We start from the raw sequence: 56607 nt of genomic DNA, 5'->3' as shown, positions 1-56607 counted from the left end.
TGCCTCAGCATCTGACGCATCAGCTCAGGCTGCGCCTTCTGTCCCGGAGTCACCTTGTTCTGCCCCTGCACCACAACTCTGTTTCCCGCCTCAAGCCCCTTTTCCACCAGAAAATATCCGCCGAAGGCGGGGCCTGTCGTCACCGGAACAAGAGACGCCGTGTTCTCTTCATCCAGCACGCAGACTTCCGTTCCGCGTTCCGTCTGCATGAGCGCCTCCTGGGGAAGCATGAGGGCGTTCACGAGCTTTCCTCCGCCCACACGTACAATGACGAACTGCCCGGGCATGAGCGTCCCCTGAGGGTTGGGGAAGCGGGCCCTCGCGTGTACCGCGCTTGTGGATTGCTCCACCTGCGTATCCAGAAAAGTCACCACTCCCTTTTCGCCGTATTCCATCCCTTCCATGAGGCGCAGCCTTGCCGCCGACCCCTTGCCGTAGCTTACGGCCCTGCCGTCCGCCTCCATGTCCCGCATGGTGAAAAGCTCCACGGCAGGTACGGAAAACTGCACGTCCATGGGATCGGTCTGATTGATGAAGGTAAGCGTGCTCTCCGGCGTGACCAGCGAGCCCACGGTACTTACCTCACGACTGGTGAAGCCGGAAAGCGGCGCTTCCACACGGCAGTAGCCGAGGCGTATGCGGGCCTCCTCCACGGCAGCCCCGGCCGATGCCGCCTGAGCCTGCGCGCTGCGGAAGGCGGCATGGGCGCTGTCGTACTGCTGACGGCTCACGGCGTTCTCACGGACAAGCCTGCGTACACGCTCGTATTCTTTACGCGCGTTCTCAAGGGCGCTTGAAGCCTGTGCAAGCTGCCCCCGTGCCTGCTCCAGCGCCGCCCTGTAGGGGGCTGAATCTATATCGAAAAGAGGCGCGCCCTTTTCCACATAAGCGCCTTCCTCAAAAAGACGCTTCTGCAGTATGCCCGTCACCTGCGGTTTGACCGCAGCGGAATGACTGCCCTCGGTCTGCCCCATGAAGGTGGCGTACAAAGGCACGTCCATGCGGACAAGTTCCACCGCCGTCACCACGGGCGGAGGAATTTCCGCACTGCCGGAATGTTTTTTCTCCTCGTCGCATGCCGCAAGAAAAAGGCACAGCGCCGCCGCTGCCGCCACGCGCAAAATCGTCATACGCCTTCCTCCTCATCGTGAACGCATCCGCCGACCCTCCGCAAGAAGCGCGAGCTTTGCGCGCCCGCAGAAGAGCGCCGCCATAATCGCGCATTGACAAAAAAGGAAGCGCACGTAGATTATGACGGAATCCCTCCCTTTTTAATACGACGATGAAACGCGCGTCCATGAGGTTCTGTATGAGTCCGTTTATTCTTCGAGGTTTCCTTATCGGCAGCTCCGTCGGCATATTCGCCGTTCTTCTCGGCTTCGTGAACACGGCGGAAGGCATCGTGTTCGGGTCCACCATGGGGCTGCTTGCCGGGCTCACTTCCGCAAGGCTTCAGGAAAAAAGAATGAGGGACAAGAAAAAAGAGTAGCGCAGAGCCGGGCATTCCCCGGAAAAACGCACTTCGCCCCCTTCCCTGCACGAAGAACAGAGGCAGAGATTTTCATCTCTTCTGCCGGATACCCCGTATCCTCAGACGGAAAAGCACTTCCCGGAATCCAAGAGCCTCCCGTTTTCCCCCCTTCCCCCGGCGGAAGCCCGCGCATCTTGCCTAGATGCGGAACGGTACGACAAGCTTCGGCAGAACATGCAAAAAAAGAGCGGTTCCATGAGAACCGCTCTTTTTTACGGAAGCATCCGCTGCCGTGGCTTCGTGACCATGCGGCGGGGTAAACTATCCCCTGCGCTTTGCGCAGAAGCCGAGCCTGCGCGACAAAAACACCAGCACGCGCCGGAAGGAAGGTTCATCGTCAGCAAGAGCCTGCGGGCGCGGCATCTGCACCACCAGTCTGCCGTGCACGCGCTCCTCGCAGAAGGGGAAAAGCGTTTTGGGCATGGCGAGAACGTCGCGGGCATCGGAGCCGAAAAGCAAAAGCACTCTGGGGTTCAGCAGCTTCACGCCGGACCAGAACAGCGCCGCGCCGTTTTCCTCCCCGGGGAGATTGCAGGGCCAGAACACATGCGTACCGCCGGGGTGCCTCAGCTCCATGAGCATACGCACGATAACTTTTTTCCGCGTCTCGTCGGGAACTCCGGTCAGATCCTCGCCGAGGCCGAAATATGTCCACAACACCAGAGGACTCGGCGGCAGGGGACGGCGGTTCTTCAGCGCAAGCCAGGTTTCAGGCCAGCTTTCCACCGGCAGAGCCCCTGGCGTGACGAGCAGATCGGAAGAGGAAGCCGTTTTCACGGGCCTGACGGAGGCGGCGCTTTCCACGGCAGGGCCGGGGCCTGCGGAAGCGGGCCTCTGCTGCGGCGCCATGCGCTTTTCCGCCAAGGCAGCCTCCGTCGTTTCCCGGAAGGGCGGAGCGGCAAAGGAAGCGCCGTTCCGGGGCCGGAGCGCGGCCGGCTTCTTTTCGACGGCGGGTGCAGCCGACGCCGCGGAAGCCTCTCCCGGCTTCTGACGCAGCGCAAGAACCCGCTCCTCACTTTCCAGAAGCAGGGTGCCGAGCCCGGCCTTCAGCCACGGGCGAACTATGACGGAACGGCTCGTCATACGGACAGGGAACGGACCCAGTCGATGATCTTCCAGGCCACCTGCGGCTTGGGCATGTCGGGCCAGACCTCGTCGCGGCCCTGGGCATCGGCCACATAGACGCGGTTGGCCGCACGGCCGAAGCCGTCGGAAATACGGTTGCCCACAATCATGTCCGCCCCCTTGCTCGCAAGCTTGTGATGCACGGCAAGGCCGAGGGCGTCCATGTCGGGCGCGCTTTCCGCCGCAAAGCCCACAATGACCTGCCCTTCGGAACGCTCTTCCGCCAGAGTACGCAGGATGTCGGCATTGGGCAGGAAATTCAGGCTGAAGCCGTCCGCAGCCCTGTCCTTCTTGAACTTGCCCGGCCCGTGCGGTTCGGGGCTGAAATCGGCAACGGCGGCGGTGAACACGCCCACATCCGCGCTTTTCCACAATTCGCGGGACTTTTCCAGCATCTGACGGGCGCTTGTCACATCGTGCCTGTGGAAGGCGGCATCCTCGGGCATCCACACATCCACAGGACCGCACACCGCATGAACTTCCGCGCCGCGCAGCCACGCCGCCACGGCAATGGACGCGCCCATCACGCCCGTGGAGGCGTTGGTCCAGAAGCGCACGTCGTCCCAAGCCTCGCGGGTGGGTCCGAGGGTGATCATGACGGATCTGCCCTCCATGTCCTGAGGCGTAAGGGCCTTGAGCCCGGCAAGATAGATCATGCGCAGATCGGCAAGTCTGCCCTGCCCCTCGTCGTGACAGGCGACCACGCCGCTGTCCGGTCCTACGAAAAGAAAGCCCCTTTCCCGCAGAACGTCCACATTGGCCTGCGTGGCGGGGTTGCGCCACATGCGCGGATTCATGGCCGGCGCCAGCACCACGGGTCCGTCGAAGGCCAGCGCCTGGGCGGAAAGCATGTCGTCCGCCCGGCCCTGGGCAAGGCGCGCCAGCATGTCCGCCGTAGCGGGAGCGATGACCATGGCGTGCGCTATCTGTCCGGGTTCCAGATGCTCGAAGGGAGCTTCGCCGCTGAACATATCCCCATAGACAGGAGAGGCCCCGAGAGCTTCGAAGGTGAGCGGAGTGATGAACCTGCGCGCGGCAGCCGTGAGCGTGGCGCTCACGCCCGCCCCGGTATCCTGCCAGCGATGCACGAGTTCGGCCGCGCGGAAGGCGGCCACGGAACCGCATACGCCAAGGTGAATCCTCTTGTCCGCAAAACGCTTGAACAGCAGATGCTTTTCCATGCCGCACCCCCAGAATAAATGGAAAAAAGCGCGCCCGCGCAAAAGCCGCGCCGGAAATTTCCTTCCGCCCCTTCCGGCAGGACGCACCGGAGCGGAAAACATCGCCCGGGCGCGCAGGCCCGGGCGTTTCCACGCGCTCTCACACTCATGCCGCGCCCGGAATCCGGGGAAAACTCCCTTCTCCGGTCCGGGCGTCTTCCGGCATGAATCAGTTGGACAGCTTCGTTACCTGACCGGAAGACACGTCGGTGTAGGAGGAAGCCGGGGCGCCGGAGAAGCCGGAGCCGGAATAGGAGGAACCCGAATAGGAGGAAGAGGCTCCGCCGTTATGCAGTTCGGGCACGAGGTTCAGAATATCCACATTCACGCCGTTGACCACCCACACGTCCATGGAGGTGTTCACCACGCCCTCACGGTAGAAGATGGCTGCATAGTGGGGAGACTTCTCGTAAAGCTGCACCGAACGCACGCCCACGCTGGAGCCGCGAAGCTGCCAGCCCTGGCGGGCCATGTTCTGCATCATCACGTTGGCGAGCGAGGTACCGTCCACACGGCCGTTGAAGGATTCCAGGCCGAACTTGCTCCCGTCCGGAGCCACGGTCACCAGCGTTTCGGAGGGAATGGCACTCATGGGAGCGGGAATGGGCACGTCGCGGAACTGGGAAATATAGGTATCCGTGATGCTGGGCTGTTCAAAGGGATTGCTGATGGAAGGCATGCTGGAACAGCCGGTGAGCATCAGGGCCGCGGCCAGTCCTGCGAACATCATGCGGGCTTTCATGAAAACACCTCCGAAAGGGAAGACGCTTGCGGGAAAACAGGTAATTCCGGCAGGAAAAGGAAATTTTCCCGCCTCTCTCCACGGCTACCCTATGCTAAAAAGATAGGATGTGCAAACGCCTTTCCCCCTGTTCCGGCGCTCAGCATCCGCCGCCGCCACCGCCACCGCCGCCGCTGCCCGCACCCCCGCCGCCGTCGCCGAAGGAACTCGCCGAGGAGGAGGAAGATTCCCCGGAACCGGCGGAAGATGCGCTTCTTTCCGCGCAGGAAGAAAACGCCCCCGCACGTTCGGGCGTCATCACCTCTCCGCCCGCCGAAGAGGCGGTGAAAAGCCCGGCGGAAAAATGCGCGCCCCAGGCCTGTTCCAGCCCGAGGGCCACGGCATAGGGAAGAAGCTCGTGGTAATGCTGCGGCGTACGCCCGGGCACGGGCTGCGCATTCATGACGGGGACCTCCGCCATGCGCATGTAGAGGGCAAGCCCCTCTATCTCGTCGAGCACGGCACGGGCCTCCTGAGTGGGAGCATCCATGATGCAGGAGAAAAACAGCGGAATGAACAGCGCGAAAAAGGCAAGCCCGGTTTCTGCGGGAGTGAACATCTCGAACGTGTCCCGGCAGATCGTGAAGATGAAAAAGCCCATGAAGGCAAAGGCGCACGCCTGAAAAAGCAGCGAGACGACAAAAGGCCCCCATCGGCCCGAACGCCGAAGCGACGCCGAAACAGGGAGGAATCGCCGGAAAAGGAAGAAAAGAAAGAGCACGGGCACAATCACGCCCGGAGTACCTTCGGGAAGAACGCCGCCCGTCAGGTAGCCGGTAACGGCAGCAAGGGCGAGCAGCGTGGCCGCCATGCCGATGAACATCCACACCGAGCCGAACAGTCCCGTCAGCCCTCCCCCGGCGCCTTTCCACAACTTTCCGTAATCGCTGCGGAGCTGCTTTCCCATGGCCCGACGCATGGCGGCAAGCCGTTCGCCGTGTTCCCGGTCTACGGGCAGTTCCCCTTCAAGAAGCTCCAGAATGCGGTTCTCCTCCGCATGGGGGGAAAGCCCCTCGCCGCGCTTCAGCACGAATCCGTCCTTGCCGCCTTCCAGGCTGCAGCAGCCCTGCATGACAAGGGAAAGCACCGCCGCGCCGAAGCAGCCCGGCGTCACCTCGGTTTTATGGTAAAGAAAGGCCGTTGCCGCGGGAGAAAGAATCTGCAGGGCTCCTTTTCTCCCGTCCGTACCTCTGCGTATATGGGGGGGATGAAAACGCGGAACGACGACGCCTTTCTTCGGATCGCGCCCGGTAAAGAACCACACAAGGAAAAAGTAAAGCAGAAGCGCCGCGTCCAGAATGCCGAAAAGCAGCGCGCCCGGCAGAGAACCCGCTGCCTTTTCCGGCACAATGAAGCCCTTGCCCCAGCCCGCCGCCACGGTGAAGTCTTCGCCGGGCTTCACGGAACGCTGCGCGGTAAAACGCATGACAAGGCGGCCGTTCTCCACCGCATGACGCATCGTTACGGAAGATTCCCTGCTGCCCGGCCTGCCCAGCCACGCACGCTGCCCGAAAAAAGGCGCGCCCGCAGGGCAGCGCACGGTGCAGGAAGCCCCGTCTATGGGCCTTTCCCAGGAGGAGCCCGTCACGTTCCAGGTAAGTTCATCGTTGGCTTCAAAAAAAGCGGTCTGCCCGGTCATGCGGTAGGAAAGAAAAAATTCATGCCTTCCGGGTTCGAGAAGCCTCTCCCTGTCGCGCTGATAGACGCGCACGGAAGAAGGGGAACGGCTCACATCATCGGCGGGAAGCGGCCGTCCGTCCAGACGCACGGCAAGCACCTCCATGGAGGCGCGGCCCTGTCCGTGCCGGAGCGTCACCACGGGAATATCGCGGAATATGCCGTGAAACCGCCCCGATTCGGGAATATCCACGTCGAGCGTTTCCTCAACCACGATGTCGCCGTTGCCGGCCACGTCGATGACGACGTCGAAACGACGCACCTGCACGGCCGAGGCAAGGCATTCCGTCGCGGCAAGAAGACACAATATCAGTGCAAGGAACCATCGCTTCACCGGCCCACCTCCTGATTCCGTCATCATGAGCCGGGGCGGCAGGAGCGTCAAGGCAGCCCGGCCCGGCTTTTCCGTCCCCGAGGGGACAAAAAAAAGGAGGAAGCCCCGCTTCCTCCCTGATCTTTCTTTTTCCTGCCGGACGGCGACGGAACGCAGGCAGATGCGCCCGGCGCATCCGTCAGACACCGTTCCGCCCTTTCTCCCCATCGCATGACCTGAGGCCCCGGCCCTACCGGACGGGATAGCCCCCGGGCAGCGCAGCTTCCTCCTCGGCGGAAAGCTCGAAGTACTCCATGGGTTCAAAGCCGAACCTTGCGGCCACAAGGTTTCCGGGAAACTGCATGATGCGGTTGTTCTGGTCGCGCACGGTACCGTTATAGTAGCGGCGCGCCATCTGAATATCGTTTTCCAGCTCGGCAAGGGACTTCTGAAGCTGAAGAAAGTTTTCCCCCGCCTTGAGCTCGGGATAGGCTTCCGCCACAGCCATCAGGCGACCGAGCGCAAGGGAAAGCCCCTTTTCCGCCTCGCCCACGGTGTGAATGTCGCCTCCGGCGGCCTTCATGCCCGCCTGCCTTGCCGCCGATACGGCGGAAAGCACATCCTTTTCATGCAGAGCGTAGCCCTGCACCGCGCTGACGAGCAGAGGCACGAGATCGTGCCTGCGCCGAAGCTGCACATTGATGCCGCTCCACGCCTCTTCGGCAAGGTTGCGGCCGCGCACCATGGCGTTGTGCAGAAGAATGAGCGCCAGCACCAGAGCCAGCGCGACGACGGCAACGATTCCGGCGACAATCATGTTCTTTTCCCCTCAAACGCTCCGTTTCCGGCTCTCCGCCCCGGAGAGCACGGATGATCGAAAATCTCAAAGGGTACGGTCCGCCTCATGCCCGCCAGAAGCTCGAGAAGCTCCTCCCGCTGATGCGGGGAAAACAGCAGCTTGAACAGCGCCCTTTTCGGATCGAGCACCGTAAGCATGGCAAGATGCCCGCCCCCGCCTTCCAGAAGATAACGAAAAAGACCCGTATCACCGGGAGCGATACGGATCAGCAGCATCTGTGAAGCGTCGGCGGCGGGAAGCCGTACAGGCTTTCGCCGCCTCGCGCCGCCCGGGCAGGAAGCCCGCTCGGGGAGACTCCCCTCCGGCGAGGGGGAGGCGCAAGCGGACATCCTACTTCATACGGTAGGTGATACGGCCGCGGGTGAGATCGTAGGGCGAAAGCTCGACCTTCACGCGGTCGCCGGGCAGAATGCGGATATAAAACTTGCGCATCTTTCCGGAAATATGGGAAAGCACTTCGTGGCCGTTTTCCAGCTTCACGCGGAACATGGCATTGGGAAGAGCTTCTTCCACGATGCCGTCCACTTCTATGGCGTCTTCTTTAGGCATGGTTCCTCCAAAAAAACTATCGAGACACCTTCCCCGAATATGCCGCAGCTGTCAAGGAAAACTCGCCCCAAAAGCCGCCTTTCCCCGCCGTTGCCCATCTTTTTCTTCTCTTCTATACTGCGTTTTCGAAAAAACGCCCGCTTTTCCCCTTTTGCAAGCACACTTTCCATGATCCCGTTCTCCGTTCTTCTCCGCCGCCGCGCCCTCCGCATCCTCCTGTTTTCCGCCGGAGTTATTGCGCTGCTCGCCTCTCCTCCCGCCTTTTCCGAGGGACTGCCCGGCCCCGGGCTCTGGAGCCGCGTCACGGGCGCAGGGCTTCTTGCCTGCGCCATGCTCACCCCGGCCGCTTCAGAAAGGAAGGAGGAAAAAAGGCGCGGCCTGCGCCCTCTTCTCGGCCTCGTCCTTTCCGCTCTGCTCTGGACAGCGCTGCTTCTTCCCGCAGGCTGGGCCGCGGCCACGTTTCTTGCCGGAATCTTCGCATGCAGAAAGGCGGGCTGCAGCTGGAAGGAAAGCCTGCTCATTCCCGCCCTGCTCTGCCTGCTGCTCTACGCAGGCATGGTGCGCCTTCTGCAATGGCCCCTGCCCGAAGGTCTTTTTTTTCCTTTTTTCGCCGGAGCCTGATGCATGGATACCCTCTTCGCCGATCCCTCCCTTTATTCCGGCGTATGGGCCGGAATCTCGGCCATCTTCTCCGCGCCCGCTCTCTGGCTGCTGGTACTTGCCGGTGTGTTCTGCGGCATGACGGTAGGCGTTCTGCCGGGGTTCGGCCCGCCCGCAGCCATGGCCCTGCTCTTTCCTCTTGTCTATACGCTCGAGCCTCTGCCCGGCATTTCTCTACTGGCGGGCATCTTCTACGGCGCAAAGTACGGGGGAGCGGTCACCTCCATTCTCATGGGTATTCCCGGCGAGGCGGATGCCGTGGCCACGCTGTTTGAAGGCAGGCCCCTGGCGCTTGCCGGAAAGGCGAAAGAGGCCCTTGCCGCAGCCACGCTCGCCTCCTTCACGGGGGGAACGCTCTCCGTATTCGGCATGATACTGCTTGCGCCCGCACTCTCGCAGGCTGCGCTGTTCTTCGGCCCCTCGGGTCGTGCCGCCGTCATGGCATGCGCGCTTGTGCTTGTGGCGTTCACCAGTCCCGGCGGAGCAAGGCGCAACACCTGCATGATCTTTCTCGGCTTCGTGCTCGCCCTGCCCGGCATGGACCCCGTCTACGGCATGCCCCGCCTCACCTTCGGTTCCTGGAGACTTTCCGACGGCGTGCAGCTCACTTCTCTGCTGCTCGGCATCTTCGGCCTGGGCGATCTCATGGACGCGCTTCTTCAGCCCCGCGGAACCTCCGGGGAAAAAAGCGTCTCCTCTGCGCCGCCGCTGCGCCGCCTCCGGGCGGCAAAAGCCGCCCTGCGCGGCTGTCTCATAGGTTTTGCCACAGGCCTCATTCCCTGCGGCGCAGGCGTGACCGCAAGCTTTGCCTCTCATGCACTGGAAAAACGCATAAGCCGCAGTCCCGAAGACTTCGGCAAGGGCGCATGGGAAGGCCTTGCCGGGCCGGAGGCCTCCAACAACGCCGCGGCCATGGCCTCCTTCGCTCCGCTTCTTCTGCTGGGGCTTCCCACCAACCCCATCACGGCGGCCCTGCTCGGCGCGCTCACCGTGGTGGGCGTCGTGCCGGGCCCCTCGCTTCCGCAGAATCAGCCCGACTTCTACTGGGGCTTCATTTTCTGCCTGCTCATGGGCAACGTGCTCCTTCTTGTCCTCGGCCTGGGGCTTGCCGGGTTCTGGGCGCGCCTTGCCCGCCTTCCCTTCCGCCTTCTCTGGCCCGTCATCCTCATGCTCTGCCTCATCGGCTCCTATGTGGGGGCGGACGGCATTTCCGGCCCCGTGCAGTGCCTCGCCTTCGGTCTGCTGGCCGTTTTTCTCAGAAGGCACGGCTGCTCCCCCGCGCCCCTCGTGCTGGCCTTCGTGCTCGGCCCCGCCCTGGAAACGCACCTTCTGCAGACCCTGCTCTCCTGGTGGTAGCTTCGGCCGCACCATGCCACAATTCCGGCACTCCTTCGCAAAACTGATTGAACACTCAATGAACACCGTCTTGTAAAAATCACATGAATATGGTATGTTACGATAACATTTCAAAATCACTTATGTGAAAATTTTTTTTATGCTTGCTCATTTCCTTTTTCCCTGTAGAGATACTCATCATGAAATGGCGTATGTTACACTTTTTCCGTATTGCGGCATGGCTTCTTTTCTGTGCTCTGCCTGCCGCGACGTTCGCGCCTCAGGCTCTTGCAGCAAAGGGAAGCGTACGGCTCACCGTAGCCTTCAGTCCGGGGGGAGCGCTTGACGGCGCGGCCCGGGCGCTGGCCCGCGAGGCGGAAAAGGAACTGGGCGTCGACATCGTCGTCCAGAACATGCCGAGCGGTGCGGGCATGACGGCCGTGGCGCAGCTTGCCGCAGACAAAGCGGACGGCACGCGCCTTGCCGCATGCGCGGGCAACGCGCTTCTCTTCCTCCCCCGCAAAAACGACGTACCCTACGATCCTCTTCTGGACGTGGAGCCCGTCATCGTCTTCGGGCAGGCTTCGCCCGTGCTGGTCACACGGCCCGACGCCCCCTGGAAGGACTGGGAATCCTTCCTTGAAGCAACGAAGAAAAGCGGAGGAAGCATGCGCATCGGCGTTCCCGGTCTGGGTACGCCCTCGCATACGGCGCTCGCCATGATGGCCGGAAAGGACCCGGAGCTCGTATGGCGCTTCATTCCTTTCGGCGGTCCGGGAGAAGCCGAAACGGCTCTTCTGGGAGGCCATGTGGACGCCGCCGCGAGCGGAGCCCTGCCCCGCATCAGTCAGGGACAGCTTTCCCCTCTTATGATTCTTGCCGGAACGAGACTGGATGCTCTGCCACAGGTGCCCTGTCTTGCCGACGGAGGCTTCGCCGATCCGGGCCGGGGTGACGCCTCCTTCTTTCTGCTGGCCCCGAAAAACGTGTCTGAGGAAACGCTGAACCGCCTGGAAGCGGCCTTTGCCAAAGCCGCCGCAAGCGCATCGTTCAGAAAGACCCTGGAACACTTTTCCGTCGCCCCCGTTCTCATGAATCGGCAGGAAGCGAAAGCATTCCTTGCCGAAGCATGGAAGGAGGAAGACGCCGGGCTCAGAGCCGCAGGCCTGGCCCGGTAGCCCGAAAACGGTCCCTTCGCCCAGGGGCCGCCGTGCCGTCTCTTCGAAGGAGCATCACGAAAACGGCGGAAAAAGCGCCGCGCGCCATACCGTGCGGCAGAAAGCTTTTCCGCACCCGGGCATTCCCCCGAAAAGGGAAACTTTTGCATAGCTCCGGCGTTGTTGGGAAGACTCGCCGGATTCAGGATCGTACCAGGAGGATACCAACATGTCTTGCAACTGCACGGCCAACCCCATTGACCTTGCTCCGCTCATGGACATTCTGAAACCCTACAGGCAGAACTCGAAGGGGGCTCTCATCCCCGTTCTGCAGCAGGCGCAGGATGTCTACGGTTACCTGCCGCAGGAAGTGCTTGAATGCATCGCTTCCGAACTTCGCATTCCCGTTGCTGAAGTGTTCGGCGTGGTCACCTTCTATGCCCAGTTCCACCTCAATCCCCGCGGCAGGAACATCGTCCGCGTGTGCCAGGGAACCGCCTGCCATGTCCGCGGCGGCGCTTCCATTCTGGAAGCGGTGAGCCACCACCTCGACATCAAGCCCGGCGAAACCACCAAGGACCTCAACTTCACGCTGGAAACCGTGGCCTGCCTCGGTGCCTGCGGTCTTGCCCCCGTCATGATGGTCAACGACAACACCCACGGCCGCCTGACCCCCGACGACATTCCCGGTATCCTCGACAGCTACCTGGCCTAAAAGAGAGGACGATATGCTTGAACTCAAACGTCTCAACTCCATTGACGACCTTGCCCGGCTGCACGAGCAGGCCCGGCCCCTGCTCGACCTGCGTCACTACGAACGCAAGGAACACGAGGAAAAATACCAGATTCTGATCTGCGGCGGCACCGGCTGTTCCTCTTCGGGCAGCATGAACGTGCGCGACGCCCTGCAGAAGGCCATCGACGACAACGGCCTGCACGACCGCGTGAGCATCGTGGTCACCGGCTGCCACGGCTTCTGCGAACTCGGCCCGCTGGTCATTTTCTACCCCGGCGGCATCTTCTATGTCCGCGTTCAGCCCGAAGATGCCGACGAGCTCATCAAGACCACCGTGCTGGAAGGCAAGACGGTGGAACGCCTGCACTACCAGGGCCGTACCGGCAAAACGCCCCGCCACAGCTACCGCGACATGCTCTTCTACAACCTCCAGAAGCGCCTGGTACTGCACAACTGCGGCCGCATCGACCCGGAAAACATTTTCGAATACATCGCAAGCGGCGGCTATCAGGGCATAGCCAAGGCCCTCACCATGGGCCGCGAAGCCACCCTTGAGGAAGTGTACAACTCCGGTCTGCGCGGCCGCGGCGGCGCGGGCTTCCCCACGGGCCTCAAGTGGAAGTTCATGGCTTCGGAACAGGCTGAGCCCAAGTACATGCTCTGCAACGCAGACGAAGGCGACCCCGGCGCGTTCATGGACCGTTCCGTCCTTGAAGGCGACCCCAACGCCGTCATCGAAGGCATGCTCATCGGCGCATGGGCCACGGGCGCAACCGAAGGCTATGTATATGTGCGCGCCGAATATCCGCTGGCCATCAAGCGCCTCGGCATCGCTCTTGCCGAAGCCGAAGCTCTGGGCCTCATCGGCGACAACATCCTCGGTTCGGGCTTCAACTTCCATCTGAAGATCAAGCAGGGCGCGGGCGCCTTCGTGTGCGGCGAAGAAACCGCTCTCATGCGTTCCATCGAAGGCAAGCGCGGCATGCCCCGCGTGCGTCCTCCCTTCCCGGCCAAGCAGGGCCTGTGGGAAAAGCCCACGGTTCTCAACAACGTGGAAACCTTCGCCAACATCGCCCGCATCATCCTGAAGGGCGCGGAAGCCTTCCGCCAGGACGGTACGGAAAAGTCCTCCGGCACGAAGATCTTCGCCGTCACCGGCAAGGTGCGCAACACCGGCCTTGTGGAAGTGCCCATGGGCGTTTCCATGCGCCACATCATTTTCGACATCTGCGCCGGCATCAAGGGCGACAAGGCCTTCAAGGCCGTGCAGATCGGCGGCCCCTCCGGCGCCTGCCTGCCCGCCTCCATGCTCGACAACCCCGTGGACTATGATTCCCTCACCGCCGCTGGCGCCATGATGGGTTCCGGCGGTCTGGTCGTGGTGGACGAAGACACCTGCATGGTGGACCTCGCCCGCTTCTTCCTCACCTTCACGCAGGCCGAAAGCTGCGGCAAGTGCACGCCCTGCCGCGAAGGCAGCAAGCGCATGCTGGAAATTCTGGAGCGCATCTGCAACGGCGAAGGCCGCGACGGCGACATCGAGGAACTGGAACGCCTGGCTCACACCATGCGCACTTCCTCCCTCTGCGCCCTGGGGCAGACGGCTCCCAACCCCGTACTGTCCACGCTGCGCTTCTTCCGTTCGGAATACGAAGCCCACATTCACGACAAGAAGTGCCCCGCCGGCACCTGCACCAAGCTCCTGCAATACAAGATTGATCCTGAAAAGTGCAAGGGCTGCACGCTCTGCGCCCGCAACTGCCCGGTGAACGCCATTACCGGCAAGGTACGCGAACCCCACCTGATCAATCCCAACAAGTGCATCAAGTGCGGCACCTGCATGGACAAGTGCAAGCACGGCGCCATCAGCCGCGTGTAAGCCCGGCTTCCTGAGGAGAATCATCATGAGCGATACCGTTAATCTGACGATAGACGGCCAGAAGGTGGCCGCGCCCGCAGGTTCCACCATTCTGGAAGCGGCGAAACTTGTCGGCATCAATATTCCCACGCTCTGCCATCACCCGCTGCTGCGTCCGGACGGCGCGTGCCGCGTGTGCGTGTGCAAGGTGACCAAAGCCCGTTCCTTCATGCCCGCCTGCATCACGAAGGTGAGCGAAGGCATGGAAGTGTTCACCAACGACCCCGAAGTGCTGGAAGCGCGCGAAAACATCGTGGAACTTCTGCTCGCCAACCACCCCAAGGACTGCCTTTCCTGCGCCCGCTCCGGCAACTGCGAACTGCAGACCGTGGCCAACAACCTGGGCATCCGCCGCGTGCGTTACGAGTACAACCATGAACCTCTGGAAAAGGACGAAAGCAACCCCTGCATCGTCCGCGAACCTTCCAAGTGCATTCTCTGCGGCCGCTGCGTGCGCATGTGCGCCGAAGTGCAGGGCGTGAGCATCTACTCCTTCGCCTACCGCGGCCTGAACGCCCGCGTGACCCCGGCCTTCAACCTCGGCCTCGGCGAAGTGTCGTGCACCTTCTGCGGTCAGTGCCGCAAGGTCTGCCCCACCGGCGCCATCACCATCAAGAGCGACATCGACCGCGCCTGGCAGGCCCTGCGCGATCCCGACAAGGTCGTCATGGTGCAGACGGCTCCCTCCGTGCGCGTGGCCATCAGCGAACCCTTCGGCGGCAAGCCCGGCGACATCGCCACCGGTCAGATGGTCAGCGCCCTGCGCCGCCTCGGCTTCGACAAGGTGTTCGACACCAACTGGTCGGCCGACCTCACCATTCTGGAAGAAGGCCATGAACTCATCGACCGCATGAAGAACGGCGGCACCCTGCCCATGATCACCAGCTGCTCGCCCGGCTGGATCAACTTCATCGAGCTTTACTACCCCGAACTGCTGTCCAACCTCTCCACGGCGAAGAGCCCGCAGTCCATGTTCGGCGCCATGCTCAAGACCTACTATGCCCAGAAACAGGGCATAGATCCTTCCAAGATCGTCTCCGTGTCCATCATGCCCTGCACGGCCAAGAAGTTCGAAGCCAGACGCCGCGAACTTTCGGCCAGCGGCTACGCCGACACCGACATCGTGCTCACCACCACGGAACTGGCGCAGATGATCAGGGAAGCCAACATCAACTTCTTCGCTCTGCCCGAAGAGGAATTCGACCCCATCATGGGCCTCGGTTCCGGCGCGGGCACCATCTTCGGCGCCACCGGCGGCGTGATGGAAGCGGCCGTGCGCACCGCCTACAAGGTGATCACCGGCGAAGAAATGGAACCTGTGGAACTGGAAGCCGTGCGCGGCATGGAAGGCATCCGCGAGGCGGAAGTGGACTTCAACGGCGCGCTGAAGCTCAAGGTGGCCATTGCCCACGGCCTGTCCAACGCCCGCAAGATCTGCGACATGATCCGCGAAGGCAACCCGCGCGGCTGGAACTTCATCGAAATCATGGCCTGCCCCGGCGGCTGCATCAACGGCGGCGGCCAGCCCATCAATCTCGATGCCGAAACTCCGCGCCGCCGTATCGAGGCCCTGTATCGGGACGACCGCAACCTGCCCGTGCGCAGAAGCCACGACAACCCCGAAATCAAGGCCCTGTACGAGGAGTTCCTCGGCTCTCCCAACAGCCACAAGGCTCATGAACTGCTGCATACCCGCTACTATCAGCAGTACCGCTCCTGCAAGAGCAAGTAAGCCCTGGCTCTGACATGCACGCCCCGCCCGGGAAACCGGACGGGGCGTTTTTTTCGGCCCGAAAACCGTCCTTGACCGGGACGCAGGGAAAAACGCGCCCGGGCGATCACAGGACTTCGGCCTTTCCGCAGTCCCCAGGACCGCATGGTCTCCGTGAAATGTCGGGCCCAGGCAGAAAAAACGACGCCGAAGAGCGCGCCGGTTCCGCGGCGGAAAAAGGGTACAGGCCACGGGAGAAAAAACGCGCCCCGCCGGACGCTCTCCGCAAAGACGGCAGGCTCCCGCCGGTCATGCCTCTGCGGGAAAAAACGCCGCGCCCCCCTTGCGCAACGCTCCGTCAGGCCCCATATACATTCCGCCTCCGCGCATTCTCCGCGCAGGCCGTCTCTTTGACTTTTCCCCCGCTTGCGGCCAATATGAACGCCGCCAGCGACAATGTATGGAGGATTTATGTCCGAACAGCGCTTTCTTTCCGAAATGTTCCAGGTTCAGCCGCCCCACTGGGGCCTGCGCGGCGATCCTTTTCTCTGGGAAGACATGAAAAAGGCCTTTGCCGACACGCCCTTCCCCTACAGCGCCCATGAACTGGTCATGGACATCCACCGCCTCTTCCGGGAAAAAACCGGCGAGGAACTGACCAATACCGCCCGCCCCTTCGTGGAGGCCTACGCCCACGGAGGCAGCTCTTCCGGCATGGTTTCCGGCAAGTTCTGGCTGGGCACGGCCATTCCCCTTCTGCTGGCCCTGCGCGATGTGGCGGAAAACAACATGAAGGAATTCGATACCATTCTGGCCGACGGCACGGCGCGCTTCGCCCTGCGCAGCCACCCCTGCACGCCGCAGTGATGCCCGCCACGGGGAGCGTCTGCGGAAGATGCCGCGGACACGGCTTTTCCCCTGCCGACCCGTCTCCGACATCTGACGAGGATGCGGCAACGCCATGAAAAAGGAGCCTTCTTCCGTAGGGAAGAAGGCTCCTTTTTCATCAGGCGAAAATATCAGTGAACGTGTTCGCCGCGCCTGACACGATAGATGATGGCGGCGATCATAACCGCAAAGTAAATGAAGATGCAGCCTACGCCCACAAAGCCCTGAGGGGTGGAGTGCAGGGCGCTGGTGATGAGTTCTGCCATACTGTGCTCCTCGAAAGTCTGGACTGCCCTTCCGGCGAACGTACCGGAATCAGCGTTCATCTTCCCCCAACAGAGGCAAAAAGTCAAGGCGGAGTCTCGAATAAGGCGGCTTTGTTCCCGGCTCGGACAGGGGCCGTCGCTCCGCGGGCAACGGCGTATCCGTCTTCTTCATGACGCAAAAAACGCTCCTCCCGGGCGGAAAAGACAAACGCGCAGGCAAAACGGCCCGTGCGGAGGCTTTTGCCTTTCCCGGCCCGCCCTGCTATGATGCTGCGACCACAACGGGAGAAAAACATGGAATATCATACGGGCGATACGCTGGAAATGGAACTTGTCGGCCTTTCCTCCGACGGCAGGGCCGTAGGGCGCAGCGCGGAAGGCATGACCGTATTCGTCCGGGGAGGCGTTCCCGGGCAGACTGTCGTTGCGCGCCTTACCGGAGTGAAGAAGCGCATGGCCGAGGCGGAACTTGTCGAGGTGCGGCAGAGGGCGAAGGAAGAACGTCCCGCCCCGTGCCCCCATGCCGGAAGCTGCGGAGGCTGCCCGTGGCAGATTCTGCCCCATGCCGTGCAGCTCGAATGGAAAAGGCGCATCGTGCAGGACTCTCTGCAGCGCATAGGCAGGCTTCATCTGCCGGAAGAGCGCATTCTGCCCGTACTTTCCGCCGGGGAAGAAAAACAGTGGGGCTACAGGAACAAAATGGAGTTCGCCTTTGCCGCCAACGGCGAAGGCCGGACGCTGCTCGGCCTCAGGGAACGCTCTTCCCGCCGCGTGACGGAAGTGACGCATTGCCTGCTTCAGAGCCCGCGTACCATGGCGGTGCTCGACGAACTGCGCCGCCTGTGCGAAAAATACCGCCTGCACGCAGCCGCCGCACCGCAGAAGGAACGCAGGCAGCGCCACGGAGCCTTCAGCCGGTCGGTACGGCAGAACGACATTCTGCGCTTCGCCGTCATCCGCGAACCTCTGGCCGGGGGCTGCCTTGTGGAGCTCATCACCCAGCCTTCCCCGCAGGAGGCGGGCAATATCCGCAGCATGGGCCGGGAACTTCTGGACGGCCCCTGCGGGGTGACGGGCTTCGTCCACAGCATACGCCGCAGTGAAAGCGACGTTGCCTACGGGGAGGAAACCGCCTTCACCCTGGGGGAAGCGCAGCTTCGGGAAACGCTGCGCCTTCAGGGAAGAGACGTGACCTTCCGCCTCGATCACAATTCCTTCTTTCAGGTGAACAGCCGCGCGGCGGAACTGCTGTACAACGCTGCGGCCGACCTCGCCTCCTCCCTGTTCGGCAGTCCCGAAAAAGGCATATGGGGGGAAAACTGCTGGGACATTTACTGCGGCGCGGGAGGACTCGCCCTCACCATGGCGCCGCATTTCCGGCATGTCTTCGGGCTGGAAGCGGTGGCTCCGGCCGTGGATCTGGCCAGGAAAAACGCCGGAGCTGCCGGAGGAGAAACGACTTTCCGCTTTGAAGCGGGCGACGCCGCCAATCTCGAACAGCGCTTTTCCCGCATGGGGACGCCGGACCTTCTCGTCACCGACCCGCCGCGCGCGGGCATGGATGAGCACACGGTGAAGGCCATACTCCGTCACCGCCCGCCGCGCATGGTGCTTGTATCCTGCAATCCCGCCACGCTTGCGCGCGACCTTGCCCTGCTCGCCCCCGCCTACCACATCCGCGCCGTGCAGCCCGTGGACCTCTTCCCCCAGACGCCCCATGTGGAAACCCTGGCCGCGCTGGAGTCCGGGGCCGGAGCGTGAACATCCTGCCGGAAAACGGCGCGCGGCCCTGCCCGCCCTGCGCCGCGACTCCGCACGGTTTACGTTTTTTCCGTTGTGCCCTACACTGCCGTGAACGCAGGGCGCGGATTCCTTTTTGAAAAACGCGCCCCGCCGTACCATGCGGGAAGTTTTCCCAGCGAGGAATATGCGATGAGACAATGCATGGACTCCGATAATCTGCACCGGAGACTGAAAAAAATCATCGGTCAGGTACAGGCCATAGACCGCATGATCGATGAGGACGTCCCCTGCGAGGATGTCCTCGCCCAGATCAACGCCGCAAAATCGGCCCTGCACAAGGCCGGTCAGGTGGTGCTGGAAGGTCATATCCGCCACTGCGTGCGCGACGGCATCGAACACGGCGACGCCGATCAGACCATAGCCAGCTTCACCAAGGCCGTGGAACGCTTCGCCAACATGAACTGATTCTTCGCCGGCCCCGTGCCGGCTTTTCTTTCGCCTCTTGACAAACCCATACCCCTATGGGTATTTTCCTCATACCCCCCAGGGTATAGGAGCTGTTCATGAACAAGAAGGATATGCTGTCGCTCTGGCACGATTTCAAAACGGACATCACGTTTCTCTTTCTTTCCGGCCTCGCGCTGCTTTTCAGCATGTTCGCGCCGCAGGCCTTTCCCGCAGATCCGGCATGGGTCGCCATTGTTCTCTGCGGCTTTCCCATCGTGAAGGGAGCCGTGGTCGGACTGGTGACGGAATTCGACATCAAGGCCGACGTGCTCGTGGCCACGGCGCTCATCGCCTCGGTCATCATCGGTGAGGACTTCGCCGCCGGAGAGGTGGCCTTCATCATGCAGCTCGGTTCGCTGCTGGAAGAAGCCACCACGGCCCGCGCACGGGCAGGGATAGAAAAGCTGGTGAACCTCACGCCCCGCACGGCGCGCTTTCTGAAAGACGGAAAGGAGGTTCCGGCCCCGGCCGACGACGTACGCGCAGGCGACAGGCTCCGCGTGCTTCCCGGGGAAACCATTCCTGCCGACGGCATCATCATACGCGGGGAAAGCTCGGTGGATCAGGCCCTGCTCACCGGGGAATCCCTGCCCGTGGATAAAAAGGAAGGGGACGAAGTGTACAGCGGCACGGTAAACCGTTTCGGCACCTTCGACATGGAAGCGACGAAAAGCGGAGAAAACAGCTCCCTCCAACGCATGATACGGCTGGTGCAGTCGGCGGATGCAGGCAAGGCCAAAGTGGTGCGCCTTGCGGACCGCTGGGCCACATGGATTGTGGCCGGAGCCTTTGCCGCAGCCCTTGCCGTATGGTTCGTCACCGGAGAAATCATACGCGCGGTCACCATTCTCGTGGTGTTCTGCCCCTGTTCGCTGGTTCTGGCCACGCCCACGGCCATCGTGGCCGCCATCGGCAACCTCACGCAGCACGGCATTCTGGTACGGGAGGGCGACGCTCTGGAACGCCTTGCCGAGGTGAAGACCTGCGCCTTCGACAAAACGGGCACGCTCACCTGCGGCACGCCGAAGGTCACCGCCGTGCGCGTGTTCGACGGCGTCACGTCGGAAGACGGGCTCTTCCGCCTTGCCGCAGGCGCGGAGCAGCGTTCGGAACACCCCCTGGGCAGGGCCGTGGTGCAGAGCTTCCGGGAACGCAGCGCATCCTCCCTTCCTGCCGTGGACTCCTTCCACATGTTTCCCGGCAAAGGCGTGCGCGCCCTCATGGGAAAGGACGACGTCATTGCGGGCAGCCCGGCCTTTCTTGAAGGCGAAGGCATAACGCTGGAGGAAGAAGCATTACGCCATGCCGCATCGTTCCTTGATGAAGGGTGCACCGTCATCTGGGTGGCCGTGAACGGAAAGCCCCTGGGAATTCTCGCCCTTGCCGACCTGCCGAGACCCGACGCCGCCGCCACCGTACGCGCGCTGAAGGACTCCGGCATCACGCCCGTTCTGCTCACCGGCGACCACGCAAACGCGGCCCGGCACATCGCCGCAGCGCTCGGCATCGACGAAGTTCATGCCGGCTGCCTGCCCGAGGACAAGCTGCGCTTCATGGATGAGAGAAGCGACAGGGTCTGCATGACGGGCGACGGCATCAACGACGCACCGGCCCTGAAAAAAGCCCATGTGGGCATGGCTATGGGCGGCATGGGCAGCGACATTGCCGTGGATGCGGCGGATCTTGTCCTCGTACGCGACGGCATAGGCGAGGTACCGCACGCCTTCCAGCTTTCAAGGCGCATGATGTCGGCCATACGCTTCAACCTCACCTTTTCCATGCTGCTGAACTTCGCGGCCATCATTCTCGCCTCGCTCGGCCTGCTCACCCCCGTCACGGGCGCGCTCGTCCACAACGCCGGTTCCGTGGCCGTCATTCTTCATTCCGCCCTGCTGCTGAAGTGGAAATCGGGACAGAGCGGCAGCTCTGCGGCCGCACTTTCTCAAAACAACGTGGAAAACGCCCTTCCTCCCCTGTAAAAAAGCGGCGCAGCCCCCCTTATGCACGACAAGAGGCCTCCTCCGGGGCCTCTTGCTATTTTTACAGGAACCCGTAAAGAAGAAACAGGATTCATCACTTCTTTCCGAGAGGCCGCCCATGACGTTCAGCTTGAAAAACGACTTCAAGATCATTCTTGCCGTGTGCGTCGCGTCCGTCCTTATGGCGCTCAACATCAATACCTTCGTGCAGACCGGCGGACTCTATCCCGGCGGAGCCACGGGGCTGACCATTCTCATCCAGCGCCTTTCGGAAAAGTTCATGGGCATCCATCTTTCCTTTGCGGTGGTCAACTTTCTGCTGAACATGATCCCCATCTACATCGGGTTCCGCTACATCGGCAAAAGGTTCACCCTCTACTCCTGCCTGATGATTCTGCTCACCGGCGTTCTCACGGACATCATTCCTTCCTACATCATCACCTACGATATTCTGCTCATCAGCATCTTCGGCGGCATCATCAACGGTTTCGCCATAAGCCTGTGCCTGCGCATGGACACCACCAGCGGCGGCACGGACTTCATCGCCATCTATCTTTCCCGGAAAAAAGGCATCGATTCCTGGAACATCATCCTGTATTTCAACGTCATCCTGCTGCTGGTGGCAGGCTTTTCCTTCGGCTGGGACAAGGCCCTCTACTCCATCTTCTTCCAGTACACCACCACGCAGGTGCTGCATATCCTCTATACGCGCTACCAGAAGAAAACCCTGTTCATCGTCACCGACAAACCCAAGGAAGTGTGCGACGTCATCTACGCCACCTCCAAACACGGGGCGACCATTCTCAAGGGAGAGGGTTCCTTCCATCTTAACGAACGCAGCCTCGTCTACTCCGTGGTATCCAGCGACGAAAGCAAGAAAGTGGTGAACGCCATCCGGGAAGTGGACCCCCATTCCTTCATCAATACGGTGAAAACGCAGGAACTTGCCGGTCTTTTCTATCAGCGCCCCACGCTGTAGCGCTTTCCGCCCTGCGTTTCCGCGCCGGTACGCGGTTTCGAAGCCTGCGCAAGAACGGAGCCGCCTTCTCCGTCAGACTGCGCAGGAGCTTTCTCCTGCCTGCCGCCCCCGGCAGAGATACGCCGCCCTTCTTCCGCCGCATCTTCCCTCAAATCTTCCAGACCTTCGGGAGATCCATGTGAGCTTCACCGTCATCAACAGACAGAACTGGCCGCGCAACGCCCATTTCGAGCATTATCTCTCCCTTGTTCCCTGCCAGTACAGCATGACCGTTTCTCTGGACATCACCTCCCTCGTGAAAACGGGAAGGAAACTGTATCCCTCCATGCTGTACGCCCTCTCCTCCGTGGTCAACAGGCATGAGGAATTCCGCATGGCCTTCAACGACAAAGATGAACTCGGCATATACGACAGGCTCTGCCCTTCCTACACCATCTTTCACAAAGACACGGAAACCTTCTCCACGCTCTGGACGACATACGACGACGATTATGAAACCTTTCTCCGCTCCTGCAAAAGCGACATGGAGAGTTTCGGAAACGTGAAGGACTTTGAAGCAAAACCGCAGACGCCGGTGAACAGCTTCCCCGTCTCCATGATTCCCTGGGAAAGTTTCGAAAGCTTCCACCTGCATCTTCCCAGGGCGGAGCGCTACTTCTTCCCCATATTCACCATGGGAAAATATGTTGAACGGGAAGGGAAATTCCTGCTGCCGCTGGCCGTGCAGGTGCATCACGCGGTGTGCGACGGCTTTCACGTCTGCCGCCTTACGGGGGAGCTCAGGGAGCTTGTCGCCTGCCTGTAGCCCATGCGCACGCCGCTGCGCTCAGGCTCGGGAAACAGACTCTCCCCCGCTTCCACGGCTCCGGGGCAAAATGCCGCGGGAGCTTTCCCGGAATGTTCCGGTAAACATCCCGCAGCGTGAGCAGAGGCACAGTTTTTCCCCGCGCCCCTTTCTATAATTCCCGGGAAACGGACACCGAAACCTTCCCGGAGAAAACATGTCGAGGATTCTGAGCAAGATGCGGGGCGGGGGACGACATGCGCCCCGCTGCAGCGCAAAAGAAATTCTGCTTTCCTGGCTGGGGAGCTGTCTGGCCATAGCCCTTATTGCGCTGCTGGAGCGCCTCGTCACGCCCGGTACGGGCTTTCCCCTGCTCATCGGCTCCTTCGGCGCTTCTGCGGTTCTGACCTTCGGGGCCGTGCAGAGTCCGCTGGCCCAGCCGCGCAACCTCGTGGGCGGACATGTGATTTCCGCCCTCACCGGAGTGAGCGCAGGGCTTCTTTTCCCCGACGTCACCTGGCTTGCGGCCTGCCTCGCCGTATCCACGGCCATAGCGCTCATGCTTCTGACCGGAACGCTGCATCCCCCGGGCGGAGCCACGGCCCTCATCGCCGTTACCGGAGGAGAAGGCATACGGCAACTGGGCTACTGGTATGCGCTTGTCCCCTGCCTGGCCGGCGCGCTCATCATGCTCATCATCGCCCTTGTGGTCAACAATCTGCCCCGTTCCCGCCGCTACCCGCTCTACTGGTAACGCCCCCCAACGTGCGACGACGGAGCCCTTCTCCGACCGTATGCGGCATGTTTGCCTAAGGTGCCTGGAACAGGAAACGCCTTCCTGCCCGGAAACGGATTCCCCTGAAAACGGGCCGCTCCCCTTCACCGGGCAAGACTATCCCTTCCCGCCGTTTCTTCAGGCCGTGAGGACTCATCACCGGGCCTGTCTTCTGCCGTTCCGTGACCGGAGGCGCAGACGGCTGCACACGGGCCCCTCCGACTGGAGACGGACGGCCGACATTCCCGCCCCCCTGAGCCTTGTTCTCGGCAGCCGCTCCCATGCGGAAGCTGCGGCGGCAAGCCCGTCCCGAGCCTTCGTATCCTTTCCCGGTCATGCTTTTCTTCCCGAACGAAGAAAAGCACGCCGGCAGATACCTGCGCCTGCATTGCACGCCTGTCTTTCCATGATTTCCATCTTCTATCGCCCGGAGGATACCCCGCGTGCCGGAGCGCCCCCTTCCCCGCAAAACAGAGGAAATTTCCCCTGTTTTGCCGGATCAGATTTTCCGCCCTGTACGGAGAGAAGATTTTTAATCGAAAAAAGCGGGATATTCCCGCCTGTTCGCTGTTGAGCACGGTTCTTCCCGGTACGCAGAGAAAACGCCTCAAACTGCGTTTGCCCAGGGAAGAACATGATAAAGCATCACGGCCACAAGCCCGCCGAGCATGGGGCCGACCAGCGGCACCACCGCGTAATCCCAGTGGGAAGCCCCCTTGCCGCGGATGGGCAGAACGGTATGGGCCAGGCGGGGCCCCCAGTCGCGTGCGGGATTGATGGCATAGCCGGTAAGACCGCCGAGGCTCATGCCTATGGAAACGATGATGCCGAACACCAGAAGATAGTTGACGCCTCCCGGCATGTCGGGAACCTGATTCAGGCCGAGAATGGCGAAGACCAGCACAAAGGTGCCGATGATCTCGCTGATGAGATTGCGGACACGGTCGGGTACGGCGGGAGAGGTGCAGAAGACCCCGCGCTTGATATCCGGGTCGTCCGTAGCGTCGAACTGATCCTTGAAAAGCACATACACAAGGCACGCGCCCACAAAGGCCCCCGCCATCTGGGCAATGCAGTAGCCGGGTACCATGGTCCAGCGGAAATAGCCGCCCGCAGCGAGCGCCACGGTAAGCGCGGGATTGAAATGCGCCCCCGAAGACGCGCCGAAAATGAAGGCGGGCAGCATGACGGCAAGGCCCCAGGCAAAGGTGATCTGCACGGCCCCGGCCCCCTTCATGCCGGATCTGTTCAGATTGACGTTGGCCACTACGCCGTCGCCCAGAAGAATCAGCATCATGGTACCGAGAAATTCAGCAAGATACGGCATTGTTCACCTCGGATTCAGAGTACAGGAGAAGAGAACGCCCCACCCCCCGTATGCGGAGATGGGGCGCATCAGTCTTTTTCCGTATGGAATCATGACCGCGGAAGGGCGACCCCCGTCCGTGCCTCATGATGCACGAACGGCGATGCCGCTCCGGGCGCGCTGCCGGTACCGACTAGTCGTCTTCCTTGGCCCAGGCATAGGCGCACTTCACGGCCTTCTTCCAGCCGCGCACCTTCTTGTCGCGTTCGGTACGGGTGATCTTCGGCCCGAACACCTTGTCGCTGGCCCAGTTGCTGATGACGTCGTCCTTGTTCTTCCAGTAGCCTACGGCCAGACCGGCCAGATAGGCGGCGCCCATGGCCGTAGTTTCCACGCATACGGGGCGGTTCACCGGAGCCTGGTTGATATCGGCCTGCATCTGCATGAGCAGGTTGTTGGCGGAAGCGCCGCCGTCCACCTTGAGGGAGGTCATCTTGATGCCGGAATCGGCCTCCATGGCGCCCAGCACCTCATAGGTCTGATAGGCCAGGGATTCCAGCGTGGCGCGGATGATGTGGTAACGGTTCACGCCGCGGGTAAGGCCCACGATGGCGCCGCGGGCATAGGGGTCCCAGTGCGGCGCTCCGAGTCCGGTGAAGGCGGGAACCACATAGCAGCCGTTGGTATCGGGCACCTTCTTGGCGAAGTATTCGGAGTCGGAAGCGGAATCCACCACGCGCAGCTGGTCGCGCAGCCACTGTATGGCGGAACCGGCCACGAAAATGGAACCTTCCAGAGCGTAATTCACCTTGCCGTCCAGCCCCCAGGCAATGGTGGTGACAAGGCCGTTCTTGGAGAAAATGGGCTTTTCGCCCGTGTTCATGAGCATGAAGCAGCCGGTACCGTAGGTGTTCTTGGCTTCGCCGGGTTCAAAGCAGGTCTGGCCGAAGAGCGCGGCCTGCTGGTCGCCCGCGGCGCCGGCAATGGGAATGGCTCCGCCGAAGAGTTCCTGCACGGTTTCCCCGTACACGCAGCTGGAAGGCCTGGCTTCGGGAAGCATGTTCGCAGGAATGCCGAGCTCGGCCATGATCTCTTCGTCCCACTTCAGGTCGACGATGTTGAAAAGCAGCGTGCGGGCGGCGTTGGAGTAGTCGGTAATATGCACCTTGCCGCCGGTGAGCTTCCAGATGAGCCAGGTTTCCACGGTACCGAACAGAAGCTGCCCGGCCTCGGCCTTTTCACGCGCACCGGGCACGTTTTCCAGAATCCAGCGGATCTTGGTGGCGGAGAAGTACGGGTCGATGACAAGGCCCGTCTTGGCGCGGAAGGTCTCGTTCAGCCCCCTGGCGCGCAGGCTGTCGCAGTATTCGGCAGTACGGCGGTCCTGCCACACGATGGCGTGATGGATGGGCTCGCCCGTTTCCTTGTCCCACACGATGGTGGTCTCGCGCTGATTGGTAATGCCTATGGCCGCGATATCGGCGGCGTCGGCTTCCACCTTGGCCAGAGCCTCGGCTGCCACGGCGTACTGGGTCAGCCAGATTTCCATGGCGTCATGTTCCACCCAGCCGGGCTGCGGAAAATACTGCGTGAACTCCTTCTGGGCCACGCTGCACGCCTCACCCTTTTCATTAAACAGGATGCAACGGCTGGAAGTGGTACCGGCGTCCAGCGCCATAATATACTTGGCCATGAAAAAACCTCCTTTCCTATACGACGGACACGAGCCTTCATGCAGTGCAAAGAAAACGTCGATCACCTGAACATGATGAGGTTTTTCTGCCCAATCGCATGAAAATATACATGTTTTTACCCGCTCAGGCCCGGGTGTTCCGCCTCTGCCCGAAAATGTTATTGTTCCTGTGACTATACAGATAATCCATAAGAAAGGCAATATGACATTCTCTTCGGCAAGATTCTCTCAAGCAGAAAACATGCTTCTTTTCGCAGCAGTACAGAAAAAATACAAAATACCTTCAAATGACAGGGCACATACTACAAAAAAATGCCCCAACGCGCCATGATATGATTGTTTTTCCGTAGAGGACGCGCACAGACAGTTCCGGAGCCGGAGAATTATCTCCGATGAGAATACCTTTTTCGATCCGCCGCACAGGAAAAGCTCTTTTACGTTACATTATACGGACTTCCGTCTGCGTACCTCCGCCCTGTCTTCACGAGGCTCCGGCGCGGAAAAGCCCGTTCCGCACTCCCCGGAAGAAAAAACAGTACGGAACCGTTCTCAGACGGCCGCCCCGCTCCCGGCAGGGAAACGGCGCGGAGGCAGACAGCTCCCCCTGCCGTGCACCGCGCCGGAGAACGGCCGCATCCGTCTCCCGCAAGGGGCAGAAAGGCGGAACGCCGTCTGCTTCGGCGCAGGATTCACAGGGCGTGAAAAAAGGCCCCCTCCGCTCGGGAAAGGGCCTTTTCCGTTTCTTTTTCCAGCTTACAGTACCTGTTTCAGGAACTGCTGAAGCCGGGGATGCTTGGGATGCTCGAAAATCTCTTCCGGGCTCCCCTGTTCCAGAATCTGTCCCTTGTCCATGAACACCACCACGTCGGCCACGGTACGGGCAAAGCCCATTTCATGGGTCACGCAGATCATGGTCATGCCGTCGCGGGCAAGGTTCACCATGACATCCAGCACTTCGCCCACCATTTCCGGGTCCAGCGCGGAGGTAGGTTCGTCGAACAGCATGAGTTCCGGCTGCATGGCCAGCGCGCGGGCAATGGCCACGCGCTGCTGCTGACCGCCGGAAAGCATGGCGGGGTAGACGTGCGCCTTGTCGCTGATGCCCACCTTCTCCAGCAGCACCAGCGCTCTGTCCTCGGCCTCCTTGCGGGGCATACCGCGCAGTTTGCACGGGGCCATGGTAAGGTTCTGCAGCACGGTCTTGTGCGGGAACAGATTGAACTGCTGGAAGACCATGCCCAGATTCTGACGGATCTTGTTGATGTCGTTCTTCGGATCGTTCACATCAATGCCGTCCACGGAAATAAGCCCGCTGTTGATTTCCTCAAGCCTGTTGATGGAACGCAGCAGCGTGGACTTGCCGGACCCGGACGGGCCTATGATGACCACGCGCTGCCCCTGATACACATGCAGGGAAACATCCTGCAGGGCGGGCAGCTCTCCGAAGAATTTCCACACATGCTCGATGCGGATGACGGGTTCGGCGTTATTTGCGTTTGTCATAGTAGTTCAGCCTGGATTCCAGAATGCTGACAGCCTTGGACAGCAGCAGCGTAATGATGAGATAAATCAGAGCGATGATGGTGTAGGTCTCAAAATACAGGTAGCTTTTCGCGGCAAAGCTGCGGCCGAACTGCATGAGATCGGGCATGGCCATGACGGACACGAGAGAGGTATCCTTCAGCATGGCGATGCATTCGTTGCCCACAGGCGGCACGATGGTACGCAAAGCCTGGGGAAGCACCACGAACACCATGGTCTGCACCTTGTTGAAGCCCAGAGAACGCGCGGCTTCCGTCTGCCCCTTGGGAATGGCCATGATACCGGCCCTGAACACCTCGCCCATGTACGCCCCGTAACAGAAGCTGATGGCGATGACGGCGGAAGTCAGCCCGCTGACCTGCAGGAACTTCGCCAGCGCATAGTAGATGTAGAAAATCTGCACCAGCAGGGGAATGCCGCGTATCACTTCCACATAGGTGGACGCGATAAGGTTGATCACCCTGTTGCGCGAAAGCCTTCCGAGGCCCGTGATGAGCCCCAGAGGAATGGCGCAGATGATGGAGAAAATCGTCACCTCGAACGTGACGACAAGGCCTTCCGGAACAAAACAGAGAATTTCCAAGTAAGGATCGGGCCAGACGGTGCACAGGAACGTGAGCACGGCCAGAGCGCCCACCAGAGAAAGGGACCAGGCGTTGACCAGACTCCCCCTTTCCGTATCGGGCAGCACGAGGCCTCCGGCAGGAACCTCTATCTTCCCCTCCGGCGCAACTCCGGCAGGAAGGGAATTTTCCTCATTATCACGCATAGATCAGCAATTCCTGAAACTGAAGGTGCAAGGCAAGACGCCCTAGTCGCCCATCCACTTGCGGATGATTTCGGCCTCTATTCCCTTGGCGCGCACGGCTTCGATGCCCTTGTTCAGGCGCTCCACAAGGTCCTTGCGGTTCTTCTGCACCACGAAGCCGAAGGATTCCGTGGCTTCGGTACGGAAGGCGATGGAAAGCTGGTCGGCGAAACCTTCCTTCTGATTGGCGTAGTAAAGAGCCACGGGAGAGTCGCAGATAACGGCGTCGATGCGGGAGTTCAGCAGATCCTGCATGGCGAGACCCACGTTGTCGTATTCGCGGATGGTCATGTCCACGCCGCTCTTCTGCGCCACGAAAATACCGGTGGTGCCGATCTGTCCGCCGACGACGCGGCCCTTGAGAGCTTCGAAGTTCTCGGCGCTGTCGCCCTTGCGCAGCACCACGATCTGGCGCACGTCATAATAAGGCACGGTAAAGGCAAAAGCCTTCTGACGTTCCGGGGTGATGGTCACGGCGGAGGCGATCACGTCGTAGTTGCCCGCGGCGACGCCGGCGAAGATGCCGTCCCAGGCGGTCATGCGGAATTCCGCTTCCAGACCGACTTCGGCGGCGACGGCGTTCATCATGTCGACGTCGTAACCGACGATGCGCTTTTCATCGTCGAGAAATTCCATCGGCGGCCATTCGGGATTGGTGGCGACAACAATCTTTTCCGCAGCGGAGGCGGAAGAACACAGAAGCGTGGGCAGCAGCAGCGCGGCGCACAGAAGATGACGAAGCATGGTGACTCCTTAACTGACAAAGGTACATCAAAAAAGGCTGAAAGCTCAGCCCTCCCCCCTATGTTCCCGCCCGACGAAGCTCCCTTTCAAAAAAAGCCCCGGCAGACGTGGACACCCCACATATAATCCCCGTCACTATGAATGATACCGGGGCATGATGTCAAGGAAGGGGCGGCGGGAAGCGCGCCTCCTTTTCCCGGAGAGAGGGACCGGGCTGAGCAGATAACGGGCCCCGCCGGCATGACCGGCGGTTCCTCCTACGCGCCTCTTACCCGCCGCGCCCCGACAGGCGCATGTACGTCTGCCCTCTGCATTTCTGTTACCGGAGGCCCGCAGACGGACTTCCGGCGTACGGGATGCTGCCCCGTCTGCGCTGTCCCCGTTCAGTCGATTCCTGAGGCATCCGGCCATGGCTTATCCCTGCCTGCCGTATCGAGTACCCGCGGCACCAGAATTTCCGACTGCGACACCCGCACTTCAACGCGCCGAACTGTTCACATGCCATCAGGCTGCTCTTTCCTTTCACATATCCGGCGAACGCCGATACACTCATCCTGCGGGGTATTTCTGACAAGATATGGATATGGTCGGGGCAACATTCCGCCCCTGCTGTTTTCACGCCCTTCCCTTCACATGATGTTCCCACGCTTTCTCCATAACCCTTTTCTGGCAAGTCAAAAGGAGTGTTCATGCCATGCTCATAACGATACGTTTTCAGCCCCGGCCTGGCCGGGGCCTTTCTTTTAACCCAAAAGAGGCCGCCCTCTTCCGGGGGCGGCCTCTTCCGGCAAAAGAAGAAAAGCCTATTCCAGACCCATCCTGCGGGCGATGCTCTGAGCCGCGCGGCGGCCCGCGCCCATGGCCAGAATGACGGTGGCCGCGCCGGTCACGATGTCGCCGCCGGCGTAGACGTTGGGAATGGAGGTTTCGCCGTTCTCATCCACGGCGATGTAGTTTCTTTCGGTCAGCTTCAGGCCGGGCGTGCAGTCCAGCATGAGGGGATTGGAGCGCGTGCCCAGGGCCACGATGGCAAGGTCCGTCTCCATGACGAAGTTCTGCCCTTCCACGGGACGGGGACGGCGGCGGCCCGAAGCGTCGGGTTCGCCGAGTTCCATGCGCTGCAGTTCCACGCCGGTGAGGTGATTTTCCTCGTCGTACAAAAAGCGTACGGGCGCGGAAAGTTCCAGCAGCTTCACGCCTTCTTCCAGAGCATGTTCGATTTCCTCGCCGCGGGCGGGCATTTCCGCACGGGTACGGCGGTAGACGATATGCACGCTCTCCGCGCCGAGACGCAGCGCCGTGCGCGCGGCGTCCATGGCCACGTTGCCTGCGCCGAACACGGTGACGTGTTTGCCCGGAGCCACGGGCGTGTCATATTCGGGGAAGGAATGCGCGCGGCCGAGATTGACGCGGGTGAGGTATTCGTTGGCCGAGAACACGCCGATGCAGTTCTCGCCGGGCACGCCCAGAAAATACGGCAGGCCCGCGCCCACGCCGATGAACACGGCGTCGTAGCCTTCCTTGAGAAGTCCGTCCACGGTGACGGTACGGCCGCCCACATGGTTCAGACGGATATCCACGTCCATGGCGCGCAGGGCGTCCAGTTCATGGGCCACCACATCCTTGGGCAGGCGGAAGGCGGGAATGCCGTAGATGAGCACGCCGCCTGCTTCGTGCAGGCCTTCGAACATGGTCACGTCCACACCGAGGCGGGCAAGATACCCCGCGCACGTCACGGAAGAAGGACCGGAACCGATGCAGGCCACGCGGCGGCCCACCTTCCTGATTTCCGGGGCCTTTTCGGCGGTCGCATGGTCGGCCACATAGCGTTCCAGGCGGCCGATGGCCACGGGCTGCCCCTTCTTACCGAGAATGCAGCGGCCTTCGCACTGCTTTTCCTGCGGGCACACGCGGCCGCACACGGCGGGCAGGCTGCTGGAAGCATGAATGATGCGGCTCGCTTCGTCGATATCGCCTTTCACCACTTCGGCGATGAAATCGGGAATGGCGATGTCCACGGGGCAGCCGGTACGGCACAGAGGCTTCTTGCACTGGAGGCAGCGGGTCGCTTCCGCATGGGCCATTTCCGCAGTGTAGCCCAGAGCCACTTCACCGAAGTTTCTGATACGTTCCTCGGGAGCCTGGCAGGGCATTTCATGACGGGGAATCTTCGCCCCACGGGTAACTTCCTGACTCATGCTAGGCCTCCTTCCTTTCAAAACAGTTGCAGCGGTGATGTTCGCGGGCCTGGGCCTCCTGGGTACGGAAGGAGCCGAGACGGCTGCGCAGTTCCGCAAAGTCCACCTTGTGGCCGTCGAATTCCGGGCCGTCCACACAGGTGAACTTCATCTCTCCGCCCACGGTCACGCGGCAGGCGCCGCACATGCCGAGGCCGTCCACCATCAGGGAGTTGAGGCTCACGGTGGTGGGCACGTTGTACCCGCGCGTAAGCTCGGCCACGGCCTGCATCATGGGCACGGGCCCCACGGCCACCACTTCGGCAATATTGCCGCCTTCGCTGTCCAGGCGGCTGCGCACAAGGTCGGTCACGATGCCCTTCCGGCCTTCGGAACCGTCGTCCGTGGAAACGAGCACCTCGTCGCAGAACAGGGAAAGTTCCTTCTGGAAAAGAAGCAGATCCCTGTTGCGCGCGCCGATGCAGGCGATGACGTAGTTGCCCGCCTCATGGTGCCCCTTGGCGATGTGATGCATGGCAGCCACGCCGGTGCCGCCGCCCACGCAGATGACCTTCTTCGGCGCGGGGAACTTCTCAATCCGCGTGGCACGTCCCAGGGGACCGCACACGTCGAGTATTTCCTGCCCTTCTTCCAGCTCCTCCAGCATCTGAGTGGAACGGCCCAGCACCAGATACACGATGGTGATGGTGCCGTGTTCCTTGTCGGTATCGGCAATGGTGAGCGGGAAGCGCTCGCCGTTCCCGTCCACACGCAGTATGACGAAATGGCCGGGACGGGCCGTGGCGGCAATCTGCGGGGCGTCCAGCACCAGCTTGCTGGTACGGCCGGGAATCAGTTTTTCCTTGTGCAGAATTTTCGTGGGCATAAAACCTCCATGCATCCTTGTCCGGATCGGAAACCGTGCGCGTGAAAACGCGGACGGCTGCGGCAGATATGGCGCGACGGCTCCTGCCGGGCGGAAACGCTCCCCCGGAAGAAAGCCGCCTTAAAGCTGTACGGGAATTTGCGTGAACGCGAAAAACTCCAGAGCCTTTGCCTTATCCATAGAAATAAAAAGGCGGCCCGTCAATGCCGTCTCCCGCAGCGCCCCTTCTCACAGGGCTTTGCGGCAAAAAACAGGGGCGGAAAACAGACCGCGGGAAAAGCGGCCCGGCGCATGACAGGAACGGCAGACGGCGCCTGCCGCCCCTGCGCCGGAAATTCCGAAGCGCTTTCCGTAAGCCTTCCCATATCCCTTCCGCATCACACAACGAGAGGGTACGGCGCGGCCGGGCTTTTCACGAAGCCGGAACGTTCCGTGACGGGGCGCAAGCGCCGCTCAGGCGTGCTTTCCTGCGGGAACCGCGCCCTGCCCGGCGTGCAGGTGGGGTCTGCCTACAAGAGGATGAAAATCCTTCCTTGCCGCATCGTATTCCAGAAGCTCCCCGCTCTGAAGATCGAAATACCAGCCGTGCAGGAAAAGCCTCCCCTCCTCCACCGCGTTCTTCACCCAGGGGAAGGAAAGAAGATTTTCCAGAGACAGGCGCACGCTCCACAGTTCGCAGGCTCTGGCCCTGTCGGCCGCACAGGCCCCGGGTTCGGCCTCATCCGCCTTTTCCAGCGCACGCCGCGCCACATCCACCCACGGACCGATGAACTCGTCCCCTCCATGCTCCCCGGTTCCCGAAACCAGAGCCTGTATGCCGCCGCAGCAGGCGTGCCCCATGATGATGATATCCTGCACCTGAAGATGCTTGACGGCATATTCCAGGGCGGCGCTCACGCCGTGCCTTCCGCCGTCCGGCGCGTAGGGGGGAACAAGGTTGGCCACATTGCGGACCACGAAAAGATCGCCGGGGCGGCAGTCGGTAAGAAGAACGGGGTCCACGCGGGAATCGCAGCAGGCGATGACGAGCGCGAGCGGATTCTGCCCGTTTCTGAGAACCTGAAAAAGGGGTTCCTCAGGGTGATACCAGCGATGCTGGAAACGACGGAACCCGGAAGAAAGACGGAGCACCAGCGGATGCTGACGGCCCGCCCTGTGCGTACGAACGACATGAAAGGACATTAACGCCTCGAAATAAAAAAATATCCTGAAAAACGAACATATTATAGCGATTTCCGCTTCCACAGGCAAGCGGCGCGCTTTTTCCTTGACAGGACGCGGCAGTTTGTATATTCAAAAGGAACGCAAAGGGGAGTAACTGGGATCGTGAGTCCCGGGCAATGTCAACAGCATGGAGCGTCCGCTTCTGGCATTGCCGTCAGCCCGTCTGATGAGTGAGACCTTGCGGCAATGAATGTTGCCGGAAGGTCTTTTTTGTGTCTTCCGGCAAAAATGGAAAACTCTGGAGGATACACATGTTCGGACACTCTCTCATTGAAGTGGGCGTCTTTTCCGTACTGGTCATCGCCTGCATGTGGCTTGACCTTCGTTCCCACAACGACGACAAACCCGTCACCGCCCGCAACGCCGCCATCTGGACCACGGTGTGGATCACCCTCGCCTTCGCCTTCGCCGGCTACATCGGCTGGAACGAAGGCCCCGCGCAGATGCAGCTGTTCATCGCCGGCTATCTGCTTGAGGAATCCCTCTCCGTGGACAACCTCTTCGTGATGATGGCCATCTTCACTTCCTTCGGCATCAAGGATGCCTATCAGCACCGCGTGCTGTTCTACGGCATTCTGGGCGCCGTGGTCATGCGTCTTCTCTTCGTGGCCGCGGGCAGCTCCCTCATCAAGCTCTTCGGCCCCTATGCCCTTGCGGGCTTCGGCGTATTCGTGCTCTGGACGGCCTGGAAGATGTTCCAGTCCCTCGGCAAGAAGAACGACGAAGACATCGACTACTCCCAGCACTGGGCCGTGCGCTGGACCCAGAAGTTCATCCCCGTGTACACGCACCTGCACGGCCACGACTTCTTCGTGCGCACCGATGAAAACGGCACTCCCGTGGAAGCTCCCAAAAAGCATGCGGAAGGCGGCGCCGTCAAGCTGGCCGAAAAGCCCGTGGGCAAGGTGATCTGGAGAGCCACGCCTCTGTTCCTCTGCCTCGTGGTGATCGAAATTTCCGACATCATGTTCGCCTTCGACTCCGTGCCCGCCGTGCTGGCCATCACGCCCGACCCCTTCATCGTGTACACCAGCAACATCTTCGCCATTCTCGGCCTCCGTTCCATGTTCTTCCTGCTGGCCGCCGCCAAGCGCTACCTGCGCCATCTGGAAAAGTCCGTCATCGCCATCCTCGCCTTCATCGGCATCAAGATGCTGCTCGACGTGACCGGCGTCATCCACCTGCCCGCCATGATCTCCCTGAGCGTGGTGGTCGGCTTCCTTGCCCTCGGCATTCTGGCTTCCTTCCTGCCGGAAAAGAAGGCGTAAACGCAGCATACGCCTGACCTGCGGCGGCCTCCGGGCCGCCGCTTTTTTATGCCTTCCCCTGTTCCGCCGGAAGACTTCCCCCTGTTTCCCGCCGGCTTCGCTTCTTTTCTCAGCGCCCTACCGTACGCTCCCTCCCGCATACGCGCCGCCCACAGATCGCTTTCTCCGGCGCATCTCCGCCCGTCGCCCTGCCGCAGAAAAACAAGGATGCCCCTCCCTGCCCGGCAGGCTCCACGCCCTCCCACACACGGCACCGGAAAAAGGCCTCCCGGCCATTCGCACGCCACGCGGCATATCCCGGAAACATGCCGTTTTCCGGCCTGACGCGCCTGAAGTACGTCCCGCAGACGGCCTGGCACTTTCCCTTCCCCGCCCGGACGGGCAGAACGACAGGGGACTCCACCGGCATGTCCGGCATTTCCTGTGTGCGGCCGACAGGGCATGTACGCTGCTTTTCTGTTGTCGGTGGCCCCCGCAGACGGGCTTCCGCCATACGAAGAGTCCATGCTTTCCGCGTTTATCCCCGGCCAGATGATGCCTAGGTTCAGGACTCATTAAATATAAAAGATGACAATGGCAGCGAGACAAATAGCCGAAAAGAACGTGTGGGCACAACGGTCATAACGCATGGCTATTCTGCGCCAATCCTTGAGTCGGCCGAACATGATTTCTATCTTGTGCCGCTGCTTATAAACCTCCTTGTCATAGGCCACCGGAGTTTTCCGGCTGTGTCTGCCGGGAATACACGGCGTGATTCCTTTACGGGACAAGGCATGACGAAACCAGTCGGCATCATAGCCTCTATCCGCCAGAAGCTCCCCGGCCTGCGGCAGAGTATCAAGCAGGACAGCAGCGCCTTTGTAGTCGCTCACCTGACCGCCGGACAGATGGAAGGCCAACGGTTGACCGAAGGCATTGCAGACAGCGTGGAGTTTTGAATTCAGGCCGCCNCGGCTGTGTCTGCCAGGAATGCACGGCGTGATTCCTTTACGGGACAAGGCATGACGAAACCAGTCGGCATCATAGCCTCTATCCGCCAGAAGCTCCCCGGCCTGCGGCAGAGTATCAAGCAGGACAGCAGCGCCTTTGTAATCGCTCACCTGACCGCCGGACAGATGGAAGGCCAACGGTTGACCGAAGGCATTGCAGACAGCGTGGAGTTTTGAATTCAGGCCGCCTTTTGTGCGTCCGATACATCGGGAAAGGCCCCTTTTTTCAGCAAACTTGCTGCTGTCCTGTGTGCCTTGAGATGTGTGGCATCAATCATCAAGCGTGTTGTGGAGCCGTTTTGCTCAACAAGCTCCGCAAAAATCCTGTTAAAGACCCCCAATCGGCTCCAGCGGATAAAACGATTGTAGAGAGTTTTGTATGGTCCATACTCGCGCGGAGCATCTTTCCATTGCAGGCCGTGCTTGATGACATAGATAATGCCGCTGACGACACGCCTGTCATCGACTCTCGGAATGCCATGGGAACGAGGAAAGTAGCGTTTGATACGAGCAATCTGTTCATGAGAAAGATAAAAAAGTTCCTTCATGGCATCCTCCCTATGCCGACAATAAGAACTTCTTACCCTTTTGGCAATTAATGAGTCTTGAGCCTAATCAGTCCATAGCCTGTTTGTGCGTCTATAACCTGTCAAACTCCATGGTTTGTCAGCTTTGGTGCTCCGGGTCCACACAGGAGCTTTTTACAGAACAAGGGTTGAAGGCTCATGGTCCGACTGGGTAGGCATCTTTCCAAAGACCGGCGGAATATTGCTTGGGAATCTGGATTTATGGAATCATTACATCATAAAAAGATTCAATCTTGAATACGGAAGGCGCACGTTTCGCATCTAATGTGAAAATCAATCCCAGTACGGATAAAATATATGCTAAAGGACTGGTAGGTGCTGTCACAACTGCGACGTGGGTAGCAGCCGCCAAGGCCGGGGGAAGCCTTTTGGAATCGGACAAAACGAATGGGGCGTTTACTCCGTTTATCCGGTACAAGTCGGCCAACGGCGTCTTTGTCCTGAACGGCCACGTCGACGGGATGCTTATCTCGTATCTCACCGATGCTAACGTGGAAGCCGGTACGAATTCCGTGTCGGAATCTCTTGAGTTTACCGAGGCCGGTCAGCTGGTTTCCTCCGGAGGTTTCAAGGGAGCGCTAACCGGTAATGCCAGTACCGCGACAAAAGCGACTCAAGATGCGTCCGGCAATGTGATCACGTCAACGTACGCGACGAAGACAGAGATGAACGCTGTGAAAACCACGGCGAATAATGCCCTGCCGAAGTCCGGCGGTACCATGACAGGAAACATAAATATGAACAGCAAGAATATCACCGGCCTGAATCATCTGCTGTTTTCCAATGGTGCGGAGTTGTGGATAGCATGAATCGTCGAATTTTCTCGATTGACTTTTCTAAGAAAAACGCCCAGTTAAGATACATATTTCATTATTAATCATTATCCAACGCGCCTTATATCCTCCCCCTAAAGGGAGAGGTTTTACGGCGCGTTGGATAAGAAAAGGAGCAAACAGGTTGCCTGTCCAGAGAGCCGCGATGGTACTGCGCATATGCTCCACAGATGCCATGATACAAACCTCTTAGCACATGGTCTCTTTCACTTTTTCCGATAGACGCTTTCCTACTTCCTCGTAGTGAAGACGAAGAGTTTTTTCAATCGATCCTGGATCCTTTGAGCGCACTGCTTCGGCAACAATCATGTGCCTATTGTAAAACTCCTTAGGAGAAAACAACTTTTGCCACAAAGGATAGTATAAAAATTTAGCAAGAGAAGAGCATGAAGTACGCGCGATTTCGACAAGTTTTTCGTTATCACAAGCAGAGAGCAATGTGAGGTGGAAGTTTTCGTCTATTTCCGCAAATGTGTTGATATGTGAGTCGTAGTCAACTTCTTTATTGAATCTATCTACAGCATTATTAAATTTTTTTTCTTCTTTTTCAGTCCATAGGTGTATAGACTGTGCCACACCAACACCTTCGAGAACTCCAGCTATAATATAACTGTCATATATTTCTTTTGGGCTCATTGTTTTGATATGTTTATGCTTTTGTGGCTCATAGCAGATAATTCCCTGTTGACCTAGAATCAACAAGGCTTCGCGAACCGGGGATCTGCTTACTTTTAATTCATCGCAAATGGCTTTTTCTATCACAGGATCCCCTGGGCGTAATTCCCCTGCGCGGACAAGGTTGCGAATATACTCTGCAATTTTGATGCTGTAAGTTTCTCTGATTTTGTTCATAGCAAGCTCGATGATGGAAGTTTTGAAGTTCGTATTCTATCTATCGAGAATGCCAAAATCAAGCTCTGTAGAACGGCAACGCCCCCGATATCGTAGATACCGGGGGCGTTGGAAAAAGATTTTGCTAAACTAGTTCATGAAAGTAGGCAGATAGGCATACAGAGCCGGAGATCCGCCGGTGTGCAGGAACAGCACGTTGGAACCTTCGGCGAAGTGCCCCTTGCGCACGAGGTCAATGAGACCGGCCATGGCCTTGCCGCTGTACACGGGGTCAAGCAGGATGGCTTCCGTCTGGGCAACCAGCTTCACGGCTTCGACCATGCCGGGGTTGGGTCTGGAATAACCGGGCTGATAGTAGTCGCCGTAGCAGACAACTTTTTCCTTCGGAAGCTGCACGCCGGCACCGATGTAGTCGAGAGTTTCCTGAGCGAGCTTATGCACGATGCCCTGCTGCACGTCGCCGGGGCGGCTCACGTCGATGCCGGACATGGGGATATCCATGTTGTTGCCGTAGAATCCGGCAATCATGCCCGCATGGGTACCGGCACTGCCGCTGGGCACGATGACATGGTCGAAGTTCAGGCCCATTTCGAACATCTGCTGCATGATTTCCTGAGCGCAGGAAACATAGCCGAGGGCGCCGATCTTGTTGGAGGCGCCGCCGGGCACGATGTAGGGCTTCCTGCCTTCAGCGCGGAGCTTTTCGGCCACCTTTTCCATTTCCTCCATCATAGGAGATCCGCCGGGAACAACGGTGATGCTCTTCACGCCGAGCAGATGATAAAGGAAGTTGTTGCCGGAAGCTTCGGGGTTGTAGCTGCCGGGCACGCGCTCTTCGAGCACCAGATGACAGTCGAGCCCTTCATGCACGGCCCAGGCGAGGGTCAGACGGCAGTGGTTGGACTGCACGGCGCCACAGGTGATGATGGTGTCAGCGCCCTGAGCCAGAGCGTCGGCAATGGAGAAGTCCAGCTTACGGGTCTTGTTGCCGCCGGCGCAGCCGGGAAGCAGATCATCACGCTTCATGTAGATATTCACCTTGCCGCCAAGAGCCTTGGAGAAGTTGGCAAGGTATTCAATAGGAGTGGCTTCCTTGACATATCCGCGACGGGGGAATTTGGCGAGATTCATAGTAAACTCCTTTTGAAATCTCTTAGTTCATGTTGTTTTTTAGTCTTTCCGGGCAACTGGCCCGGATCAGTTCCCGGGCGAGAACGCTGGTGGCGTCTACGACGGGAGTGTCCCACAGTACGGACTCCGTGACCGCTACGGGAATTTCCGTGCAGCCCAGGAGTATGGCGGAGACCTGTTTCTTTTCCACGAGACGCCGGGCCGTATCGAGAAGAATCTGGCGTGCCTTCGGGGAAACAGGGTCGGAAAAAGCCTTGACGCCGAATTCGGGATCGCTGATGGCACGTTGCACAAGAGCGCAGTCTTCGTCATCGGGGAGCACGGGCTCAAGTCCGGCCTTTTCCAAAGCATCCTGATACAGGCGGGTCTGCAGCGTGGCCACGGTACCCATAAGGCCTATGCGGCCTCCGTTGGGGCACATCGAGCTCACATGCTTCACCGCGCTTTCGATGATGGACACAAAGGTCACATCAAGTCCGGTTTCCCGCAGGCGCTCCAGCGCCACATCGAGAATACGAGGGCTGTGCGCCGTGTTGCAGGGCATACCTATGACACGGGCACCGTTTCTGGCGAGCTGAACCATGATGTCACCTATGTCCTCCCCGGGATTTTCCTTCTTCTGCCCCAACAGATAGGCGGGACGTTCCGGGATCCATCCAGGGAAGGAATGGAGCATAATCGGCAGATGTTCCTGATCAGTACTCGCTTCCGTCCAGCGGAATATTTTTCTGAGGAGGTCATACCCGGCATACGGACCGAGACCGCCGACGATGCCTATAGGTAATGGTATCATTTCATGATGAGCAACACGCTGAATCACAATGTTTTCCTTAATGCTGTAAAGCTATGCAACGTTTTTGAATGTTTCCTTATCGAGCAGATGAGAGCTGGACGCGACGGCTACAGCAGCAACTACGTCGCAGAAAACGTTCATGGGAGTACGAATCATATCGGAGAAGCGGTCAACACCAGCCAATATAGCGATACCTTCGAGCGGGATACCTACGGTGGGGAATACGATGGCAAGGGATACAAGCGCACCACCGGGCACACTGGCCGTACCAAGGGTGGCCAGAGTAGACATAACCACAACACGGAACTGGGTGGCTAACGATGCGTCAAGATTAAAGAACTGGAACATGGTGACGCAGGCAACAGCCAAATACAGAGCGAGACCGGCGCTGCTCAACGTCATGCCGAGGGGAAGAACCAGACGGGTCACTCTGGGGTCCACACCATAGCGTTTTTCACAGTCTTCCATTTCCACAGCAAGGGCCACTGCGCTGGAAGTCGTACTGAAGGCAATCATACCCATACGGTAGAGCTTACGGGTAAACGTGAAGGGTGAAATTCGGGCATATGTGCATACACAAAACAGCATGCACAGATAAGTAACTATGGCGGCGATGAAAAGGGCCAAAAGGAACTTGAGCAGAGGGAGAACAACAGCAATACCGACGACACCCGTAACCCAGCCAAGCAAAGCAAAGACACCGATAGGAGCAACTTTGAGAATAAGGTGCATCATGCCAAGGATAATGGTGTTGACACTGCGAACCATCTCAAGTGCACGTCCACCTTCTTCGGTAGTATTGGCCAAGCTGAGCGCAACACCGCAGACCATGGAGAAGGCAATGATCTGTACAGTGGAGCCCTTAGCCATACTCTCTACAATATTTTTGGGGAAGAACTCGGTGATAGCTGCTCCCCAGCTCATAACTTCTGAACCACCTTTGTATTCCATGCCAGCGATGGCGGGAATACCGATGCCAGGCTGAAGGATGTTCACCATCACCAAGCCACTGATGGAGGCAATAATTGTCGTGATGAAGAACACCAAGAGCGTTTTTCCGCCAAGGACTCCAAGGTCCTGTGACTTCAAAGCACCCACTGCTTCAATAACCGCCCCGGCAAGCAGAACGGAGATGGACATCTGAATAAGGCGCAGGAAAATATCACCGATAAATTTGATTTCTCCCATGGTAGGACCGAGCAGCAGCCCACCGGCCAGGCCACCAAGCATGCCTATCATAACCCATGTCGTATCACTAAATTTTTTCATACTTTACCCGTTACACATTGTTTATGGGATGTACTTCGTAATTTCGCTCATATTACTTGGTTACTATCCTTTTTTTGCCATACACAGCTCCTTGGATACATCATTGACGAAATTTGTTCGTTATACCTTGTGAGTTGAATAACGTTCAGACAGCCTTTGCCACTTTAAAATCTAACAGGCAACCGTTACTTCGATCTCCACTTGTCCGTTCATCGGCAGCTGGTGAACAGCGACACAGGAGCGCGCAGGATAAACTCCATCGAAGAATTTGGCATATACTTCATTCACTACGGTAAAATCGGCTATATCGACAAGATAAATGGTAGTCTTGACGATGTTTGCAGGAGTAGCGCCGATGGATTCGAGAAGAGCCTTGATATTCTTCAAAGACTGCTCTGCCTGGGCTTTTACGCCTCCTTCCGCAAGCTTTCCGGTGGCAGGATCAATACCCAGCTGACCGGAAAAGAATGCCATGTTTCCGGCGCGAGTTCCCTGTGAGTAAGGTCCAATCGCGGCCGGGGCCATGTCAGTGGAAATGACTTTGATGTCCATGTTCCCATCCTTTTGATTTGCAGGTTAAAAAACTTTTTCACAATCGAATGTCGACATTTTAGACTATCCTCACATATTGTCAAGACAGGATCCGCCCTCAGAAGAGAAAAAAGAAAAGAGCTCGGGGACTCCCAGGCTCTTTTCATAGTCATAATTTTATCAAGGAATCTGTTGTGTTAGAACATGAACATACCCATACCTGCAATAACTACGCTCAACAGTATCCAGGAAAGCACAATGACTATTGGTGAAGACTTCCAGATGCTCTTGGTGCTGGCCCACTCATTGCCATGCAGCAGTGCGGCGCTGAAGCTGGCAGCAGGCGTAAGGAAGGCAAGGTGCATGCTGATGACCACCATGATGACAGGAATTTCAAGTCCGACACCGATATTGGTGCAGTAGCGTAATCAGATTGGACGAAAAATCACATTTTAAGTGTTGAAGGTTAATTCAATAATTTTATCCAGCGCGCCGTAAAACCTCTCCCTTCAGGGGGAGGATATAAGGCGCACCTTGACTGGAATTTCATCTTTTAATTCCCTGAGAAATATCGTATGATGTTCTCATGAAAAGACTACAAGCGTATAAATTCCAACTGAAGACGAAAGCAGCCCAGAAGAGCCTCATGAGAAGGTTTGCCGGGGGCTGCCGTTTCGTTTGGAATAAAGCGCTTGCTCTTGAAAAAGAAGCCTATGAGGAAACAGGCAGACGTCTTGGCTATTCAAACCTGTGTGTTCATCTTCGTGACTGGAAGCAGGAAGAAGAAACTTCTTTTCTTAAAGAAATTAACGCCCAGATTCTTCAGCAGACTCTGATGGATCTTGATCGGGCATATCGGAATTTTTTCTCCAGAAGAGCCACCTTCCCAAAATTCAAGAAAAAAGGTGTTCACGACTCATTCCGCTTTCCTCAAGGCGGAAGACTGGAGGATTCTTCCAGAACGCGTGGTTTCAAGCTGGATGAACCCAACAGCCGCATATATCTTCCGAAAATCGGCTGGGTGAGCTACCGAAACAGCCGAAAGATGGAAGGCAAGCCCAAACAGGCCACGGTGTCCTATTCGGCGGGCAAGTGGTATGTGTCCATTCAGACCGAGCGTGAAGTTGATGATCCGATTCATCCTTCGGTAACAGCCATAGGCGTAGACATGGGAGTGGTCAATTTTGCCACCCTGTCCGATAGCACTTGTATTAAGCCTCTGAACAGCTTCAGAAGGTATGAGAAGAAGCTGGTGAAACTCCAGCGGAAGCTTGCCAAACGAACCAGGTTTTCCGCCAACTGGCAGAAGAGGAAAGCCAGAGTCCAGCACCTGCACCGGAAAATAGCCAACGTGCGTCATAACTTTCTGCACAAGACTTCTACCACGATCAGCAAGAACCACGCTGTCGTGATAGTTGAAGATCTTCATGTGAGAAATATGACGCGTGCAGCTGCCGGAACCATCGAGGCTCCCGGACATAATGTTTGGGCGACAGCCCGCAGGAATCTCTCCATTCTTGACCAAGGGTGGTTTGAGTTCCGCAGGCAGCTCGACTACAAGCTGAAATGGCTGGGCGGAAGACTGATAGCCGTACCGCCGCAGCACACCAGCCAGAGATGCAGCAGATGCGGGCATACAGATGCGCGCAGCAGAAGAACTCAGGCTGATTTCAGATGTACGGCCTGCGGTTTCGAGAGTAACGCCGACCACAATGCGGCATTGAATATACTGGCGGCCGGGCAGGCCGTGGCAGCCTGTGGATCGGGAAGGGCTCAAGCGCCCGCGTTGAATCAGGAACCCACCTGTGGGGCGGCCTGAATAGGACGCTACCGATAGGACTCTCCGACCTTCAGGCCGGGGAGGATGTCAAACGGTTGTTTGATTTAATCATATAATATGAAGAGACAGTTAGGACCGCCCCTTCAAGGGGCGGTTTGATTGGTTAAAAGCCCCCCAGCTAGGCTGGGGGTTCCCGAAAACTTATAGTTATGCGTAAGTTATAAACACTCCTTTTGATTTGTTAAGAAAGAGGTGCGGTCTGGCAACTGCGCCCATAAGCAAATCAAAAGGAGGTCACAATGGGTGACACAAAGAAGTTAGCGCATACGAAATGGAACTGCAAATATCACATAGTCTTTGCACCAAAATATCATCGACAGGTTTTCTATGGTGAGAAGAAAAGGTCCATTGGAGAAATATTGCGGAAATTATGTGAATGGAGGGGGGGGTAAACATAGTAGAAGCGGAATCTTGTCCCGACCATATCCATATGTTGCTAGGCTCAGGACTCATTACTTGCCAAAAGGATAAGAAGTTCTTATTGTCGGCATAGGGAGGATGCCATGAAGGAACTTTTTTATCTTTCTCATGAACAGATTGCTCGTATCAAACGCTACTTTCCACGTTCCCATGGCATTCCGAGAGTCGATGACAGACGTGTCATCAGCGGTATTATCTATGTCATCAAGCACGGCCTGCAATGGAAAGATGCTCCGCGCGAGTATGGACCATACAAAACTCTCTACAATCGTTTTATCCGCTGGAGCCGATTGGGTGTCTTTAACAGGATTTTTGCGGAGCTTGTTGAGCAAAACGGCTCCACAACACGCTTGATGATTGATGCCACACATCTCAAGGCACACAGGACAGCAGCAAGTTTGCTGAAAAAAGGGGCCTTTCCCGATGTATCGGACGCACAAAAGGCGGCCTGAATTCAAAACTCCACGCTGTCTGCAATGCCTTCGGTCAACCGTTGGCCTTCCATCTGTCCGGCGGTCAGGTGAGCGATTACAAAGGCGCTGCTGTCCTGCTTGATACTCTGCCGCAGGCCGGGGAGCTTCTGGCGGATAGAGGCTATGATGCCGACTGGTTTCGTCATGCCTTGTCCCGTAAAGGAATCACGCCGTGCATTCCTGGCAGACACAGCCGAAAAACTCCGGTGGTCTATGACAAGGAGGTTTATAAGCAGCGGCACAAGATAGAAATCATGTTTGGCCGACTCAAGGATTGGCGCAGAATAGCCATGCGTTATGACCGTTGTGCACACACGTTCTTTTCGGCCATTTGTCTCGCTGCCATTGTCATCTTTTATATTTAATGAGTCCTAAACCTAGGTGCTCAGATATCGTTGTCTGGCTTTTCCCTGCCGCATCGACACAGGAAACGGGCGGCAAAACGCACGGATGCGATATCAGGGGCGCCGAAGCTTCCGCAGGGCATCAGACTGCGCTTCCCCTTCCACGCCCCGACATGCGACGATACGCCCGTCTCCGGCGGCATGTCCCACAACCTGCGGGCATGACCGGAACAACATCCGCTTCCCCCATGCTTCCTCCCTTCCGCTCCCATGGTCTTCGTCATCTTCCCCGCGCCCTGTTTCTTCTCGCCAGAGAAAGCCTGTCTGCGGCATTTCGGGGCATCTCCATGGGAACCGGCAGCCATGTTCCGTATGCGCCCGCTTCGTTGTGGCATCCCTCGTGAACGCCTTGTGACCTGCTCCGGGCATGACTGCCGGAACGCCCCATGTTCTGCCGGAATCCAAAGAAGCTTTCTGACGCATCACAGCCATACGTTTTCCCCCCCCACGCCCGGCCGAGGGAGCTTAAAGGAACAGACCGCAACGCCTGCCGTTTTCTGCCTCTCCCCTATACCGGAAGACGACGAGAACATGTTCCCGCAGACAGAGACGGCCCTGTCCGCCCCGTCGGAATGCCGAACACACGGCCTTTAAAACATTCAGCCGACTTTCCCGAAACTCTCGGAAAAGCCGGCTGTTGACGATAGGGCGTCGCTTCTGCGTGTATCAGTTTTCCCACTTGCCTTTCACATAGCGGGGAAGTTCCGTCAGCTTGCGGACCTTGACGCAGCGGAACTGACCGTTCGCAGCTTCCTTGCGGGTGCTGCCCTCGCTCTCGAAGGTAAGCTCTTCGTAGCGGAGCGTCGCCACATAGTCAAAATGCTTGCTCTTGCTCTTGCGCATCTGCGCCGTGGCGCTCTGCCTATTGATTTCCGTGAACGTGGCAATGTACTTGGAGCCGCGCTTGAACACCTGCGGACGCGCACGATTGACGGTCATGCGCTTGTTGGCGCTGGTGATGTACTGATTGACGAAGGCGTCGAGATCGGCCTGAATTTTGGATTCATTAGCCGCAAAGGAAGAGCAGGGGTCCAGCAGAAGCAGACCACAGAAAACGATACCCATCCAACACTTACGCAACATGAAGGAAACTCCGTTCTTGCAGAAAGCAGAAAGGGGCCCGGAAAACCGGGCCCCTTTGATTATAGAGGCTCAAAAATTAGTTGAAAAGCAGCTCAACGCGACGGTTCAGGTAACGGCCTTCTTCGGTGGCGTTGTCGTACTTGAAGGACTTGCCCATGCCGATGGCGGTCAGCTTGGAAGCAGGAACGCCCTGTTCCACGAGATACGCCTTAACGGTATTGGCGCGGTTCTGAGAGAGAACCTTGTTGTAGGCGTCGGTACCGATGGAGTCGGTCCAGCCTTCCAGGGTGACGTGCACGTTCTTTTCCTTGAGCACGGCGGCGGCTTCGTCGAGGATGCCCTGAGCCTTGGCGTCGAGGGCATAGGAGTCGAAGGCGAAGTTGACGCCATGGAGCACCAGAGCTTCTTCAGCAGCAGCGCCGGTGTAGAACACGTCGGCCACGAACTGGTTCAGAGCGTTCTGGTCGGCCATGAGGTCGGCGCCCTTCACGGACACGGAGCAGGAGTTCAGACCGGCGATCTTGTCGAGAACGGCCTGACCTTCTTCAGTGTCGGCAAAGGAGATGATGTGGAAGCAGATGCCGGGCTGAGCCTGGTAGATGGCGGCGGCTTCGGCCACAGGATCGACGCCGAGGTTGTTGGCGCCGTCGGAAGCGAGCACGATGGCGGTAGGACGGGCCATGGAGGCATAGTCGCCGGAGTTGACGGCAAGGCCGTCGCCCATGGGAGTCATACGACCGAACACCGCGCCGGCGTCTTCAAGAGAGGCGATGCCTTCGGCCATGGCGGAACGATCCCAGTCGCCATAGGCAACCACGCGGCCCGCGGGAGCAACGGTGTGCAGGGAGGCCTTGTAGCCGAGGTCGGGAATGGCTTCATTCACGGCGGCGAGAACCTGCTTGGCGGCGGCGGCCTTGGTCATCTTGAACGTGTCGGACTTCATCATCATGGAACCGGACTGATCGGCCAGAAGATCGAAGCTGTCCACCTTACGGACAAGATCCGCAGCCTGAGCGGCAGAGGCAATCCCCATCACCAGGGCCGCAGCAAACAGCGCATGACGAAACGTTTTCATGGAATCCTCCATCAACTTAAAATGTTATGGCAAACTCGGATACCTACATCTCTATCAAAGGCTCTGCACGCAGGCAAGTAGAAAAAAAGGCGAAAGAGAAGCTCTTTCGCCTTTTCCTAAAGCTGTCCGCTATGCGATCAGCACAAGAATACCGGTTTACACGCAGCCGGTGGGCTTGGGCAGACCGGCCATCTTGCAGGCGCCCTTACCGGGGCCGGAGGGGAACAGTTCGTAGATTTCCTTCAGCTTGTAGCCGGTGTTCTTGGACATGATACGCACCATGGGGGCGATACCATTCTTCTTGTAGTAGTCCTGCAGGAAGTCGATAACCTTATGATGATCGGCGGTGAGTTCCGGAATACCTTCGGATTCCTTCACGAATTCGAGCCATTCAGGGCACCAGTCTTCGAAGCGAAGCAGGAAACCGTCTTCGTCGACTTCAAAGGTCTTTCCCTGGAAAGAAACTTCAGCCATGCGCGTCCTCCTTGGACATGTTGGGACTGTGGGAAATTGCCTGCACAAGATGCAGGCTCACATACGAAAAGGAAAAAAGAATGCCGTTCCTTCTGTTCACGACAGCCTGCCACAAATAGGGGGAAATGACAAGCCCTGCCGGCGATTCTTTTTGCCCGGGCCGCAAAGAGTCTCACCTGAACGGGGAAATCCCCGAAAGACACTTCACGATGTACCCGCCGAAGAAGCCTAATACCTTGTTTTGCGCCGGGACGCAAGGGTTTTCTCAAGCTTCCCCTTTTCCTCCGGCGGGAAAACAGGGAAGCGCCCGGAGGCGCTTCTCAGCACGCAGGCCCTAGCGGGGCATACAGCACTTCTTGTACTTCTTGCCGCTGCCGCAGGGGCAGGGATCGTTGCGGCCGATCTTCGGAGTTTCGCGGCGGACGGGCTGCTTGGCGTACACGTTGCCTTCCACATAGAACCATTCGTCGCCTTCCCTGCGGAAGAAGGCGTCCTCGCGCAGTTCCTGGGGCACGTTCTGCACGCTGTAATGAGCGCTGAACTTCACCTCGCCCGTGGTGTCGTTCTCACCGCCGTCGACGGTCTCCATGATTTCAAGGCCTTCCCAGGTCATCATGGACGACCATTCCTTGATCTCGTCGGCAGAGGCATCTTCGCGGAACTGAGGATGCGTGGTATCCGTGAGATACTGGTAACGGCCGAGGCAATGGGCCGTGTAGCGCGAACGCATGAGGGCTTCGGCCGTGGGGGCCTTGGCCTTTCCTTCGATATACTGGCCGCAGCAGGCATCCAGTTCCAGACCGGAGCCACAGGGACAAAGACTCATAGGCGTCTCCTCCAAAAAGGTTTGCGCGCAGTGTGCCCGCATTTTCATCAGAACACAAGTCCGCAGAGGGCAGAAAAAAGCCCGCCGGAGAGGGAAGCCGACGGGCGAGTGGTGTTGATGGATTTCCAAAGGAATGTACCATCTATTATGCAAATTTCATGCCAAACATGATATATTTTTATTTTCACATATAAAAACAGCATGTTATATTTTTACCTCCCGTTTTATCTCCTGAAAAAGGGACAAAATCCGTATTTTTTTTTGAACGCCCGCCCCGTCTGCGGAAGAGTGGTGCAGACGGGCTGAAAAATTTTTGAACCCCGGAAAAAAACATGGCCGGCGCAGAAGGAAGAACTGGCCGGCTTCTCCGAAAAAATATGCTTCCGCCCCGTTTTTCAGACCGCAGAACGACGGAACAGGGAAAAAAACGCCCCCGCTCCCCTTTTCCTGACCGGAACCGAGAAAAAAAAAGACGCGCGTCTTCCCTTCTTCCTGCCGGACACGCCGGAATTTCCCGCGCATATCGCGCGCCGAAAGCCAGAAAACTGTCGGAAGCCCCCGGTTCCGGGGAAATCCCCTTCTCTGTCCCGCCATGCCGGAGGCAGAACCCGGCCCGGGGAAGAAAGCTTCCCGGCAAAGAGCAGAAATTTTGACACGCCCCTTTCCGAAGCGGAGCGGAACGGTTCTCAGAAAAACATGCCGCAGGGGCATACGTTCCGGCGGCAGCTCCTCTCTTCCGCGGGAAGCATTCCGTCATGGAAGTCTGCTTCCGCCCGCGCGGCAACGCACAGAGGCTCCCAGCCTGCGCCGCCATGGGCGTTGCGGAGAAAATTTTCCGTATGGTCCCGAAAGCGGTCTCCGTCCGCCGCAAAGAAGACGCCGGAAGGGAGGATGCCGGGCTTGCCGTTCGTTTTCGCGGAAAAAGAAGACGTTCCGGGGAAGAACGCGTATGCCGGACATGCGAAGCCGCGGCCTTTTCCGAATACGGCCGAAGCTTCCGCCGAAGCAGCCTCAGGCTTTTCAGGCCATGTCTTCCAGCCGACGGAAACGGCGCAGCGTAAGATGGCACACGGCTATGGCCAGCGCGTCGGAACTGTCCAGCGGGCCTTCGATATGCGTCCTGCCCAGAAGACGCGCCACCATGAAGGCCACCTGCTCCTTTTCCGCCCTGCCCGTGCCCACGAGCGTCTTTTTCACCAGCGTGGGTTCATAGTCCTGTACGGCAAGACGGAAGGAGGCACAGGCCGCTATGGCCGCACCCCTGGCCTGCGCCAGCTTGATGGTGGAGGCGATGTTCTTGGCCGTGAACACCTGCTCCACCCCCGCCTCATCGGGACGATACTCCTCAATGATGTCGTGCAGGCCGTGATAGATGCAGGCAAGACGTTCGGGGAAGGTGGCGCCCTTCACACGCAAAGCGCCGTTGGCCACCAGTTCCAGCCGACCCGAGCATTCGCGCACGATACCCCAGCCCGTGATGTTGGAACCCGGGTCTATGCCGAGAACGGAAACGCCTCTGGAAGAGGAAAGGGACATGGCTGCCTCTTGCGAAAAACATTGCAGACGGGTTCCTTACGCCGAAAAGTCGCGGAAGAAACTCGAAACACGGTTCCATTCGGACAGGCCCGGTGCGTATCCCGGAAGAAAAAACGGGAAACGGTCATCCCGGAAGAGCGTCTCGCACCGGAAGCCGCGGCGCCTGCCCGGCGCAGAAAAAAGGCCGGGGCAGAAAATCTGTCCCGGCCGGATATGCAAAGCCTGCGCGCCGATTATTCGGCGGGAGCTTCTTCAGCGCCTTCCATGAACACGGAGACCATGGTGAAGTCGGACTTGTACACGGCCTTCACGCCTTCAGGCAGGGGCATGTTGGAAACGCGGATGGTCTGGTTGAGTTCCATACCGGAAACGTCGAGGCTGACCTTGCGGGGCATATCGGCGGGCTTGGCGGAAAGAACCACTTCGTCGCGGTAGGTTTCCATGGTGCCGCCCATCTTCACGCCCTTGGGGGTGCCCACATATTCCACCTGCACCTTGACCTTGATTTCCTTGTCAAGATCCACGCCGAAGAAGTCGACATGGGTGAAGGTGTTCTTCACGGGGGAGTACTGAGCGTCCCACACGAACACGGGGTGCAGGGTCTTGACGCCGTTTTCGTCTTCGATTTCCAGCTGGAAGACGTTGGTGCGGCCCACCTGTTCGTAGATCTTGGTGAGGGGCAGTTCAGCCATCTGAACGGCGATATTCTGGCCGTCGGCGGTGTAGTAGACGCCGGGCACCAGAGCTTCGGTACGAAGGCGGCGATTGGCGCCCTTGCCGAAAGCGGTACGCTTCTTCACAGAAAGGGTTTTCAGTTCGGACATGATGCTTTCTCCTTATGGGCCGTCTCCCGTCGAACGGGGCGCGGCGCGATATATCGTCTTCAATCCCCTGATTTAGAACAGGGCGCTGACAGAAGAACCGTCGTGAATATTGCGGATACTCTTGGCCAGAACTCCGGCGATGGAAGCCACGCGGAGCTTTTCACACTGGGCGGCATGGTCGCCGAGCGGAATGGTGTCGGTTACGATGATTTCCTTGAAGGGAGAATCATTGAGGCGCTCGCAGGCAGGGCCGGAAAGCACGGCATGGGTCGCGCAGGCATACACTTCCTTGGCGCCGCCTTCCATGAGGATGTTGGCGGCGGTGCAGATGGTGCCCGCGGTATCGATCATGTCGTCCACAAGCACGGCCGTCTTGCCGGCGACATCGCCGACGATGTGCATTTCCGCCACCTGGTTGGGACGGTCGCGGCGCTTGTCGATGACGGCAAGGCTGGCGTCCATCTTCTTGGCGAAGGAACGGGCACGTTCCACGCCGCCGGCGTCGGGAGAGACCATGACGATCTCGCCGGAAAGGGCGCTGAGTTTCTTCAGCAGCACGGGGCGGGCGTACAGGTTGTCCACAGGGCAGTTGAAGAAGCCCTGAATCTGACCGGCGTGCAGGTCCACCGTCACGATGCGCTGAGCGCCCGCCACGGTGAGGAAGTCGGAAACGAGCTTGGCGCTGATGGGCGCACGGGGGCTGACCTTGCGGTCCTGACGGGCGTAGCCGAAATAGGGAATGACGGCCGTGATGCGGCCGGCGCTGGCACGCTTCAGGGCGTCGAGGATGAGGCACAGTTCCATGAGGGACTTGTTGGCCGGGGCACAGGTAGACTGAATGACGAATACGTCATGCCCGCGCACGCTGGCGCCGATTTCCACACGCAGCTCGCCGTCGCTGAACGTCGTGCAGAGCGCAGGCGTGAGGGAGCAGCCAAGGTGGTCGCAAATATCCATGGCCAGCTGTGGATTGGCCGTACCCGTGAGAATTTTAAGGTCGCCGTACATAGGAGCATGCCTTCCTGAGTAAAGTATCCAAAAGATACAGAGCGCCGCCGCCAGGCGAGGCCGAAACATAACGACACATGGCTGGGGCGGCAGGATTCGAACCTGCGAATAGCGGACCCAAAACCCGCTGCCTTACCACTTGGCGACACCCCAACATTTCCAGCCGGCAGGATGACTCACAAAAGGAAAGGGCCGAACACTTCCGCCTCTTCTCCTCTTTCCCGCAGCGTGCGGACGGCTTGAGCCGCGCGTTCAGGATTACGGAAAAGTCCGAACAGTGCCGAACCGCTTCCACTCATACCCGCGATATCCGCACCCTCCCGTAATAACTGCATTTTTAATGCCGCCAGTTCAGGATGAGCCGCAAAAACCACAGGTTCGAAGTCGTTCTTGCCATAGAATGACTGGTAACTTGAACGGTTATTTTTATCTGCCTTCGTTTTCTCTGTCAAGGAAAATGACATCATTTCTGCGTCCCACGCGGCATAGGCCCATGCCGTATCGACATGAACATGCGGGCAGACAAGGACGCAGCTCATGCCTTCCACGCCGCTTTCCGCCTCGGAAAGCTTCTCTCCTATGCCCTCGGCGAGGCAGGGCCTGCCCCTGAGAAAAAAGGGAACGTCCGCCCCCACGCGCGCGGCAAGCGCCGTCATCGTCTCTTCCGGCAGAGGCTGCGGCGCATGGCGCTGAAGCCAGAGGAGCACCGCCGCGCCGTCCGCGCTTCCGCCGCCGAGTCCCGCCCCGTGGGGAATGCCCTTGACAAGTTCCACATCCACGGCCGGGGCAAAGCCCGAAGCTTCCGCATACAGATCATAGGCGCGGGTGAGCGTGTTCCGCCCGGGATCTATCCCCGGAGTGTCGCAGCGCACCAGAAGGCCGCGCTCCCGGCCGCCGCTTCGGAAGACAAGCGTATCCGCAGGCCCCGGCAGAGGCACGAACAGCGTTTCCAGTTCATGGTAGCCGTTGGAGAGCCTGCCCGTGATGAACAGAAAAAGGTTGATTTTGCCCGTGGCGCGAACCGTTTCCTCACCCGCGAAAAAGCTTTCCTTCCCCATGGCGTCTCCCGGAGGCTTCCGGCCACGGCGCTTTCCGCGGCCCGGCGTAAAAGATTCCCTTTCAGGGGCCTTCCCCTGCGACGGGGAGGCCCGGCCGACTCAGCCTTCCTTCCGGTGCTCGAGACAGGCCTCGATGGCCACGGACTCTTCCGGCAGTTCTCCGGCAAGAGCCGCCGCTGCGGCCTGCGCAGCGGCAAGGGCGTACAGCCTAGCATGAGGCCCTTCTTCCGCCTCGGCCACGGCCACGAACATCCCTTCCTCATTCACGAAGCAGGAAAGCTCCGCGCCTCGGGGGGAAGCGGAAACGGCCGCTGCGGCTTTGAACCCTGCTTCACGGGCAAGGGTGAAAAGTTCCGCCCGTTTCGCCTCGTCCCGCAGCATAAGGCAGGCCTCGGGGGAAAGCACCATGCGCACGCAGGCATGGACATGCGCGCCCTTCCCGGAGGGAGACTGCGCCTGCTTCGTGTTCACGGCGTCGAGAAGCACGCGAAGCACGCCTTCCAGATCCAGATCGGACGTATCCACGATGACGGCGTCCTCCGCAGGACGCAGCGGGTCCACGGCCCTGCCCCTGTCCTGCGCGTCGCGCTCCTCAATGCCCCGCTGTATGCCTTCCAGCGTTTCGCCGTTCAGCGCGCCGCGGGCCTCGAGCTCCAGATAGCGGCGGCGGGCACGCACTTCCGGTCTCGCGTCGAGAAAGAACTTGTGCCTTGCCGCAGGAAAAACCTTGGTGCCCATGTCGCGGCCTTCGGCCACAAGGGAGCTGTCCTCCCCCATCTCGCGCTGCGCGCGCTGAAGCTCTTCCCGGAGCACCGGCAGCCGCGCCACGAGAGAAGCCAGACGCCCGGCCTTTTCCGTGCGGATCTCCGCGCCTACGGGCACGCCGTTGCAGCAGAGCTGCGGAGCGCCCCCCCCTTCCGGCGTTTCCAGACTGAAACGGTATTCCCGGCAGCGGGCGCGCAGGACCGCTTCCTCCATATCGGCGGAAGCCGCGCCGAGGCGCAGCCCGAGGGTGCGGTACATGGCGCCCGTATCGAGGTAGGCTATGCCCAGTTCCGCAGCAAGGCGGCGGGCCAGCGTGCTCTTGCCCACGCCTGCGGGGCCGTCCATGGTAATGACGCCGTAAACATCGTCTGTCATATCAGGCCCCCAGAATTTCACGCACATGGCGCAGGAAGAGTTCGTTTTCCTCATCGGTGCCCACGCTCACGCGCAGCCAGTCCGGCAGATGATAGCCGCCCAGCGCGCGGATGATGATGCCCCGGCGCAGCAGTTCGCCGTGCAGGGTCTTCACGTCCGCCGTGCCTTCCGGCGTACGGAACATGAGGAAGTTCGACATGCTGGGCAACACTTCGCAGCCCATGGAGCGCAGCCCGTCGGTGAGCGCCCTGCGGCCGCGCTGCACAAGAGCGATGGTGTCTTCCCGGAACCCGGCATCCTCAAGAGCGGCCAGCGCCGCTTCCTCGGCCAGAATATTGAGCGAAAACGGCAGGCGTACGCGCCACATGTAGTCGGCTATGGCCGGAGGAAGGATGGCGTAGCCTATGCGCATACCCGCAAGGCCGTACACCTTGGAAAAGGTACGCATGAGCGCCACGTTGGGCAGTTCGCCGAGGCGCGGCAGCAGGGAATGTTCCGGCCCGGCGAATTCGATATAGGCCTCGTCCACCACCAGAAGGCAGGCGGGCGGAAGCGCCTTCGCCAGAGCGGCCAGCTCGTCAGCCGAGGCGGCCCGGCCGGAAGGATTGTCCGGCGATGTGACGATGACAAGGGTGGTGTTTTCGTCCACCAGCTTCAGAAGGCCGGGGAAATCGAAGGAGAAATCGGGCTTCAAGGGAGCCTGGCGCAGTTCCACGCCCGCCATCTTCGCCTGAGTGGGGTACAGACCGAAGCAGGGACGGAAGGCGACGGCGTTGTGTACGCCCGGTATGGCGCGCACCCGGAAAAGAAGATCGATGATCTCATCGGAACCGTTGCCCACGAACACGCGCCCCGCATCCACCCCGTAAAAGGCGGCGAGCGCCTTCACCAGACGCGGATTGCCCGACTGCGGATAACGGAAGGCCTGCCCTATGTTCTTTTCCAGAACCTCCCGCACCCGGGGAGAAACGCCCAGCGGATTCTCGTTGCTGGCCATTTTGATGACTCGGGAAAGCCCGTAACGCCCGGCTATTTCGGCAATGCTGAGGCCGGGTTCGTAGGATTCGAAGGACGCCACCTCGGGGCGGACGTCGTTGAACGAGGTAAAGGGGAGATTCATGGGTACACCTTGAAAAAAGGAAAAGATAATAAAAAGGGCTTTCCTCCCCCGGACGAAGCCGCAAAAGGAAAGCCCTGTTCCCGATCTGATGAAGCGTTAATCCTTATAGATCGCGCCGCCCGTATAATTGTCGGAAGGACGAATGGTCAGGACGGGGAGATGGGAATTCTTGACGACCCGTTCCGCCACGGAGCCGAACAGGATGCGGTCGATGCCCTTGCGGCCATGGGTGCCCATGACGATGAGGTCGGCCTCTTCCTTGGCCGCGATTTCAAGAATTTCCTCGGCGGCATAACCGACGACCACTTCGGCCTTGGTTTCCACGCCTTCGAAGTTTTCGGACACGAACTGGGCCATGGCCTTTTCCGCGCCGGAGACAATTTCACCCACAAAGCTGTCAATGGTATTCGGCGGGACGTGGAAGCCCGTGTACTGAGTCAGCGTAGGGGCCGCGTATACGGCCACGATGCTGGCATTCATGGCCTTGGCCAGCATACATGCATATTCCGCAACCGTCTTGCTGTGCTCGGAAAGGTCCAACGCGCATATGATCTTCTGCAGCTTGGGCATAATGCCTCCTCTGTTTCTTTGTTCGGGGCAGGATGCCTCCTAAACATGGCTTTATCATAAAAACTTTCCAGCAAAGTTGCAAGTATTCCCTTACGCAAAAAACTCTCTTCACGCAGAAGAGGAAACTTTTAAACGAAGACATATGAAAAGCCCGGACACGGAGAAAAAACACGTTTCTTCCCCGGCCCGGGCGCAATGTTCCTTTTCGCGGACATCAACGCATGTTCTGCGCTGTCCGTATGCCGTTACGGCCGTTGCAGACGCGCGGCTTCGGCGCGCATTTCCTCCACGATCTGCGCGGCGGCCTCCACATCGCCCTCCTCCCATGCGGCCCGGAAACAGCGGGCCATGTCGGCCAGCGTATGCATCCCGTACCTGTCCGCCGTGGCGGAAAGCTCGCGCGAACCGGCCCGTATGGCCTGCACGTCGCCGTGAATGAGCGCCTCGGAAATACGGTTCAGTCCTTCCACGATCCGTCCCGAAGGCGATTCCATCTCCTCCAGAACCTCTTCCGCCTCCCGCCCGGGAGCGGCAGGCTCCTCCGGTGAGGAAGATACGGGCGTTCCTTCCTCATGGATGAGGGAAACATCCAGTTCTATGAGCTCCTCCTCTCCGTCCTCCGGGGAGGAA

53 protein-coding genes, 1 tRNA gene and 4 pseudogenes (2 of these 58 cut by a window edge) are annotated in these 56607 nt (G+C 59.2%); 20 read left to right on the top strand and 38 right to left on the bottom strand.

The features are described from left to right. On the bottom strand, positions 1 to 1130 hold the 5' portion of the coding sequence (locus tag CZ345_RS03475) for an efflux RND transporter periplasmic adaptor subunit (protein ID WP_083717104.1). Its footprint begins 103 nt before the window's first position; the window shows 1130 of its 1233 coding nt (coding positions 1-1130); it begins with the start codon at positions 1128 to 1130; its stop codon lies off the left edge, out of view. Positions 1131 to 1309: 179 nt separating this feature from the next. Here CZ345_RS03475 and CZ345_RS03470 point away from each other — a divergent pair, with 179 nt between their 5' ends. Further along, entirely contained in the window at positions 1310 to 1489 is a 180-nt protein-coding gene (locus CZ345_RS03470) for a hypothetical protein (protein WP_144277227.1), read from the top strand. A 303-nt stretch (positions 1490 to 1792) separates the two neighbouring features. Here CZ345_RS03470 and CZ345_RS03465 read toward each other — a convergent pair whose 3' ends face one another. The 8 genes from CZ345_RS03465 to CZ345_RS16995 form a co-directional block, all read right to left on the bottom strand. Beyond that, entirely contained in the window at positions 1793 to 2395 is a 603-nt protein-coding gene (locus CZ345_RS03465; protein ID WP_144277226.1) for a hypothetical protein, read from the bottom strand. 215 nt (positions 2396 to 2610) lie between these two features. Then, positions 2611 to 3837, bottom strand: coding sequence for a bifunctional phosphopantothenoylcysteine decarboxylase/phosphopantothenate--cysteine ligase CoaBC (coaBC, locus tag CZ345_RS03460; RefSeq protein WP_077071837.1), 1227 nt, complete (start codon positions 3835 to 3837; stop codon positions 2611 to 2613). 208 nt (positions 3838 to 4045) lie between these two features. Next, positions 4046 to 4618, bottom strand: a complete 573-nt coding sequence (locus CZ345_RS03455; protein WP_077071799.1) for a hypothetical protein — start codon at positions 4616 to 4618, stop codon at positions 4046 to 4048. A gap of 139 nt (positions 4619 to 4757) precedes the next feature. After that, positions 4758 to 6668, bottom strand: a complete 1911-nt coding sequence (locus CZ345_RS03450) for a DUF2207 domain-containing protein (RefSeq protein WP_162274922.1) — start codon at positions 6666 to 6668, stop codon at positions 4758 to 4760. 229 nt (positions 6669 to 6897) lie between these two features. Next, on the bottom strand, positions 6898 to 7464 hold the full coding sequence (locus CZ345_RS03445; protein WP_077071797.1) for a LemA family protein: 567 nt from the start codon (positions 7462 to 7464) through the stop codon (positions 6898 to 6900). Further along, positions 7461 to 7721: a DUF4911 domain-containing protein gene (locus CZ345_RS17665; protein ID WP_077071796.1), complete on the bottom strand. Its 261-nt coding sequence runs from the start codon at positions 7719 to 7721 to the stop codon at positions 7461 to 7463. Before CZ345_RS17665 ends, CZ345_RS03445 begins: the two co-directional genes overlap by 4 nt. Positions 7722 to 7836: 115 nt before the next feature. Further along, complete coding sequence (gene infA, locus CZ345_RS03435) at positions 7837 to 8055, bottom strand: translation initiation factor IF-1 (protein WP_077071795.1); 219 nt, start codon at positions 8053 to 8055, stop codon at positions 7837 to 7839. Next, complete coding sequence (locus tag CZ345_RS16995; protein ID WP_162274921.1) at positions 8034 to 8225, bottom strand: hypothetical protein; 192 nt, start codon at positions 8223 to 8225, stop codon at positions 8034 to 8036. Before CZ345_RS16995 ends, infA begins: the two co-directional genes overlap by 22 nt. Here CZ345_RS16995 and CZ345_RS16990 point away from each other — a divergent pair. From CZ345_RS16990 to CZ345_RS03400, 7 genes are all read left to right on the top strand, one after another. Beyond that, entirely contained in the window at positions 8224 to 8676 is a 453-nt protein-coding gene (locus tag CZ345_RS16990; RefSeq protein WP_162274920.1) for a tripartite tricarboxylate transporter TctB family protein, read from the top strand. The genes CZ345_RS16995 and CZ345_RS16990 overlap by 2 nt on opposite strands. A 3-nt stretch (positions 8677 to 8679) precedes the next feature. After that, a complete protein-coding gene (locus CZ345_RS03425) occupies positions 8680 to 10071 on the top strand; it encodes a tripartite tricarboxylate transporter permease (RefSeq protein WP_077071793.1) in 1392 nt (463 codons plus the stop codon). A 191-nt stretch (positions 10072 to 10262) separates the two neighbouring features. Further along, the gene (locus CZ345_RS03420; RefSeq protein ID WP_077071792.1) at positions 10263 to 11228 is read left to right on the top strand and encodes a tripartite tricarboxylate transporter substrate binding protein; all 966 of its coding nucleotides are present in this window, start codon (positions 10263 to 10265) and stop codon (positions 11226 to 11228) included. A 208-nt stretch (positions 11229 to 11436) separates the two neighbouring features. Beyond that, positions 11437 to 11922, top strand: coding sequence for an NADH-quinone oxidoreductase subunit NuoE (gene nuoE, locus CZ345_RS03415; RefSeq protein ID WP_077071791.1), 486 nt, complete (start codon positions 11437 to 11439; stop codon positions 11920 to 11922). A gap of 13 nt (positions 11923 to 11935) precedes the next feature. Beyond that, complete coding sequence (nuoF, locus tag CZ345_RS03410; RefSeq protein WP_083717100.1) at positions 11936 to 13822, top strand: NADH-quinone oxidoreductase subunit NuoF; 1887 nt, start codon at positions 11936 to 11938, stop codon at positions 13820 to 13822. Positions 13823 to 13847: 25 nt separating this feature from the next. Then, a complete protein-coding gene (locus tag CZ345_RS03405) occupies positions 13848 to 15593 on the top strand; it encodes an NADH-dependent [FeFe] hydrogenase, group A6 (protein WP_077071790.1) in 1746 nt (581 codons plus the stop codon). 450 nt (positions 15594 to 16043) lie between these two features. Beyond that, positions 16044 to 16439, top strand: a complete 396-nt coding sequence (locus CZ345_RS03400; RefSeq protein WP_077071789.1) for a hypothetical protein — start codon at positions 16044 to 16046, stop codon at positions 16437 to 16439. Positions 16440 to 16591: 152 nt separating this feature from the next. On the opposite strand, the gene CZ345_RS17530 is transcribed toward CZ345_RS03400, so the two are convergent. Then, positions 16592 to 16726, bottom strand: a complete 135-nt coding sequence (locus tag CZ345_RS17530; RefSeq protein WP_273525471.1) for a hypothetical protein — start codon at positions 16724 to 16726, stop codon at positions 16592 to 16594. A 294-nt stretch (positions 16727 to 17020) separates the two neighbouring features. On the opposite strand from CZ345_RS17530, the gene rlmD reads away from it, so the two are divergent. The 6 genes from rlmD to CZ345_RS03370 all read left to right on the top strand — a co-directional run bounded on the left by rlmD (position 17021) and on the right by CZ345_RS03370 (position 23472). Further along, on the top strand, positions 17021 to 18487 hold the full coding sequence (rlmD, locus tag CZ345_RS03395) for a 23S rRNA (uracil(1939)-C(5))-methyltransferase RlmD (RefSeq protein ID WP_144277224.1): 1467 nt from the start codon (positions 17021 to 17023) through the stop codon (positions 18485 to 18487). 183 nt (positions 18488 to 18670) lie between these two features. Then, positions 18671 to 18934: a metal-sensing transcriptional repressor gene (locus CZ345_RS03390; protein WP_239446599.1), complete on the top strand. Its 264-nt coding sequence runs from the start codon at positions 18671 to 18673 to the stop codon at positions 18932 to 18934. 98 nt (positions 18935 to 19032) lie between these two features. Continuing rightward, the gene (locus CZ345_RS03385) at positions 19033 to 20955 is read left to right on the top strand and encodes a heavy metal translocating P-type ATPase (protein ID WP_077071787.1); all 1923 of its coding nucleotides are present in this window, start codon (positions 19033 to 19035) and stop codon (positions 20953 to 20955) included. 118 nt (positions 20956 to 21073) lie between these two features. Next, positions 21074 to 21934, top strand: a complete 861-nt coding sequence (locus CZ345_RS03380; RefSeq protein ID WP_077071786.1) for a YitT family protein — start codon at positions 21074 to 21076, stop codon at positions 21932 to 21934. Between the two features lie 178 nt (positions 21935 to 22112). Next, positions 22113 to 22739, top strand: a complete 627-nt coding sequence (gene catA / locus CZ345_RS03375; protein WP_077071785.1) for a type A chloramphenicol O-acetyltransferase — start codon at positions 22113 to 22115, stop codon at positions 22737 to 22739. A 196-nt stretch (positions 22740 to 22935) separates the two neighbouring features. After that, a complete protein-coding gene (locus CZ345_RS03370) occupies positions 22936 to 23472 on the top strand; it encodes an HPP family protein (RefSeq protein ID WP_077071784.1) in 537 nt (178 codons plus the stop codon). Between the two features lie 628 nt (positions 23473 to 24100). Here the strand turns inward: CZ345_RS03370 and CZ345_RS03365 are convergent. The 9 genes and pseudogenes from CZ345_RS03365 to CZ345_RS03325 all read right to left on the bottom strand — a co-directional run bounded on the left by CZ345_RS03365 (position 24101) and on the right by CZ345_RS03325 (position 33831). Further along, complete coding sequence (locus tag CZ345_RS03365; protein WP_077071783.1) at positions 24101 to 24820, bottom strand: MIP/aquaporin family protein; 720 nt, start codon at positions 24818 to 24820, stop codon at positions 24101 to 24103. A 172-nt stretch (positions 24821 to 24992) separates the two neighbouring features. Beyond that, positions 24993 to 26492 (bottom strand): glycerol kinase GlpK, encoded by a 1500-nt coding sequence (glpK, locus tag CZ345_RS03360; RefSeq protein WP_077071782.1) that lies wholly within the window; start codon positions 26490 to 26492, stop codon positions 24993 to 24995. A 753-nt stretch (positions 26493 to 27245) separates the two neighbouring features. Next, a complete protein-coding gene (locus CZ345_RS03355; protein ID WP_077071781.1) occupies positions 27246 to 27995 on the bottom strand; it encodes an amino acid ABC transporter ATP-binding protein in 750 nt (249 codons plus the stop codon). Next, complete coding sequence (locus tag CZ345_RS03350; RefSeq protein WP_077071780.1) at positions 27979 to 28803, bottom strand: amino acid ABC transporter permease; 825 nt, start codon at positions 28801 to 28803, stop codon at positions 27979 to 27981. The genes CZ345_RS03355 and CZ345_RS03350 overlap by 17 nt, the downstream gene beginning before the upstream one ends. A 42-nt stretch (positions 28804 to 28845) precedes the next feature. Then, positions 28846 to 29586: a basic amino acid ABC transporter substrate-binding protein gene (locus CZ345_RS03345; RefSeq protein ID WP_077071779.1), complete on the bottom strand. Its 741-nt coding sequence runs from the start codon at positions 29584 to 29586 to the stop codon at positions 28846 to 28848. A gap of 432 nt (positions 29587 to 30018) precedes the next feature. Then, a pseudogene (locus CZ345_RS17660) lies at positions 30019 to 30196 on the bottom strand (transposase); the annotation flags it as partial. Between the two features lie 193 nt (positions 30197 to 30389). Further along, positions 30390 to 31784 (bottom strand): NADPH-dependent glutamate synthase, encoded by a 1395-nt coding sequence (gene gltA, locus CZ345_RS03335; RefSeq protein WP_077071777.1) that lies wholly within the window; start codon positions 31782 to 31784, stop codon positions 30390 to 30392. Between the two features lies 1 nt (position 31785). Further along, on the bottom strand, positions 31786 to 32649 hold the full coding sequence (locus CZ345_RS03330) for a sulfide/dihydroorotate dehydrogenase-like FAD/NAD-binding protein (protein ID WP_077071776.1): 864 nt from the start codon (positions 32647 to 32649) through the stop codon (positions 31786 to 31788). Positions 32650 to 33102: 453 nt separating this feature from the next. Further along, the gene (locus CZ345_RS03325; protein ID WP_077071775.1) at positions 33103 to 33831 is read right to left on the bottom strand and encodes a carbonic anhydrase; all 729 of its coding nucleotides are present in this window, start codon (positions 33829 to 33831) and stop codon (positions 33103 to 33105) included. Between the two features lie 293 nt (positions 33832 to 34124). Here CZ345_RS03325 and CZ345_RS03320 point away from each other — a divergent pair, with 293 nt between their 5' ends. Then, positions 34125 to 35141: a TerC family protein gene (locus CZ345_RS03320; RefSeq protein WP_077071774.1), complete on the top strand. Its 1017-nt coding sequence runs from the start codon at positions 34125 to 34127 to the stop codon at positions 35139 to 35141. A gap of 554 nt (positions 35142 to 35695) precedes the next feature. Here the strand turns inward: CZ345_RS03320 and CZ345_RS17770 are convergent. Then, positions 35696 to 36678: pseudogene (locus CZ345_RS17770) on the bottom strand (IS5 family transposase). Between the two features lie 272 nt (positions 36679 to 36950). On the opposite strand from CZ345_RS17770, the gene CZ345_RS03300 reads away from it, so the two are divergent. After that, positions 36951 to 37526, top strand: coding sequence for a hypothetical protein (locus CZ345_RS03300; RefSeq protein ID WP_144277223.1), 576 nt, complete (start codon positions 36951 to 36953; stop codon positions 37524 to 37526). 213 nt (positions 37527 to 37739) lie between these two features. Here CZ345_RS03300 and CZ345_RS03295 read toward each other — a convergent pair whose 3' ends face one another. From CZ345_RS03295 to CZ345_RS03275, 5 genes are all read right to left on the bottom strand, one after another. Next, a complete protein-coding gene (locus CZ345_RS03295; RefSeq protein ID WP_077071770.1) occupies positions 37740 to 38402 on the bottom strand; it encodes a GntR family transcriptional regulator in 663 nt (220 codons plus the stop codon). A gap of 129 nt (positions 38403 to 38531) precedes the next feature. Then, on the bottom strand, positions 38532 to 39533 hold the full coding sequence (cuyA, locus tag CZ345_RS03290) for a D-cysteate sulfo-lyase (RefSeq protein WP_077071769.1): 1002 nt from the start codon (positions 39531 to 39533) through the stop codon (positions 38532 to 38534). Positions 39534 to 39555: 22 nt separating this feature from the next. Next, positions 39556 to 40353, bottom strand: coding sequence for an aspartate/glutamate racemase family protein (locus CZ345_RS03285; RefSeq protein WP_239446598.1), 798 nt, complete (start codon positions 40351 to 40353; stop codon positions 39556 to 39558). A 24-nt stretch (positions 40354 to 40377) separates the two neighbouring features. After that, positions 40378 to 41595, bottom strand: coding sequence for a dicarboxylate/amino acid:cation symporter (locus CZ345_RS03280; protein WP_077071767.1), 1218 nt, complete (start codon positions 41593 to 41595; stop codon positions 40378 to 40380). 171 nt (positions 41596 to 41766) lie between these two features. Continuing rightward, entirely contained in the window at positions 41767 to 42147 is a 381-nt protein-coding gene (locus CZ345_RS03275) for a RidA family protein (RefSeq protein WP_077071766.1), read from the bottom strand. Positions 42148 to 42384: 237 nt separating this feature from the next. Here CZ345_RS03275 and CZ345_RS16840 point away from each other — a divergent pair, with 237 nt between their 5' ends. The 4 genes and pseudogenes from CZ345_RS16840 to CZ345_RS16120 all read left to right on the top strand — a co-directional run bounded on the left by CZ345_RS16840 (position 42385) and on the right by CZ345_RS16120 (position 45224). Continuing rightward, positions 42385 to 42549: a hypothetical protein gene (locus tag CZ345_RS16840; protein WP_154674797.1), complete on the top strand. Its 165-nt coding sequence runs from the start codon at positions 42385 to 42387 to the stop codon at positions 42547 to 42549. 163 nt (positions 42550 to 42712) lie between these two features. Further along, positions 42713 to 43945, top strand: coding sequence for an RNA-guided endonuclease InsQ/TnpB family protein (locus CZ345_RS03270; RefSeq protein WP_077071765.1), 1233 nt, complete (start codon positions 42713 to 42715; stop codon positions 43943 to 43945). A 260-nt stretch (positions 43946 to 44205) separates the two neighbouring features. After that, a pseudogene (gene tnpA / locus CZ345_RS03265) lies at positions 44206 to 44405 on the top strand (IS200/IS605 family transposase); the annotation flags it as partial. Between the two features lie 64 nt (positions 44406 to 44469). Further along, positions 44470 to 45224 (top strand): IS5 family transposase gene (locus CZ345_RS16120; RefSeq protein WP_239446597.1). Its coding sequence is split into 2 segments (ribosomal slippage): positions 44470 to 44803 and positions 44803 to 45224, totalling 756 coding nucleotides; the frame shifts between segments, so codons are not numbered across the junction. Positions 45225 to 45929: 705 nt separating this feature from the next. On the opposite strand, the gene CZ345_RS03245 is transcribed toward CZ345_RS16120, so the two are convergent. From CZ345_RS03245 to CZ345_RS03170, 13 genes and pseudogenes are all read right to left on the bottom strand, one after another. After that, the gene (locus CZ345_RS03245) at positions 45930 to 46346 is read right to left on the bottom strand and encodes a hypothetical protein (RefSeq protein ID WP_144277222.1); all 417 of its coding nucleotides are present in this window, start codon (positions 46344 to 46346) and stop codon (positions 45930 to 45932) included. A gap of 76 nt (positions 46347 to 46422) precedes the next feature. After that, positions 46423 to 47421, bottom strand: a complete 999-nt coding sequence (locus CZ345_RS03240) for an OmpA family protein (RefSeq protein WP_077071761.1) — start codon at positions 47419 to 47421, stop codon at positions 46423 to 46425. A 156-nt stretch (positions 47422 to 47577) separates the two neighbouring features. Next, complete coding sequence (locus CZ345_RS03235; protein ID WP_077071760.1) at positions 47578 to 47895, bottom strand: TusE/DsrC/DsvC family sulfur relay protein; 318 nt, start codon at positions 47893 to 47895, stop codon at positions 47578 to 47580. Positions 47896 to 48229: 334 nt separating this feature from the next. Next, entirely contained in the window at positions 48230 to 48721 is a 492-nt protein-coding gene (locus CZ345_RS03230; RefSeq protein ID WP_077071759.1) for a YchJ family protein, read from the bottom strand. 1020 nt (positions 48722 to 49741) lie between these two features. Then, positions 49742 to 50257 carry a crossover junction endodeoxyribonuclease RuvC gene (ruvC, locus tag CZ345_RS03215; RefSeq protein ID WP_077071756.1) on the bottom strand — a complete coding sequence of 172 codons (516 nt, stop codon included), beginning with the start codon at positions 50255 to 50257 and terminating at the stop codon, positions 49742 to 49744. 233 nt (positions 50258 to 50490) lie between these two features. Then, positions 50491 to 51081 (bottom strand): 50S ribosomal protein L25/general stress protein Ctc, encoded by a 591-nt coding sequence (locus CZ345_RS03205; protein WP_077071754.1) that lies wholly within the window; start codon positions 51079 to 51081, stop codon positions 50491 to 50493. Positions 51082 to 51153: 72 nt separating this feature from the next. Beyond that, positions 51154 to 52089, bottom strand: a complete 936-nt coding sequence (locus tag CZ345_RS03200) for a ribose-phosphate diphosphokinase (RefSeq protein WP_077071753.1) — start codon at positions 52087 to 52089, stop codon at positions 51154 to 51156. Positions 52090 to 52167: 78 nt separating this feature from the next. Then, positions 52168 to 52242: transfer RNA gene (locus tag CZ345_RS03195), tRNA-Gln, on the bottom strand. A gap of 23 nt (positions 52243 to 52265) precedes the next feature. Further along, positions 52266 to 53147, bottom strand: a complete 882-nt coding sequence (ispE, locus tag CZ345_RS03190) for a 4-(cytidine 5'-diphospho)-2-C-methyl-D-erythritol kinase (RefSeq protein ID WP_077071752.1) — start codon at positions 53145 to 53147, stop codon at positions 52266 to 52268. Between the two features lie 459 nt (positions 53148 to 53606). Beyond that, positions 53607 to 54287: pseudogene (gene cmk / locus CZ345_RS03185) on the bottom strand ((d)CMP kinase); the annotation flags it as partial. A gap of 1 nt (position 54288) precedes the next feature. After that, complete coding sequence (hisC, locus tag CZ345_RS03180) at positions 54289 to 55407, bottom strand: histidinol-phosphate transaminase (protein ID WP_077071750.1); 1119 nt, start codon at positions 55405 to 55407, stop codon at positions 54289 to 54291. Between the two features lie 96 nt (positions 55408 to 55503). Next, positions 55504 to 55977 carry a universal stress protein gene (locus CZ345_RS03175; protein WP_077071749.1) on the bottom strand — a complete coding sequence of 158 codons (474 nt, stop codon included), beginning with the start codon at positions 55975 to 55977 and terminating at the stop codon, positions 55504 to 55506. A 245-nt stretch (positions 55978 to 56222) separates the two neighbouring features. After that, positions 56223 to 56607, bottom strand: partial view of a hypothetical protein gene (locus CZ345_RS03170; RefSeq protein ID WP_077071748.1) — the 3' end only. 2849 nt of this gene lie beyond the right edge of the window; only the last 385 of its 3234 coding nucleotides appear in the window; the start codon falls outside the window, past its right edge; the stop codon is at positions 56223 to 56225.

The organism is Mailhella massiliensis (assembly GCF_900155525.1).
GTDB lineage: Bacteria > Desulfobacterota > Desulfovibrionia > Desulfovibrionales > Desulfovibrionaceae > Mailhella > Mailhella massiliensis.
Note: the sequence above shows the minus strand (reverse complement) of the source record. Positions and strands in the feature narration are given on the sequence as shown.

Excerpts from the sequence above, each read along its gene's own strand:
- CZ345_RS03470 (WP_144277227.1), top strand. The coding sequence starts at position 1,310 with ATGAGTCCGTTTATTCTTCGAGGTTTCCTTATCGGCAGCTCCGTCGGC.
- coaBC (WP_077071837.1), bottom strand. The coding sequence starts at position 3,837 with ATGGAAAAGCATCTGCTGTTCAAGCGTTTTGCGGACAAGAGGATTCAC.
- CZ345_RS03455 (WP_077071799.1), bottom strand. The coding sequence starts at position 4,618 with ATGAAAGCCCGCATGATGTTCGCAGGACTGGCCGCGGCCCTGATGCTC.
- CZ345_RS03445 (WP_077071797.1), bottom strand. The coding sequence starts at position 7,464 with ATGATTGTCGCCGGAATCGTTGCCGTCGTCGCGCTGGCTCTGGTGCTG.
- CZ345_RS17665 (WP_077071796.1), bottom strand. The coding sequence starts at position 7,721 with ATGCTGCTGATCCGTATCGCTCCCGGTGATACGGGTCTTTTTCGTTAT.
- infA (WP_077071795.1), bottom strand. The coding sequence starts at position 8,055 with ATGCCTAAAGAAGACGCCATAGAAGTGGACGGCATCGTGGAAGAAGCT.
- CZ345_RS16990 (WP_162274920.1), top strand. The coding sequence starts at position 8,224 with ATGATCCCGTTCTCCGTTCTTCTCCGCCGCCGCGCCCTCCGCATCCTC.
- CZ345_RS16995 (WP_162274921.1), bottom strand. The coding sequence starts at position 8,225 with ATGGAAAGTGTGCTTGCAAAAGGGGAAAAGCGGGCGTTTTTTCGAAAA.
- CZ345_RS03425 (WP_077071793.1), top strand. The coding sequence starts at position 8,680 with ATGGATACCCTCTTCGCCGATCCCTCCCTTTATTCCGGCGTATGGGCC.
- CZ345_RS03420 (WP_077071792.1), top strand. The coding sequence starts at position 10,263 with ATGTTACACTTTTTCCGTATTGCGGCATGGCTTCTTTTCTGTGCTCTG.
- nuoE (WP_077071791.1), top strand. The coding sequence starts at position 11,437 with ATGTCTTGCAACTGCACGGCCAACCCCATTGACCTTGCTCCGCTCATG.
- nuoF (WP_083717100.1), top strand. The coding sequence starts at position 11,936 with ATGCTTGAACTCAAACGTCTCAACTCCATTGACGACCTTGCCCGGCTG.
- CZ345_RS03405 (WP_077071790.1), top strand. The coding sequence starts at position 13,848 with ATGAGCGATACCGTTAATCTGACGATAGACGGCCAGAAGGTGGCCGCG.
- CZ345_RS03400 (WP_077071789.1), top strand. The coding sequence starts at position 16,044 with ATGTCCGAACAGCGCTTTCTTTCCGAAATGTTCCAGGTTCAGCCGCCC.
- CZ345_RS17530 (WP_273525471.1), bottom strand. The coding sequence starts at position 16,726 with ATGGCAGAACTCATCACCAGCGCCCTGCACTCCACCCCTCAGGGCTTT.
- rlmD (WP_144277224.1), top strand. The coding sequence starts at position 17,021 with ATGGAATATCATACGGGCGATACGCTGGAAATGGAACTTGTCGGCCTT.
- CZ345_RS03390 (WP_239446599.1), top strand. The coding sequence starts at position 18,671 with ATGGACTCCGATAATCTGCACCGGAGACTGAAAAAAATCATCGGTCAG.
- CZ345_RS03385 (WP_077071787.1), top strand. The coding sequence starts at position 19,033 with ATGAACAAGAAGGATATGCTGTCGCTCTGGCACGATTTCAAAACGGAC.
- CZ345_RS03380 (WP_077071786.1), top strand. The coding sequence starts at position 21,074 with ATGACGTTCAGCTTGAAAAACGACTTCAAGATCATTCTTGCCGTGTGC.
- CZ345_RS03370 (WP_077071784.1), top strand. The coding sequence starts at position 22,936 with ATGTCGAGGATTCTGAGCAAGATGCGGGGCGGGGGACGACATGCGCCC.
- CZ345_RS03365 (WP_077071783.1), bottom strand. The coding sequence starts at position 24,820 with ATGCCGTATCTTGCTGAATTTCTCGGTACCATGATGCTGATTCTTCTG.
- glpK (WP_077071782.1), bottom strand. The coding sequence starts at position 26,492 with ATGGCCAAGTATATTATGGCGCTGGACGCCGGTACCACTTCCAGCCGT.
- CZ345_RS03355 (WP_077071781.1), bottom strand. The coding sequence starts at position 27,995 with ATGACAAACGCAAATAACGCCGAACCCGTCATCCGCATCGAGCATGTG.
- CZ345_RS03350 (WP_077071780.1), bottom strand. The coding sequence starts at position 28,803 with ATGCGTGATAATGAGGAAAATTCCCTTCCTGCCGGAGTTGCGCCGGAG.
- CZ345_RS03345 (WP_077071779.1), bottom strand. The coding sequence starts at position 29,586 with ATGCTTCGTCATCTTCTGTGCGCCGCGCTGCTGCTGCCCACGCTTCTG.
- gltA (WP_077071777.1), bottom strand. The coding sequence starts at position 31,784 with ATGAGTCAGGAAGTTACCCGTGGGGCGAAGATTCCCCGTCATGAAATG.
- CZ345_RS03330 (WP_077071776.1), bottom strand. The coding sequence starts at position 32,649 with ATGCCCACGAAAATTCTGCACAAGGAAAAACTGATTCCCGGCCGTACC.
- CZ345_RS03325 (WP_077071775.1), bottom strand. The coding sequence starts at position 33,831 with ATGTCCTTTCATGTCGTTCGTACGCACAGGGCGGGCCGTCAGCATCCG.
- CZ345_RS03320 (WP_077071774.1), top strand. The coding sequence starts at position 34,125 with ATGTTCGGACACTCTCTCATTGAAGTGGGCGTCTTTTCCGTACTGGTC.
- CZ345_RS03295 (WP_077071770.1), bottom strand. The coding sequence starts at position 38,402 with ATGAACAAAATCAGAGAAACTTACAGCATCAAAATTGCAGAGTATATT.
- cuyA (WP_077071769.1), bottom strand. The coding sequence starts at position 39,533 with ATGAATCTCGCCAAATTCCCCCGTCGCGGATATGTCAAGGAAGCCACT.
- CZ345_RS03280 (WP_077071767.1), bottom strand. The coding sequence starts at position 41,595 with ATGAAAAAATTTAGTGATACGACATGGGTTATGATAGGCATGCTTGGT.
- CZ345_RS03275 (WP_077071766.1), bottom strand. The coding sequence starts at position 42,147 with ATGGACATCAAAGTCATTTCCACTGACATGGCCCCGGCCGCGATTGGA.
- CZ345_RS16840 (WP_154674797.1), top strand. The coding sequence starts at position 42,385 with ATGACTATTGGTGAAGACTTCCAGATGCTCTTGGTGCTGGCCCACTCA.
- CZ345_RS03270 (WP_077071765.1), top strand. The coding sequence starts at position 42,713 with ATGAAAAGACTACAAGCGTATAAATTCCAACTGAAGACGAAAGCAGCC.
- CZ345_RS03245 (WP_144277222.1), bottom strand. The coding sequence starts at position 46,346 with ATGTTGCGTAAGTGTTGGATGGGTATCGTTTTCTGTGGTCTGCTTCTG.
- CZ345_RS03240 (WP_077071761.1), bottom strand. The coding sequence starts at position 47,421 with ATGAAAACGTTTCGTCATGCGCTGTTTGCTGCGGCCCTGGTGATGGGG.
- CZ345_RS03235 (WP_077071760.1), bottom strand. The coding sequence starts at position 47,895 with ATGGCTGAAGTTTCTTTCCAGGGAAAGACCTTTGAAGTCGACGAAGAC.
- CZ345_RS03230 (WP_077071759.1), bottom strand. The coding sequence starts at position 48,721 with ATGAGTCTTTGTCCCTGTGGCTCCGGTCTGGAACTGGATGCCTGCTGC.
- ruvC (WP_077071756.1), bottom strand. The coding sequence starts at position 50,257 with ATGTCCCTTTCCTCTTCCAGAGGCGTTTCCGTTCTCGGCATAGACCCG.
- CZ345_RS03205 (WP_077071754.1), bottom strand. The coding sequence starts at position 51,081 with ATGTCCGAACTGAAAACCCTTTCTGTGAAGAAGCGTACCGCTTTCGGC.
- CZ345_RS03200 (WP_077071753.1), bottom strand. The coding sequence starts at position 52,089 with ATGTACGGCGACCTTAAAATTCTCACGGGTACGGCCAATCCACAGCTG.
- ispE (WP_077071752.1), bottom strand. The coding sequence starts at position 53,147 with ATGGGGAAGGAAAGCTTTTTCGCGGGTGAGGAAACGGTTCGCGCCACG.
- hisC (WP_077071750.1), bottom strand. The coding sequence starts at position 55,407 with ATGAATCTCCCCTTTACCTCGTTCAACGACGTCCGCCCCGAGGTGGCG.
- CZ345_RS03175 (WP_077071749.1), bottom strand. The coding sequence starts at position 55,977 with ATGCCCAAGCTGCAGAAGATCATATGCGCGTTGGACCTTTCCGAGCAC.